Source organism: Pelosinus baikalensis, assembly GCF_020819555.1.
In the GTDB taxonomy this organism is placed as follows: Bacteria; Bacillota; Negativicutes; order DSM-13327; family DSM-13327; genus Pelosinus; species Pelosinus baikalensis.
This window is the reverse complement of record NZ_JAJHJB010000002.1, coordinates 57,672-115,342: the sequence shown is the minus strand read 5'-3', so window position 1 is coordinate 115,342 and position 57,671 is coordinate 57,672. Positions and strand designations below refer to the sequence as shown.

The following is a 57,671-nucleotide window of genomic DNA, read 5'->3' as shown; positions in this document are numbered from 1 at the left end:
ACCGATATTTAACCGGGGAACAACTAATAAAAGATTAGTAACTTGCAATTGATAACCCCCTGTTACGAAAAAGAATGATTACTTATCATTGTAGCACGAAGTAGTTTTAGGAACAATTTTTCTGATGTAATTGAGTGGTAAAATATGGTCAAGAGGAATATTTAGTGATACAATTATACGTACGCCGAAAAATCAGGGAGATGTAAACAATGTTAGTCAATTATGAAAATATAGTAAAATATTATGTCAAAGCGCATATACCAAGTCTTATGAATCTATATAACGATCATAAAAAGAAAAAATACAAAAAGCGTGTAGCAGAAAATATTACAGAACGCGAAGCCTTCTATAAGCAAAATGGTTCCTATCCGTTATTTCGCACCATCGAAATTGAAACCCATAATCGATGTAACAGTACGTGTTCGTTCTGTCCAGTAAACAAAAATGATGATACGCGTGAATATAAGAAAATGAGTACAGAGCTATTTACTAACATCATTCAACAACTGCAGCACTTGGATTACCGTGGTACTGTAGGCTTATATTCAAACAACGAACCATTATTAGATGAAAGATTAGTGGATTTAGCGCGGATAGCGAAACAGCATTTGCCTAATGCCACCATTCAGATCTATACCAATGGTACATTGCTGACCGTGAATAAATTTATAGATCTCATGCAGTATCTAGACCACATGTATATTGATAATTATAATGATAAATTAAAACTCATTACTCCTGTTCAGCAAGTACATGATTACTGTACAAAAAATAAAGTATATCTGGATAAGGTACGGATTCGACTACGAAAGTTACACGATGTACTCAGCACTCGAGGGGGACAAGCTCCGAATCGTAAGTCAGAGCAGATTCAATCTTTAGACGTATCTTGTTTGCTGCCTTTTAGACAAATGATCGTGCGCCCTGACGGAAAAGTGAGCTTTTGCTGTAATGATGCTTTAGGGAAGCATACGTTAGGTGATCTAGCAGTTCAAAGTATCGAAGAAGTATGGAATGGAGAAATCTATACCAATATACGTAAAAATATTATACAAAGTCGTTCTTTGTTACCTCTTTGTAAAAACTGTGACTCTTTATTATAAATTAGTGAAACATCTTAGGATAACTAGTACATTGTAAAAAAAGAATATATTATATAATTGGTGGGAGGCTTAGTTCGGTGTCACGTTGGAATTTCTTTTTTCGTAATATTCAACAGGATTTGAAAGTGTTTTTCTTTATTTTATTAGTTTTATGTGGACTGCGGGTAGGTTTTATCGGCTGGCTGCACACCTATATGAATGAAGGAACGACAGGAAAAGATATTGCTGTTGCCTTATTCTATGGATTGCGCATCAGTTTGAAAACCGCAGGTATCGCTGCGCTGTTAACATGGGTTTGCTGTACCATAGTAAATCTTCTATGGGTGCGTGCCAAATTGGATAATTTACGCTGGTGGATAGGCTGTGCTTATATTGCAATGTTAGCGGTGTTGTTTCAGGCACGCATTCCGTACTACGAGCAATTTCACAGCGGATTTAATCAATTCATCTATAATACATTTCGTGATGATAGCCAAGCATTATTTGCTACTTTTGTGCAAGAATACCAGCTCTTTGAACGATTAGCAATCGCATTAATAATGACAGTGGTATTCGGCTGGCTGCTGAAACGATGGCTCAATACGGGTACATTCATGCTGCCTCAAGTGGACAATATATGGGGTAAACTAGCCATGCGTACATCCGTTGTACTTATTATGGTAACATTTATGGTCTTTACACGTTTTGGCGGCAGTTTCGCATATTCCCAATCTGTCAGTTGGAAAAATGCTGCTGTTTGTCATGATGAATTCTTAAATGAAGCGATATTAGACGATGTACAAGCCCTATATCGGGCCCGCAAGATTAATGAACTCATGGAAAGTGCGCAAGGGATTCATGTGAATACAGAGCGAATTCGCCAATATGGTCAGCATTTGGCAAAGCAAGATATAGACGGCAATGATCTCGAAGCATTTCTGGAAAAACATGCGCAAGGAGCAAAGTTATCAAAACCTAAGCATATTTTTATCATTATCGGAGAAAGCCAGGCCCAGTGGCCGCTTCTGCCTCAATATGCTGATTTGCATATTGCAGATGGATTAAAGAGTCTTATAGCTGAGGAGAACTCCGTTTATGTGCCAGCCTTTTTACCTAATGGACCCTTTACTCCTATGGCCGTTACAGGTATTGTCTCTGGTTTGACCGAGGTGAATCTATATCCCAATTACCAACCAGAATCCTATAAAGAAGCTTATGCAACGGCCATTGCACCACAACTGAAAAAACTAGGATACAAAACACGCTTCTGGTATGGTGGTTTTAGTTCCTGGGAACGAATCCGCGACTATGTCTTAGCCCAAGGATTTGATGAGTTCCATGCTTTTGATGAATTAAAAAAAGAATCTGGAAACGTATGGGGAGCCGACGATAAGCTGCTTTTTGAGACGATACAGGAAAAATTTCAAGAAGATGAGCAGCCTACTGTAGATGTCATCTTAACAGTATCCAATCACGCACCTTATACTGTGGATTTAAAGAAAGAAGGATTTCCGGAAGAACAAGTGCGGAGTGCATTGCCTGAATCTGCCCAAAATAATAAATCACTAATGAAACAATTAGGTCACTACTGGTATGCGGATAAATGCATCTCCCAGTTTGTCAAAAATATATATGGAAAGTCCCCGGATAGTTTGTTTATTATCACGGGAGATCATGCGGATCGTATGAATATTGAACTCAATCCAGACTTATTTACTCGGTATGCCATTCCTCTAATACTATATGGTCAAGGGGTAGATAAACAGTTATTGCCAGAGAAAATAGCTGGCAATCATATTCATATCCTGCCTACCCTATTCGAATTGATTGCACCATTAGGCTTTAAATATTATTCTGTTGGGGAAAGTTTAACAAGAGGGAATAATGTAGGTGTTAATCACTTATTATGGATCACGCATGAAACTATTGGAAAACTGGACAGTAATGTTACGGTTCCTGTACCTTATGCAAGTACCAGTTCTCAAGTAGATCGCCAGAGTGTGCAACTGGATTTGGAAGCCATGCAAGCGGTTTCCTGGTGGCGTATCAAAAATGGTCGTTATTTTTGATCTAATAAATTCATAATAACTTAAAAGGCACAAAGTTACAAAGAGGGATACTCTAAGTAATCTTGTGCCTCTTGGCTTAATTGTTTTTATTTATATGTTTTTTGTTACCATGCTTTGAGAAAATACGTTGTAGTAAGGTGGGGGGGAGCAAATCACGGTATTGCTTTATTCGATATTCTAGAATTCTCATCCCAATGAATATCATATGCAGTGAAGAAACCTTTAAGGCAAATTCCCATAAGGGCTGTCGTGATGAGATAACTACTCGCTTTAAAGAAAATAAATCATTTCTCCAGAAGTCTGTGCCCTTGAAAATACCCAAAGCTGCTTTATAGCCTGCCTGCTTAGCTAGAATTTTTACTCTGTTATCAAAATCACCATAAGGATAGCATAAGAAGTCGATGGGGATATGTAGCTGGTGTTCTAGGGAAATCTTGCAGCTTGCAAGCTCATGGAGGATTTCTTCATTATTCAATCTAGGCAGGAAAGGATGATTGACAGTATGGGCACAAATAAACATTCCTTGTTTTAACCACTCTTGGAGCTGTGCCAAATCCATCGTTCGGCAGTGAGGTTTATTTTTATAATCTTCCCAATTATTTTCTTGTCCGATCCAATTGCTGATGATACAAACTGTGGCTGCCATATCATATTTTTTTAATAGTGGTAAAGCATTCATAAGATTGTCTTCATAGCCGTCATCAAAAGTGAGAAGAATGGATTTTGACGGAAGAGGAGACTTCAGGGTAAAATGATGATACAGGTCTTGTAAAGATATTGTAGTATACCCATGTCTCTTTAAATATTGCAGCTGCTGCTCAAACATAATGGGTGATACTGTATTGCGATCATTTGGTATATCAGCAATTCGATGGTACATTAAAATAGGGACTTCCTTATTTATATGTTGATAGATTAAAAATAATAGTATTATAATAAGTAAGATAATCATGAGTGAGAAATCCTTTCTGGTGTGATATTATAGAATGCTTTATTTTATCACTATTTTAGCAGTATGTAAAAAAGGTGAGGAGAATTTATAGAATGAAAATTTTTGTGGTAGGTGCGAATGGCCAGCTTGGCAGAGAAATTAAACGACAATTTCAGGATAAATATGAACTGTTCTTGCATGGCACGGATACCTTGAACATCACGGATTTCGACGCTGTTGATACTGCTATTGCCAAAGTAAAACCAGATGTTGTAATCAATGCAGCGGCATATACCAATGTAGAAAAGGCCGAAGAAGATTGTGAAAATGCATTTAAAGTAAATGCAATAGGAGCTGAAAACCTAGCGATAAGCTGCAAAAAACACGACAGTAAGCTGGTGCACATTAGTACTGATTATGTTTTTGACGGAACGAAGGATAAACCATATGAAGAATTTGACCAGCATAATCCTCTTTCTGTATATGGCCGCAGTAAATCCTTCGGTGAAAAACTAATTGAGCAAGTTGGTGGAAAATATTTCATCTTACGTACATCCTGGTTATACGGTGACGGTAATAATTTTGTTCGTACGATGCTGCGCTTGTCTAAAGAAAAAAGTGAAATATCCGTAGTGGGAGATCAATACGGCACGCCTACCTACACGAAAGACTTATGCTGGGCGATTGAGAAAGTTATGTGTACTACGTTTTATGGCGTTTATCATGCTTCTAATGAAGGAAGCTGCAGCTGGTATGAGTTTGCCAAGGAAATTATGACTGGTGCCAAACGCAAGACCATCATAAAATCCTTAACTACAGCCGAATATCCAGTAAAAGCAAAACGTCCTATGCATTCCGTAATGGAAAACAGAATGCTAAAACTTCGTGGACTTAATACGATGAGGCCGTGGCAGGAAGCGTTAAAGGATTACTTGGAGCATAATTGCCAGCAGCTTTAAATCAAAAGAATAACAGCTATGAGGGAGAGGATGATGGAATTCATGAATACGATACTCGTTACAGGCGGCGCAGGCTTTATTGGTAGTAACTTTGTACATATGGCAATCGCTCAAGGGGAAAAAGTGATCAATTTGGATAGCCTTACTTATGCTGGAAATTTAGAGTCGTTACAGGCAATTGTGGACAACCCTAACTATAGATTTGTCCAAGGCGACATTGGTGATGGCTTATTAGTAGATCAGCTGCTGGCAGAGTATTCTCCAGATGCTGTAGTGAATTTTGCAGCCGAATCCCATGTGGACCGTTCCATCGAAGGTCCTGCTGCGTTTATACAAACCAATATTGTTGGTACATTTAATTTATTAGAATCCGTAAAGAAATACTGGCTGAAGCGGGCAGAAGCAGACAAAAATAAGTTCCGTTTTCTTCATGTATCAACGGATGAAGTATTCGGCTCTTTAGGGGAGACTGGATATTTCACAGAAGAAACACCCTATGCTCCCAATTCCCCCTATTCCGCTTCCAAAGCATCTTCTGACCACTTAGTAAGAGCGTATCATCATACCTATGGACTTCCTGTAGTAACGACAAATTGCTCCAATAATTATGGACCGTATCAATTTCCTGAAAAATTAATTCCATTAATGATATTAAATGCATTAGCTGGGAAATCATTGCCTATCTATGGAGATGGAAAGAATGTTCGGGACTGGCTATATGTAGAAGATCATTGTAGTGCCATCTTATCAGTATTGGATAAGGGGAAAATTGGTAAAACCTATAATATTGGCGGGCATAATGAAAAATCGAATTTAGAAATTGTATATAAGATTTGTGATTTACTAGATAAAGCAAGACCAAGAGATACTGGAAAATCATATCGGGAGCAAATTGCCTATGTGAAGGATCGCCCGGGACATGATCGGCGTTATGCCATTGATGCATCCAAAATCAAAAATGAGCTGGGATGGGTACCGTCAGAAACCTTTGAGAGCGGTATAGAGAAAACGATACAATGGTATTTGCACAATGCTGAGTGGTGCCACCATGTTTGTGATGGCAGCTATCGGGGAGAACGACTCGGTCTTGTGTCAGAGGAGAAACAATAATGGGAATTACAAAAGGAATTATTTTAGCAGGTGGCTCTGGTACCAGGCTATATCCATTGACTACCGTAGTCAGCAAACAATTGATGCCGATTTATGATAAGCCGATGATTTATTATCCCTTGTGTACGCTGCTATTGGCTGGTATCAAAGATATCTTGATTATTACGACTCCCCAGGATCAGCCCTTTTTTCAAGCAATGCTGAATGATGGCAGTCAATGGGGGATCAATTTGAACTATGCAGTGCAGCCTAGTCCTGATGGACTTGCCCAAGCCTTTATTATTGGACGAGATTTTATTGGTAATGACAGTTGCGCATTAGTATTAGGTGATAATATTTTTTATGGACATAGCCTGACGGATAGTTTACGCCGTGCTGCCAGCCATGAAGAAGGAGCTACTGTTTTCGCCTACTGGGTGAAAGATCCTGAACGTTATGGTGTAGTCGATTTTGATGATAACAAGCAAGCAGTAAGCATTGAAGAAAAGCCTGACAAACCAAAATCCAACTATGCTGTTACGGGGCTCTATTTTTATGATAATCATGTCGTAGATATCGCTAAAGATTTAAAGCCTTCAGTACGTGGTGAATTGGAAATTACGGATGTCAACCGAGCCTATTTAGAACAAAAAAAATTACGGGTAGAGACCTTAGGCCGCGGTTTTGCCTGGCTGGATACAGGAACTCATGAGTCCTTATTACAAGCAGCTAACTATATTGAAACCATACAACAGCGCCAAGGACTCATGGTTGCCTGTCCGGAAGAAATCGCTTATCGTATGGGACTCATTAATAATGAAAAGCTATTTCAATTAGCAGATCCTCTTAAAAAGAATGGATATGGGCAATACTTATTAAATCTTCTGCAAGGCGGTGCGAAACTATGAATATCATTGAGACGAAATTGCAAGGTGTAGTGATTATTGAGCCAAAAGTATTTGGCGATAATCGTGGTTTTTTTATGGAAACCTGGAATAAGGAAAAGTACGAAGAAGCAGGCTTGCCTTATCATTTTGTGCAAGATAATTTATCTTTTTCAACAAAAGGCGTACTCCGCGGATTGCATTTTCAAAATCCGAATCCACAAGGAAAGCTGGTCTATGTTCTCCAAGGAGAAGTATTTGATGTGGCAGTAGATATTCGAGCAGGCTCATCAACCTTTGGTCAATGGGAAGGCGTTATCCTATCGAATGAAAACAAAAAGCAATTTTACGTCCCAGAAGGTTTTGCTCATGGTTTTTGCGTAGTAAGCGAAACGGCGTTATTTGCATACAAATGTACTGATAAATATAATCCACAGGCAGAGACCGGTATTATGTGGAATGATCCTGATATTGGAATCCAGTGGCCGATGACAGAACCGGTTTTATCGGCAAAAGACAAAGAAAATTTACGACTGCGAGATATAATAAAGAAGTAATGTTGTTTAATAGAATAAAATAGAAATGTCATTGCGAGTGCTAACGAAGCAATCCCTCCTGCAGCAAGATTGTTTTGTTGTCACTGTAATGACAGTAAAGAACAAAACAATCTTACTGAATGTTGAGGATAATCAATGAAAAATATATGGCGCTGGCTAAGTGTTTTGATTATTATGATCATTATTTATTTCCTATCGGATATACCCAATCTTCATTTGATCAGTGAAGCGCAGATCCCACTTTGGTTACGACGTTTCGTTAGCCAATACTACATCAAGATTGGCTCACAAGGTTACTTCTCCTATATGTTTTCGCTGCATCCTGATTTCATTCTGCATAAAATTGGACATATTGTAGCTTTTGGCACACTGGGGATTAGCATCTATTGGGCGACTAGATACTCAGCAGTCTGGGCGATCATCTTAACAGCCATAGCAGCTGCTTTTGATGAATGGCATCAATACTTCATACCAGGCCGCTGCAGCCGCTTCGGTGATGTAGTCCTAGACACGCTAGCAGCCACTATCTTTATATTACTAGTGAAGTCCATGAAACAAAAATCCAAAATTTAGATCTTAATTCCCCTCTAGAGAGGGGTCCCCACAGGGCGGGGTGTGTCCCCCAAAAATAATAGGGAGGAAACAACAATGAATTTTATCATCAGAATGATCATAGGTCTATTGGTCTTATTCATTATACCTCTAACGAATACCTATGCTGAAAATGTAGAAACTCCACCACGAGAAACAGGCTGGTACTTTCCTTATATAGGCCAGGGAAAAGGTACTTGGGATGCCAGCGTAGGGGTTTTTCTTTGGACTGATACCTTCCATACCCGTAATCTGCAATTCAGAGGAGATATGGATTTAGCTCCAGGTGTGCGCTGGCATACCGTGGTTCGTTCCAATCGTGAACAAGATACATTAAGAGGCTTTCATCCTCATTTTGATGAGAACTATCTGGAGGGCTATGGATTTCATGAAAGTCAGAATGGCACCTTAAGTGCCAGTTTGCGCATTGGTAACATGAGATATCTACATTTTCCCTATCCCGATTCCATTGCGGTATTTGATCAAGTGCCAGGGATTAGTGATTTAACCAATGGAGCAAAAACTGGCTACAGTGGAGAGCTCTTGACCTTGGATTATGCTCACAAAACAGGTCTAGGATTACATGTAAGCGGGATCAACTGGGATTTTGGCAAAGAGGGTGGTTCAAAGATCTTAGAGGATTATGTCTTCTACCGCCAGAATTTTGGAAAACTTCACTTTGAAACCCATGTAGGGGGACTAGCAGTAAGACCAGAGCCATTGGGTCGCAAGGAAAATGGTTATAATGTTTATTTGGGAACCACTGGAACCCGATATACAGTCGGATTGCTCTATGAAAAATTACAGAATCAGCCTGCTTACACAGGCATCATGGTGAGCTTCCCCATGAATCATACAACGAAAGCCATGGGTAAGGTAGCCTTTGACTACGATCGTACTCCTGAAGGATTTGCAATGCAAATACCATTAGTGTCAGGCAGGATTGGCGGTATAGAGAAAAAAGTGCCAGAAGGCGGCGTATTGGTCGGAGAAGTCAAAGCAGAACGCCTGCGTACCTATTGGCAGAACGGTCAGGTTCGCAATTACTATGAACATCGTATTTCCTCTTGGGGCGAAACTGGCGGCAGTGATCTGATTGTGGTCATGAAAGAAGAGCCATGGTATCTGCAAACAGAAGCACTCGTCAGCCCTCACAATTTCTCAGTAGGGATTAAGACATGGGAACGCGATCGTCAAGGACCGGCACAGCTGAGTCAGAAAGTGACCTATCAGTTTTATAAAAAATAGTTGAAAGAGAATGCCGTGACAATTTATGCCACGGCATTACTTTTTTACTTTTTTCTGTGCTCTTTGTGTTTAACGTTCTTCACTCTGGTCGCAATGACGCAGGACGCAAGGAGTTTTTCTATGTCAATTACAATCTTAGTTTGCTATAATGTTACAAAAGGTATCTAATAAAGGAGTATTCAAACATGTTTGATCTACATAGTCATATTATCCCGGGTATAGATGACGGTTCAAAAAATATGGAAATGTCTTTGGCGATGTTGCAAATGGCTGTGGAAAATGGTACGAAGGGAATTGTTGCCACTCCACATATCATAGAAGGCGAATGGCTGCCTGCCTGGGATCGAGTTCTTGTTGAATGTGATACACTAAGGCAAGAAGCGCAAAAAGCAGGAATTGAAATACCTATATTTCCAGGTGGAGAAGTTGCGATACATTTCGATATATTAGAAAAATTGAAAGGTCCAGGGTCATATTGTATTAATGGTGGTCGTTATCTATTAGTGGAATTGCCAGCAAACCATATTCCCAGCTTTACGGATGACTTCTTTTTCACCCTTCAAGCCAGAGGGATAACACCGGTCCTAGCACATCCGGAGCGACATCCCGAAATTGCTAAAAAGCCAGAGCTTCTCGCAGAATGGATTGGTAAAGGGATATTGACACAAATGAATGGTACAAGTATCACTGGACATATGGGAGAGCGAGTGATGGCTACGGCAGAGCTGCTGCTGGTTAATAATATGATTCATAGTTTGGGATCTGATGCTCATCGTATAAATCACCGTAATACCAATTTGACTCCTGCAATAAAAAAAATTACAGAGTTGATTGGAATAAAGAAAACACAAAGCATTACAGTGGAAAATTCGAATCATATTATTAGCGGTAAAGATGTGGATATTCCTGCTATCAGCGACATACAATACCCTAAGAAAACCAAGGGAATCATGGCTTGGATAGGTAGTATATGGAAGTGAGATATAGTTGATATTGACAGCAAAAATAAAAAAGAATACAAAGGTATATCAAAAGATATACGACTAAAGTCCTTTACAATGAGATTGTCGTAAAAGGGCTGATATAATGGAAAAACAATTATTGCGCATAACGGAATTGAAGGAACAAATATTAGCTTCAGGTTATCATCCGGTTCAATTTAATGATATGGTAAAAGAAATTATAGGCAAAGTGCTCTTAGCGGATATTAGCTTCGAACAAAGCAGTGAACTAATTGAGAACTTAGAATATTACTGCGAATTTTCTAAGAAATGTAAAAGCAAATTATAAAAATAAATAATTAAAGACATGTAACTAGACCTTCGTAATGAAGGTCTAGTTACATGTCTGGGTATAATATGGAAACAATTTTCATGAAACTGGCAGGATTAATGTATTGAAACATAGAATTGTAATATTCGACTATTTAATATATAAAACAACAGCACTCGGGAGGTTTTTTGGTGAGACGAGCTATCATGATGTTAACTTTAGCTGTATTTATCTTTAATATAGCTGGAAATTTGGTATGGGCGGAAGAATATCGTTTAGATTCAGGTGATATCCTTACGATCGGCGTTTGGGGTTATGAAGAATTGCAAATGAAAGAAGTGGCAATTAGGCCCGATGGAAAGATGTCCTTTCCCATCGTTGGAGAAGTACAAGCTGCAGGGCTTTCTGCAGGAGAATTAACGGATGTACTTACGAAAGGTCTTAGTGATTTTGTAAAAGAACCAAAAGTTAGTATCAATATTGCGAAGCTCCATACAACTCGCGTTTATGTCCTTGGTGAAGTAGCTAAACCGGGTATGTATGAGTTGGAAAAACAGCATAATTTGCTAGATGCTCTCGGCGCTGCTGGAAGCTATACCCAGGATGCAGCCAAGAAGAAAGTACATATTATTCGTAAAGATCAGACGAGTACTCCCATAAAGGTGAATCTAATGAATATCTGGGAAAAGGGGGATATGACACAAAATTATGCTCTTGGGGATGGCGATGTTGTCTATTTATCCGGAAATGGTAAAATTCATTTTGCTTCCGACATTCTCCCATGGATTTCAGCCACATATCAAGTAACAAGAATGAATGATGAGTAATAAATGTGAATAGGAGTTTGGAGGAAAGATAGTGGAAGAAACAACAATCGATCTAAAGGATATAATAAAGACGCTAAAAAAGCGTCGTGGATTAATTATTAAAATTTTTACAGGTATGGTGGTTTTCGCCGTAGCTATAAGCTTTCTGCTTCCACCAACTTATGAGGCAGAGACCAATTTGCGTATTAAGCAGCCCAAAGGACTGGCTAATTCCTTACTTGGGGATTTGCCTATGGGGAATTCAGGGGCAACGAAACAATTGATGTCAACCTATGCGGAAATACTTAAAAGCCGTACAGTAGTGCAGGTTGTAATTGATAAAACTCAAACCGAAGGAGTAGACGAAGAGGATATCCCCACTTACGACGAAATGTTGAAGCGTATTACAACTCAACCAGTTAAGGATACGGAGATATTAAAGGTTAAAGTAACTGCAAAATCTCCTGAAGAAGCTGAATTAGTAGCTAATACGTTAGTAAATACATTCAATGAACGAATGACATATTTAGTACGCTCTGAACAAACTGCAATCCGAGAATTTATCGGTGAGCGCTTGAAAGAGTCCAAAAAAGAACTAGAGCAGGCTGAAACAGTATTAGAAAAATATAAACGAGAACAAAAGATCGTGGCTCCAGAAGAAGAGACGAAGGCCATGGTAGATAAATTTGCAGCCGTTGATAAACTGGCAGCGGAAAACACAGTAGCAATGTCTGCCGCACAAGCAAGACTGGACACTGCCAAGCAACAGCTAAATAAAGAAAAACCAGGTTTTGTTGCTGATAGCCCTCTGATTCAACAATATAAGACTAAGTTGGCAGAATTAGAGGTCAACTTAGTAAGTTTATCTTCCAAATATACGGAAAAACATCCAGAAGTAATGGCGACTCGTGCGGCTATCAATGAAACAAATGGCAAATTGAGTAGTGAAATTTCCCGAGTCATTACTGCAGATGCTCCTTCTATGAACCCTATTCACCAAGGTTTATTGCAGAGCCAAATTGAATCAGAAGCTGAGATTGCGGCTCGTACAGCACAAAGTCAAGCGATAAAAGGTATTATGACCAGTAGTGAACAAGACTTGAATAAGCTTCCAGCTAAGGAACAGGGTTTAGCAAAAGTCATGCGAGATGCCAATGTAAATCAAGAAATTTATATAATGCTCGCCAAACGTCATGAGGAAGCCCGGATTAGTGAAGCTATGCAGCCTACGGATGTACAGATCATTGATGTAGCCATTGCGCCAGAGAAACCGATAAGTCCTAAGAAAACATTGAATGTAGTGATTGCTGCGATTCTGGGGCTATTTGTTGGTACAGGAATTGCCTTTCTCTTAGAATATATGAATAAGACGGTTCGGAATGCAGACGACGTACAGCAGTATCTTGATCTTCCTGTATTAGGGAGCATTCCAGATTTTGATAGCAAAGTAACGATTGGCGAAAAAACTGGAATCTGGTCTAAAATAAAAGGAATGGGGACAGCTAGCAGCAAGGAGGGAAGACCAGGATGACAACGACACGCAAACTCATAGTATACGAAGATGCGAAATCTCCTATTGCTGAGGCATATCGTACTTTGAGAACCAATATCCAGTTTTCGAAAACCGATGGTGAACTAAAGACCATTATGTTTACCAGCTCAGGGCCAGGGGAAGGAAAGTCAACAACAATTGCCAATACCGCAGTGGCTTTGGCGCAGTCTGGAAAGAAAGTTATTCTTGTTGATTGTGACTTGAGGAAACCTGTACAGCATAAGATTTTTGGTAAAAAGAATCGTGGAGTTACGAATATTCTGGTAGAGGAAATAGAGACAGATCGCTTTATCCAAGAAACCCAAGTGGAAAATCTTAGACTACTAACCAGCGGACCAATTCCGCCAAATCCATCGGAATTGTTGGGTTCTGCTAAAATGCAGGAGTTAATCAAGTACCTTAAAACCCAAGCGGATTATGTCATTATTGATGCTCCTCCAGTTATTGCTGTTACCGATGCATCAGTATTGGCTTCCAAAGTGGATGGGATTACTTTAATAATTAATTCAGGATCTGTACGCCCTGAGATGGCTCAAAAGGCAAAAGATTTACTAATAAAAGCCAATGGACATTTGCTGGGAGTTATTTTAAACCGCGTAGAAATTGAAGAAGAACATGCTTATTACTACTATTATTATGGTAGTGATGATAAAAAAATAGCAAAATGATAGATGCCAATACTTAATAATAAAACATCTAGTCGGCAAATAGTCAAACTGACCTAATTGCCAGCTAGATGTATCGTGTAGTTCGAATTGAAAAATTTGTGACATTTTTCAATTCAATTTTAAAATATAAACTCTAAGATATATTCCATATACTACTATTATCCTATTTTAATTATAAATGACGATAATTTGAAATTTCTTTGTTGATATAAAAAAAGAAAATTAAGTAATTCATTAGCGAAAAAAGAAAGGAGACGATGTATATGACACCTCCTACCCATATTTTAGCAGTTAAACAACCTGTACAAGCCAATATATATTCTCGTGTTGGGCGTTATGTGGCACCAGTGATTCTAATAGCAGCGGATTATGTGGCTGTGGTTCTTGCTATATTAACAGCCTGGTATTTGCGTGCTGTTTTACTTCCATATCATTTTCCGACATTACCACCTTTTCATATTAACAACACCTATGTTTATTTTGTATTTCCTTTAACCTATTTTCTGTTTTTGGCATATGAAGGCATGTACAAAAAAAGACTGCCCTTCTGGAAAAGTGTTGAAATATTATTTAAAATCTGTGCTTATGTGAGTGCTTTGGCCATTGTTGTTATGTATTTTACAGGGAAGGCAGAAAACATCTCTCGTGCCTTTATTGGGCTAACCTGGTTCTTTAGTTTTATGTATCTCATTTCTACGCGCTATTTTACTAAAAGGATACTTGTCGGTATTGGTTTATGGCAGAAGCCAGTAGTGATTGTTGGCGCAGGAAAAACAGCAGAAATCTTGGCAAAAAGCTTTGAAGACGAGCCTAATCTTGGATATAAAATTATTGGATTAGTCGAGGATAACTACGTAGATCGTCCTTTAATACACAAATATCCTCACATTGGTGGATTTGCCAATGTAGAGCAGGCTGTCATCAATAGTCGGGTACAGGATGTGATTATTGCTACTCCAGGTCTTGCTAGGGAAGAAATGTTGAATCTAGTATATAGGATTCAGCCTTATGTGAGAAATTTAACCATAGTACCTGATTTGTTTGGTGTTCCCTTAAGTAATATGGAAATAGAAACATTATATAATGAAAAAACAGTGATGTTAAAAGCACGCAACAACCTTTCGTTATTTAGAAATCGATTCATTAAGAGGCTCTTTGATGTTGTAACAGGAATTTTCATTTTCAGTTTTATTTCTCCCATTTTAGTAGTGTTGTATCTGGCTGTGAAATATGATTCTCATGGTCCTGCATTGCACGTTGCTAGAAGACTGGGGAAAAATGGAGAAGAATTTGTATGTTATAAATTTAGAACAATGCATGTTAATGCTGATAATATGCTAGAAGAATATTTTCAACAAAATCCTGAAGCAAAAGAAGAATGGGATAAATTTGCTAAATTAAAAAACGAAGATCCACGTGTTACTAAAGCTGGTAAATGGCTCAGAAAATACAGCTTGGATGAATTGCCGCAGATTGTGAATGTTCTAATTGGTAATATGAGTCTTGTTGGACCGCGTCCTTATTTGCCACGAGAAAAAGCTAGAATGGGATATTTAGCGAATACCATTCTGGAAACCGTGCCAGGTATAACTGGGCTCTGGCAAGTTAGTGGTCGCAATGAGATCGAATTCGAAGGTCGACTACAACTGGACTCTTGGTATGTACGTAATTGGTCAGTGTGGCATGATATGGTCTTGTTATTAAAAACGGTGAATGTTGTTTTAGGTAGAAAGGGCGCGTATTGAAATAATACAAGGTGTAACTATTTTTAAGTACTTATGAGGTTTGTTAATATGGTAATAAAGAAAGAACTTTCTCATGATAAACGTAAGCTTTTGGGAAATACGTTGGCTTATTCAATAATACATTATGCTAACTACTTGCTACCGTTAGCAATAATTCCATTACTTGTTCGTGCATTGGGACCAGAAAAATTTGGGTTGTTAGGTTTAGCACAAGCATTAATGACATACTTAGAAATAATAGTTGATTTTGGTTTATCTATCACTGCCCCTAAAGAAGTTGCACTATACCGGGATGATAGAAATAAATTGAATACTATTTTTAATAGTATTCTTGTTTCAAAAGTATTATTAGCAGTTATTGCATTTCTTGTATTGAGTATTGTCCTTTGTGCAGTTGCAAAATTTAGAATAAATTTATCTATATTTTTAATAATGTTTGGTATTGTTATAGCAAGATGTTTGTCACCAGCTTGGTTTTACCAGGGATTAGAAAAGGTGCAGTTATACCTTTGTATAACTATGTTTTTTCGAATTCTATATGCTGTGAGTATATTTATAATTATTAAATATCCTGAGGATTATTTAATCGCTGCTGGTTTACAAGTGAGTTGCCTAATTATAGGGGAGATGATTGCACTTTGCATTGCAATTCGAAGTCATTCATTTCGTTTTGTTATTCCATCTTGGCAAGATATCAAGTACGTAAATCAAAATGGTTGGCATTTATTTATGTCAAGAATAACCTTAGCTTTGTATACTAATGGCAATACTGTAATTCTTGGTTTCTACACAAGCGAACTAATTACAGGTTATTATGTAGCAGCAGAAAAGATTATTCGTGCAATTGAGAATATGATTCAACCGGTAGTAAATGCCTTGTATCCTTATATCGTAAGGACTAAAAATATAAAGTTTATGGTGAAAGTAATCGTTATGAGTGTATTAATTTCTAGCTTTGGCACTATTGGATTAATATATTCTTCCGATTTAATTATAATGAAGTTGTTTGGCTCTACTTATTTCGAAAGCATAGATATTTTTAAAATTATGTCCTTGGAACTTGCAATTGTTATTCCTTCCTCTTTATTAGGTGTGACTTATCTGGTTGCTTTTGGTAAAACGAGAATGTTCAGTTTTAGCAATATATTTGGTGTATCATTCTATTTTATAAGTTTATTATTTATTATTCCACACATTAGCATAACTAAGGTAATTATAATTTCAATACTATCCCATCTAATAGTATTATTAATAAGATCATTTGGAGCAATACAAATCTATAGTGAGACAAAGCGATGTAGTGTAAATAGAGAGAAAGGCGTGAAATAATAGTGTTTGAGAATGTTTTGGTTGGTGTATCCTTCTCATCGGATAATAGAGGCGTAAATGCCTTAGGCATAGGAGCATTAATACGCCTTAAACAAAATAATCAATCTAATGATGTTACTGTTATCAATTTTTCTAAAGAAGAAAAAATTGTTGAACACGATATATGGATGCATGGTAGTTATAAAAAAGTAAAAGTATATCATTTTTCATCGAAAACTCTTCTTAAGGCCCTAAGTGCGTTATGGTTCAATCGTTTTCCAAATAAGTTAGCATTGATAATAAAGCAAGCTAAAACTATTTATACAGTGAATGAAGGCGATAGCTTTAGTGATATTTATGGGCTGAAAAGATTACTGTTTTGGTGTTTCATCGCAATGCTCCCAATTATCGGAAAGAAAAGATTGGTCTTTCTTCCACAAACAATTGGACCTTTTAATACTTTTATCGGAAAGATGATGTCAAAATATATTTTAAAATCAGCACAAGTGATCTATGTAAGAGATGAACAAGGTAAAAAGTACTTGGAAGAAGGAAGTATCAGTCATACATTAAGCTGTGATATGGCAGTCTTCATGCCACCAAAGAAGGTGTTAATTGAGGTTCCTGAAAAATGTGTAGGAATTAATATAAATGGATTACTATATTATGAAAGTTATGGCATAATACAAGGACGGTATAGTCATTATAAAAAAATAATAGTAGATTTAATACATGAAGCATTAAAAAACAACTATAAAGTCTTGTTAGTACCACATACATATAACGTTAATAGTCCTGGAAATGAAGATGATTTAAAAGCAACTAGAGAAATATATGATTCTCTAAGACACCCGGATGTATTAATAATTGATAGCGATTATGATGCCCAAGAATTAAAATATTTTATATCAAAGTGTGAAGTTTTTTATGGGTCGCGGATGCATTCTTGCATTGCAGCTCTGTCATCAACAGTTCCAACTGTTGGTCTAGCATATAGTTATAAATTTACGGGAACATTTGGATTGTTTAATCAAAGTCAATGGGTGTTTGATATTGAAAATATAACAGAAGCAGAAATACCAGCATTTATAATTAAGATAACTAGAATATTTGATGATTTGCAAAATATAAAAAAAGAACTAATAGACATGAAAAGCGAAATGGAGAAAAAGTATCTTGAAGGTAAGTAACAACGTAGCTTCAGTAGATAAGAATAGACTATGTCATGGTTGTGGAGCATGTTCCTACATTTGTCAAAGCAATGCAATAACATTAAAGAATGATGGTTACAATAATTACCCTTTTATAGATATAGCAAAATGTAATCAATGTGGCTTGTGTTTAAAGGTGTGTTCTGGTATTCATTTTGATTTAAAAAATACTAGTTGTACAGAACAAGAACTTCTACTTTCTAAGAATAATCTCTATATAGGGCATTCAAATCAAGCTTCTGTCAGACAAAAGTCTGCTTCAGGAGGTATAATAACGCAGATTATATTGAATTTATTACGTGAAAAGATCATAGATGGCGCCATTGTAGCTCGAAATGTTGGAACGATACCTGATATAGGGGCTGCAGTTGTTCATAGCGAAGAGGAAGTGATGAACAGTACATCGAGTATTTATTATCCTGTATCAGTATGTGCAGCCTTGAAACAAATTGATAGAAATAAAAAATATATTTTCGTTGGTAAGGGATGTGATTTGGATTCATTAAATCGAATATCTGTTATTCAACCATGGATAGGTAAAGCAATTCAATTAAAAATTGGGATAATGTGTCATCATACTCCATATGCACAGGAAACAAAAGAACTTGTTGAGAGTGTTGGTATTAGTAATACGCGTTTAACTAGAATCGTTTACCGAGGTTTAGGATGGCCTGGTGACACGGTAATAACAAGTGGGAAACGGCAATATGTTCTGCCATATAAAATATCATGGGGAAAATACTTAGGTAAAAACATCCCATTTAGATGTAAACTTTGCTCTAATGGAATGGCAGGGCATGGAGATATCGTAGTAGGGGATTCATGGAAAATGAATCCCCTACTACAAAAAGATTTAAATGATGGATATTCTCTGTTCATGATAAGAACGGATGCAGCACAAAACGTGTTGGATAAGTTGTGTAAAGCAAATGACATTTCAATTGAGCCTGTGTCGTCCAAATTTCTGATTGATAGTCAAAGCAATTTAATAAGTAAGAATGAATCTGCACTGTTTAAAGTACTTATTTTCAAACTAATGTATAAAGAGAATTTGTTGAATAATACATCATTTAGATACATTATTACGGATACTATTTTTATTCGGTTACTATTTAGTTTTAAAGGATTGAGGAGGTTAGCCAGTGCATTTAAAAATTATTATCTGTATGTGAAAAATAAGAAAGATATGTGAGTGTAGTTTATGAATAAAAAAGTTTATATTGTTATTCTTAATTGGAACGGGTGGAAGGATACAATTGAATGTTTAGAAAGTGTCTTTCGCAGTAAATATAATAATTACAAAGTAATTGTATGTGATAATTGTTCCAACGATGGATCAATAGAAAAAATCAGGCAATGGGCTGATGGTAAGTTAAAAGCAAATATAACAGATGACCCTAGAATTGCCTTCTATACAAGCCCTGCAGTAGAAAAGCCTTTACAATATTTGGAATATACTCGTGAGCAGGTTGAAAACGGTGAACTCAGCATAGATGAACCACCATTAATATTAATTCAAACAGGGAAAAATTTAGGCTTTGCAGGTGGCAATAATGTTGGGATGCGATATGCCTTGGCAAAAAGTGATTTTGACTATATATGGTTGCTTAATAATGATACCGTTGTACAAAATGATACATTATTATACTTATTAGAACATGTTAAAGGGAAACCGCAAATGGGGATATGTGGTTCAACTTTACTATTTTATGATAATCCTGATAAAGTTCAAGCATTTGGTGGAGCTGTCTATAATAGTTGGCTAGCCTTGTCTAATCATATTGGGTTGTACCAAGATTACAATGTACCTGTTGATTATTTGGAGATCATTGAAAAGAAAATGGATTATGTAGTTGGTGCTTCCATGCTTGTAAAAAGAGAGTTTTTATTGGATATTGGACTAATGTGTGAGGACTATTTCTTATATTATGAAGAAGTAGATTGGGCTATTAGAGCGAAAAAAAAATACGTGTTAGGGTATGCTCCGAGTAGTATTGTTTACCATAAAGAAGGAGCGAGTATTGGTTCGAGCAGTAATCCATTAGAAAAGAGCTTCATAGCTGATTTCTATGCAAATAAAAATCGAGTAGTTTTTACAAAGAAGTATTATCCTTGGCTCTTGCCTGTTGTATACAGCAGTTTATTAATTTCGATAGTCAATAGAATACGACGAAGACAATGGAGTAGAGTAATTTTTCTAATAAAAATATTATTTTCTTTAGGGGAATATAGACATGAAAGAAATTAAGTTGTTGTGTGTGTTTCTATTTATTCTGCTTGTGCCTTTCCAAGACACTAGTTTGCAGCAATACTTTGGTTTTTTAGGAGCAAGTCCATCCTTTTTTCCAATTTCGGTTCTTATATTCTTATCAATTATAGAAGGATTGATAAATTATAGAAACATAAAAATCAAAAAAGTAAATCTAGTCATTTTTCTTTATGTCGTACTAATAAGTTCATTTTATTTGATAATATTTGGTACGGAATCTCACGGAGAAAACCTCATCATTAAAGCGTTTAAAATAGCAATATTAACAGTGTTGTTTTTGTATCCTATTTTTTATATTAATTATGATCATAAGTGGGTACGTATTAGTATTAAAATAGCGTTTCTAATTAGTGTAATTGGAGTAATCTTAAATGATTATATCGATACTTCTTTAATGTTTCATTATCACGAAAATTTAAATATGAGGCCACGTGGATTTTCGTTGGAAAGTAGTTGGTTATCATCAGTTATAGTAACATTAGGTTTGCTAGTTTCTTCTTATTCTAAGAGTAAAATAAGGAAGATTATATATATCTTTATTATGTTGTCTGGATTAGCTTATTCCGCTTCTAAAGGAGGAATAATTGCCATGTTATTAGCTGGCTTTTGTATTTCATTTTTTTATCTAAGAGGATTTTGGCTTAAAGTTACCTTTACTTTAATGATGATTATTGCGAGCGTCTATTTATATGGTTTCCTTGATATTATTTTTTTAGTAGATATTAATGAATATACATCAACGGCAACGCGCAGTGGATTAGCAATTACATCTCTATTTATGATATTGTCGAACCCCTTTGGTGTTGGTTTTACAGGTTTTTTACCTGCAATTAATGTTTATATACCGCAGGCAATTGAATTTATACAATATAATTTAAATATTAGTTTGAATTTTAGTGAATTGTCATCATATGTTGCTGTTGATTCTGCTCAAAATATAAGCGCAAAATCCTTTTTGTTAGAATATTCTTGCTACTTTGGATTGCCATTTTTAATAATATTCCTTAGATTTCATAATTTGTTAATTGAGAAGATGAAAGGGTCCAATAATATGTATATTTTAATGGCATTAATATATACATTGATTGGATTATCTACTTACTTAGGCGGAGTTGGCTTATATAACGTATCTTTATTGTATGGAGTGATATATAGTGAAATTATGCAAAAAAAGAATATTCATAGTATCTAACTTTCCATACTCTTCTCTATCAATTATTTAATCTCGAAAAGGAGTGAAATGGAAGCTTCTTGCGCTATGAGGCTAGGGGTTTACAATATTTTCAAGAAATATGGGGTGGCTTATTATGAAGCTTGCAGGAAAAAAAATATTAGTCATTGCACCTGATTTTCCTTATCCGGCCAATCATGGTGGGCGACTGGATATTTGGGGACGAATAAAAACACTGGCACAATTAGGGCTTAAAATAGATTTAATAGTAACTACAAAGGATAGAGTTAGTTCTAGTGATATAGAAGTAGTAAAACAGTATGTGGAAAATATTTATTTGTGTAAACGTGTAAATCGAATTATTGATGTTTTTTCTCGTTTGCCCTTGCAAATGAATTCAAGAAAATCTTTAGAACAAATCAAACTTAGTGGGACTTATCATTTTGCTCTTCTAGAAAGTCAATATGTTTTTCCTATAGTTAGAAATCATACATTGAATGCTGAAAGAATTATTCTTAGATTACATAATGATGAAACCGCATATTTTTGGGAATTAGCCAAAAGTGTCAGATTAGGTTGGAAAAAAGTCTATTATTTATTAGAATCATATAAATTTAAATTAGCTGAGCCTGAGCTTTTTAAGTATTTAAAAAACGTAATGTTTATTTCCAAAGATGAAATGAATGCATATCATAATAGATATGCTAAATTAAATAGTATCTTTTTGCCACCGCCTATTTCAAAGAAGCATTGTCAAATATCCTTGGCATCGAGGAGAGTATTATTTATTGGTTCATTATTCATGATAAATAATCAAGATGCTATTAAGTGGTATATTGATCATATCCATAAATTATTAACTGATATTGATGGATATGAATTTATTATAGTGGGAAATAGTCGAGGGGAATGCCTAGAGTGGCTATATAAATTAATTCAAAATGAAAAAAATATTCATGTATATGATAGTCCTAAAGAGTTAGAAAAATTTTATGAAAATAGCAGCGTTTTTGTTAATCCTATGCTTCATGGAGCAGGCGTCAAATTAAAAACTATTGAGGCTATAACAAATGGCCTTCCTGTTGTTTCTACTACAGTTGGTAATCAAGGTACAGGACTCGTCAATAAAGAGCATATTATGATTACTGATGATCCTAAGTTGTACGCTAAATACATACGGGAATTCATATTAGATTCTGAAAAGGGTAAAGATATTGTCAGAAATGGGCAAAAATATTTATCTGAGCATTATGATCAAAAGTTTTTACTGAAGAAATACTTATCAGCGTTAACAGGAGGATAGGCGGTGTGAATCGTCTCGTTATTTTGAGTTGTCTTGATACATAGGGGGTATGGCGATACTTTAATAAATGCTGGAAGTGCTTCCAAAAGTAGATGATATAATATGGTTGATTTTTTCTAGTATTAAGTGCGGACTGATTAAAAAAGCCACCTATCATAGAAGTAGTAAATATTCTTGAAATGAGAAAGTGCTACTACATGTATTAGTGCTTGGCCGTCCGCCCGTGTGAGGATTGTATTATATGAATACATAATTACAATTCACAAAAAATTGACATTTATGCAGAAGGACTGATTTTCTTTGATGCCTATTTCAAAATTTCTTTTATATTTAATGGGTTTACCTAAAACTTTATATTTTAATTTTAAATATTTAAAACTACAAAATGCAATTAAACTTCCAATTCTGGTTTCCCATAGAGTTTGTCTAATGGAAATGCGGGGGAAGTCTAAAGATCGATGCACCTATAAAATTTGGCATAATACAGATTGGATATGGCTCTGTTAAAATTTTTGATCAGCATAGAGCTCGAAGTATATGGCAAGTTTCTGGAACAATAACTTTTAAAGGTAAAGCAAACATTGGGCATGGTTCTAAAATTTCTGTTAGTGGTAATTTAACACTAGGGTCAAATTTTATAATAACTGCTGAAAGCCAAATCATTTGCCAGAAGGAAATTTCCTTTGGTAACGATGTATTAATTTCTTGGGATAATCTTTTCATGGACACTGATTTTCATAAGATTATATGCAATAATGAGATTTCTAATTCACCTAAAGCAATAGCTTTAGGGAATCGTATTTGGGTTGGCTGTAGATGTACAGTATTAAAAGGAACTCAGATATGCGATGACGTTGTAATTGCAGCTAATAGTACTGTTTTTGGTGTTTTTGATGAGACTAAAATAATCATAGGTGGTAACCCCTCAAAAATTCTAAAAAGAAATGTTACATGGAAGTTATAGATAATTTAGTACTGGAATTGTAGTGTCTGAATCCAAAGCGAATTCCTGTCCTGTGCGTTACTATGATAAGGGTAGTCTGCTACATAAGCCTTAAGCAGTCACTGCAGGTAAGTAGCGCACAATTATTAAAATGATAATATGCATTATTCATGTAAGCCTGTTAGTTATTTTGGTCAATGGGAATCTCTTGAATAGTAGAAAGAGGGATTGTGTGAAAATCTTACATATTGGTGAGTATATTAAAGGTGGAGTAGCGACTTATATTCGTATGTTATTAGAATTCCAAAGTTGCCATGATAAAATTGATACTGTTGATTTAATATTAAGTAGGAATCATTCAGAAACGAAATGGTCATTATCCGATAATCATATCTTTTATTATGAGTATGAAAGGAAAGTAGTATATATTTTTAAGGCTATTTTTCAGATATATAAGCATATCCGTACAATTGATCCTGATATTATTCATGTGCATAGTACATGGTCTGGAGTTTTTGTAAGAATATTATATTTTTTGAGTTATCGAAGACCTAAAATTGTATATTGTGCACATGGTTGGTCTTTCTTGATGGAGATATCAAATTTTAAAAAGAAAATATATGCATCTATAGAACGACTGCTTGCTTATAAAACGGATGCAATTATTAATATTTCACAATATGAGCATAATTATGCAATTAAATATGGTATTCCTGCTTCAAAATGTGTAATGATTTATAATGGTATACAAAAAACAAATTATAATGAGAGTAAAAAGCAAAATTTCCAGATTAATGAAGATAAAATAAATATATTATTTGTTGGTAGATTTGATAGACAAAAAGGACTTGATATTTTATTAGATACATTTGCTGAGTATAAATTAGACAATATTGAATTATATTTAATTGGGGATTCTGTACTGAATAAACATAAAATTAGTATACCCAATAGTGTTCATCAACTAGGATGGGTGGATAATAGCATAATTGATGAATATTATTCTATGTGCGATGTAGTAATTATCCCATCTCGTTGGGAGGGATTTGGTTTAGTTGCGGTAGAAGCTATGAAGAATAAAAAAGCTGTCATTGCTAGTAATCGTGGTGCTTTGCCTGAAATCGTTTTAGATAATTATAATGGCTATATTATTGATATTCATAAAAGGGATGAGCTTTATTCGCTCTTAATAAACTTAGATAAAGTTAAATTAAAAAAAATGGGGGAAAATGGATATGCGCTATATAAACAGAAATTTACTGATGAAATCTTAAACAAACAGATTTTAGAATTATATATGAGATTACTTGATTGATCATCCTGTAGGTATTAAAGGGATATGAGAATAATTTGTAACTCCAAGAAAAGTGGCGATGACTCCAAGAAAATATAATTATCGCCAAAATGTTACCTCCTAAAATAAGTAAATGGTTGTTGCTACCTCATACTATCCGGAAGTACGATATTTAGTGTGTAAGCGTAAATAAGCCCGCCTTGAAGAAAGGCAGAGCTTATTTTACGCTTACGTATGTTGATGTAATGATGCATGTCGATAGGGACGGTTCTTAATGACAGGGTATTGGGAAAATATTAAAATAGCGTAGGGTGATAATATGCCAAGAGGTGCCAGGGTGCTGAGTGAAACTGGAGTATATCATGTGATGCTTCGAGGTAATGAGCGGAAGGATATTTTCATAGATGATGAAGATAAAGTAAGATTCTTAGATGTGTTATATGCGAAGCGAGAGCACGAAAGCTACTATCTTTATTCCTATTGTTTGATGGATAACCATGTTCATTTGGTATTTAAGGAAGCTAACGATAGTATATCTAGGATTATGAGACGGATTACTATGAGCTATGCAGGCTACTTTAATCGAAAATATAAACGATCTGGGCATTTGTTTCAAGATCGGTACAAAAGTGAGAACGTTGAAAGTGATAGTTATTTGCTTACTGTCATACGGTATGTGCATCAGAATCCAGAGAAGGCAGGGATTGCAAAGACGGAAACGTACCCTTGGAGTAGTTGTTCCGGATATTTGAGGGGAACTGGAGATAGCTACTTACCAGAATTTGCTGAAATTTTAAATATGTTCTCTGAAAACCGTAATGTAGCGATAGCATGTCGTCGGGGACGGTACTTAGTGACAATGTGAATATCACGAGCACACCCTGTCACTGCGTGCCACCCTTCTCTAGAGGGGAATGGAGAGAGTCCCGCCTTTTTGTCAAGGTGGGGATTACGCTTGCGATTTGATAATATTCGTCGGGGTGTGTGCGGACGTTGATGAAGGTAAAGTCCAAGGAAAGCGAGAACAAGAAATCTACTAGAGGTATTCTTCTTGTGATAGACAATCACCTGTTGATAATTTACAAATGAATCGGCTATAATATAAGTGAATTAAATATTAGCCGAAGGTGGTTATAAGATGAATTATATTAAACGTGATATGGAAAAGGTAGTTGTAGAACTTTCAGAGCAGTATCCTGCAATTCTAATTACAGGACCTAGACAAGTCGGAAAAACAACAATGCTTCTGAATCTGTGTGTCGATGGGGACGGTTCTTATTGACAGGGTATTGGGAAAATATTAAAATAGCGTAGGGTGATAAATATGCCAAGAGGTGCCAGGGCGCTGAGCAAAACTGGAGTATATCATGTGATGCTTCGAGGTAATGAGCGGAAGGATATTTTCATAGATGATGAAGATAGGATGAGATTTTTAGACGTATTACATACAAAGCGAGAACGGGGAAGTTATTATATTTATTCCTATTGTTTGATGGATAACCATGTTCATTTGGTACTTAAAGAGTCTAACGATAGTATATCTCGAATTATGAGGCGGATTACGACGAGCTATGTGGGTTATTTTAACCGAAAATATAAACGAGTGGGGCATCTGTTTCAAGATCGGTATAAAAGTGAAAATGTAGAAAGTGATAGTTATTTGCTTACTGTCATACGGTATGTGCATCAGAATCCAGGGAAGGCAGGGATTGCAAAGACGGAAACGTACCCTTGGAGTAGTTGTTCCGGATATTTGAGGGGAACTGGAGATAGCTACTTGCCAGAATTTGCTGAAATTTTAAATATGTTCTCTGAAAACCGTAATGTAGCGATAGAGGGGTTCAAGAAATTTCATATGGAATTTAGTCAAGAGGCATGCATGGACGTTATGGAAGATTGTAAATCGGATGATAATCACGAAGCGCAGATTCAAGAGTTTTTGCAAATTAGGGGAATTGCATTAATGGACATTTCGAAACCAGAATATCTAGATACTCGTAAAGAATTGATTATTTGGCTGCAAGAGAATACTGCTGTGTCAGGAAGAAAACTGGCGGAGGTAACGGGAATTAATAGGGAAACTATTAGAAAAATCCTTGCAAATAAATAGTTGGTGTGACAGAGGTACACGTTTGGAAACATATGTGTCATATGGGACGGTACTTCTTGACAATGCATCTTGTGAACACACCCCGTCACTGCGTCCACCCCTCTTTAGAGGAGACTTTCATATAGTGTTTTGAAGGTATTATTGGTATAATAACAAATATAGGTCGAGTGGATATGAGGCGGTGTAAATCATGACAAAGAAAAAGCTTGAAATGGATTTGATTCAAAAGTTAAGAGGTTTTTTTGCGGAGCGTCAGGATATTATGTTTGCTTGGTTGTTCGGTTCTTATGCTACTGGTTTTACTACTCGTTTCAGTGATATGGACATTGCTGTTTATGTTGAGGATCATACGGTATTGACAGATATGGATTGGTATTTGCAATTAAAGGCAGATCTTATGGAGCTGGTGAACAAAGAAATTGATTTAGTGGTGCTAAATAATGCTAAGCCCTTGATTAAACATACAGCAAATATGCAAAAAAAGATACTTTTATCGCGCAATGCATTGTTTGAAGCAGAATACTCCTTGCGGGTTGTTAAAGAATACAATGATGTGAGATATTGGGCGCGTTATTCTAGGCAGCATTTATTGAGAGGGAACAAGAATGGTTAAACGGGACGTCTTAGAGCGAAAATTATATCAAATTGAAAAGTCACTACGAAAAATACAGGTTTATACTTCACTAAATTATGATGAATTTATTAGTCATCCAGTTGCTAGAGATGTAGTAGAATATAACCTCTTCATCATTATCAATTGTATGATTGATATTGTAAATCATATTGTAGCTGATGAAGAGTTAGGGGAAATTGATGTGCTATCCGATGGTTTTCGAATTTTGTCGGATCATGGATATTGGACAAAGCTGCAGGCTGCTATCTATATTAAAATGGTAGCATTTCGTAATATGATAGCTCATCAATATATTGATGTAGATGCAAATGTGGTATATATGATTTTACAGGAAAAATTAAAAGATGTTGAAACGTTCAAACAGCAAGTTATCAATAAAATTTAATTTACAACCAATTAGGTATTTCATCAAAAGGTATGTTTGTGTGTAATTAAAAGTTTGTATTTGATAGGAGGTGTATAATGTGGAAGAAATATTACGGCAGTTGTTAGAAGGACAGAATCGGGTAGAGTCTCGATTGGAAGGTATAGATGGGAATGAAGAGAACGATTTTGGCAGCTGTAGCTTTGCTATCGCTGCTTTATTGCGTAAAACAAATACCGAGAGGAGCCGTTTCATTGAAAATCATAATTCTAGCAGGTGGTGGCGGGACTCGTTTATTCCCATTATCCCGCACCTGTTTTCCTAAACAATTTATGAAGCTTGGGACTGAGCAATCCTTATTGGCGCAGACAGTTACTCGTTTTATGCCTGTAGCCAAGGTGGCAGATATGGTGATTGTCACCAATCAGGAATATATTCATCATGTTAAAGCAGAGTTAGCTGCTTGTGGGGCGATGGATGTCCATATTTTATTGGAACCCGTAGGGCGTAATACAGCTCCAGCCATTGCATTGGCGGCAAGGTACTGTATTGATGAATTGGGTGCTGGAGAAGAGGAAGTCATGTTTGTGACACCTTCGGATCATATTATTCGCAAAAATGATCTTTTTATCAAGTCTGTAAAGCAGGCTGAAGAAATGGCACGGCAGGAAAATATCGTTACCTTTAGCATAAAGCCTGATAAACCTGAGATTGGGTATGGGTATATTGAAGCTGGTGAGGCGTGTGGATATGGTTTTGCTGTGAAGTCTTTTAAAGAAAAACCTAGTCAGGAAGTAGCTGAAGAATATGTAGCAGCAGGGCGATATTATTGGAATTCAGGAATGTTTGCAGTTACTATGGGGCAAATCATGAGAGAGTTTTCTACCCATCAACCTGAGATCTATCAATTAGCATCTACTAACTATGCCGATGCATTGGCTCAGTTTGAAAACATGCCCAATATTTCAATTGACTACGCGGTGGCGGAAAAATCGGATAAAGTAGTGACGATTCCCTTATTAGCTTATTGGAATGACATTGGTTCCTGGGATGCTATTTACGATGTATTAGACAAGGATACGGATGGCAATGCCGTCAAAGGTGATTGTATACCGATTGATTGTACGAATACACTCATGCTAGGACGCAGTCGTTTGATAGCTGGCATTGGCCTTGAGGATTTGCTAGTGGTGGAAACGGATGATGTGATAGTAGTAGCTAAGAAGGGGGAATCCCAAAAGGTTAAAGACTTGGTCAATGAATTGAAAGATCGGGGACGCCGTGAAGCGGACGAGCATACGACCTTATATCGGCCATGGGGGAGTGTTACTGTCTTGGGTGGCGGACCAGGGTATAAGATGAAGCAAGTCAGAGTTAACCCTGGACAAGGGCTTAGTCTGCAAATGCATTATCATCGCACGGAACATTGGATTGTGACGGGTGGTACGGCGCAAGTGACCCTGGGGGATGAAGTAAAGATGGTACATGAAAATGAGAGTGTATTTATCCCTATGTCTACCAAACATCGTTTAGAAAATCCAGGACGGATTCCGTTGGAGATTATTGAGGTGCAGAATGGCAAGTATTTAGAAGAAGATGATATTGTACGGTTTGATGATGTGTATGGGAGAGTGTGACGAACACACCCCGCCCTCTGGGCACCCCTCTCTAGAGGGGAATTAGGACAAAGATAATTTACAGTTATAGTTTTGCTATCACTGCTTGCTAGATGGATATTTTTTATGCATAAATAAGGAGACAAAGTCGCTTGCGACTTTGTCTCCTTATTTATATTTGGCATCGCCAAGATTAAAAAATTTATGTGATGCTTCTATTTGTTAAGTTCTCGTTACTTGTCCGCAGAGGCTTTTTTTATGCCATATTTATAAAGAATAAATTCTCTAGCCAGGTCTAGCTCTTTTTTTACATGGTCAGGAAGATTATCTATTTCATCATCATTTTGCCTAGTATCTACAATATCATCTTCTGCGAAAAAGTCAGATAAAGAAATTTGGAGAGCATTACAGATTTTTTCTAAAGTGATAATATTTGGACTTTTTTCACCTATTTCTATTTCGCGTAAGGTTGCTTGCCCTATTTCTGCAAGTTGAGAAAGTTTATTAGTACTGTAGCCTTTTTTTTTTCTCAAATGAATAATACGTTCAGCGGTAGTCATAATATAAAACCTCCAATTAACGCTAAAGCAATTATAACATAAATATTTAAAACAAAATTAACGCATTAGCATTGACTAATTAACGCAGAAGCATTACAATGACAACGAGGGGGTGATGATTGTGAAAAATTTAGAAGAATTCCGTAAAGCAAAAGGGTGGTCTCAAAAGAAGTTAGCGGATCAATCGGGTGTTTCCCAAACTTATATATCGGAGCTGGAAGCGGCTAAGAAGCAGCCGACTGTCCTTATCGCACAAAAACTTGCCACGGCCTTTGGAATATCTCTTGCAGATTTGTTACGTGACGAGTTCAGAGCCCCCAAATGTAAGGAGGTGAAAGAGATAGATTCTGGATCAGAAAGGAGTGTGTAGGTATCGATGATTCTATCGCATCTATTTACAGTATAGCCAAAAAGAAATCGTAAATCCATTTTTTGTTAAACATTGTTACAGTTCCAGGTAGGTTATTGTTATATCATAAGTAATCGCAATATTTTGATAAATCATTTAATAAGAGAACGATAAAACATAGGAGGTACGATAAATGGGGTCACTTGCTAAGAAATACGAGGTCGAAGATGTTCCTGCAGGACGAGCTGCTATGACGGATGCAGAGTGGAAAGCGGCCATTCGATTTGATGCTACAGATTGGGGCTGGATTATCATGAGCATTGGCATGGCCATTGGTGCAGGAATTGTATTTCTGCCTGTACAGGTTGGCCTAATGGGGCTATGGGTATTTTTACTTTCTTCTGTTATTGGCTATCCTGCCATGTATTTATTTCAAAAACTATTTATTAATACGTTGGCCGCTTCGCCTGAATGCAAAGATTATCCTAGTGTGATTGCAGGGTATCTGGAAAGAATTGGGGGATGTTTTTAGGGGCGTTATATTTTGTCATGCTGGTGATTTGGGTATTCGTATATTCCACTGCTATTACGAATGATAGTGCTTCTTTTATACAATCCTTTGGTTTGACGAAATCCTTGCTGTCGACCAACCCTTTTTATGGTTTGTTTTTAATTTGCTGTTTGGTGGCGTTAGCTTCGCGAGGAGAGAAGGTATTGTTTAAGATTTCTACGGGGATGGTACTGACAAAGCTGTTTGTGGTAGCTTTTCTTGGACTGGCTATGGTGAGTTGCTGGGATTTGGCAAATATCGGTCCCGTTCCATCATTAGGGAGTTTAATAAAGGATGCAGTGGTGATGCTTCCCTTTACGTTAACATCCATATTATTTATTCAAAGTTTGAGTCCGATGGTGATTTCCTACCGATCTCATGAGAAGTCCATTGAAGTAGCAAGGTATAAAGCAATGCGTGCCATGAATATTGCCTTTGGTGTTTTATTTGTTACCGTGTTCTTTTATGCCGTATCCTTTACCTTAGCTATGGGTCATGAGCAAGCCGTCCATGCTTCTGAGCAAAATATCTCGGCTTTGGCGATGGTGGCACAGGGGAGCGGTACCAGCAATCAGCAAATGGTGAAGATTTTTAGTTTGATTTTGAATATTTTTGCTGTAATGACAGCTTATTTTGGCGTATATCTAGGATTTAGAGAAGCGTGCCAAGGTTTGGTCATGAATGTGCTGCGGCGTATAGTCCCAGAGGAGCGCATTCATAAGACGCTTGTCGGCTACGGTATTATGGGTTTTACCGTATTGCTGTCTTGGGGAGCGATTGTGCTGAATGCGCCCGTCTTGAGTTTTACATCCATTTGTAGTCCGATATTTGGTTTGGTAGGCTGTTTAATTCCAGCGTATCTGGTGTATCAAGTACCATTTCTTCATCAATATAAAGGAATTTCACTAAAAGTAATTATTGCGACGGGTATTTTACTTTGTATATCTCCATTTTTAGCCTTTGCGTAATACTCGTATCTCTTTGAGGATCAATAAAATGAGGAGAATTTGATATGAAAAAGATAAATTCTAAAATGGTCAATCCTTTATGGCTGGAAATGATCAAGGTTGTAAAAAGAGAGGTAGTACCTGCATTGGGGTGTACTGAGCCCGTTTCCTTAGCGCTGGCTGCAGCTATCGCAGCGCAGAGGTTAGGTAAGCCAGTTGAAAAAATTGAAGCTAAGGTCTCAGCGAACTTGATGAAAAATGGTATGGGAGTCACCGTACCAGGAACAGGTATGACAGGGCTCTTTATTGCCGTTGCTGTAGGTGCGATTGGCGGTGATCCGTGGGGGAAGCTGGAAGTTCTGAAGAATCTCACTCCTGCGCAGGTCAGAAAAGCACAGCAAATGGTTTCCCAGGGGCGGGTTCAGGTTATGGTTGCCGATGTACCCCATATTTTGTATTCCGAAGCAAAAGTAATGCATGGAGAAGAGTGGGTAACCGTTGCAATTGCCGATACTCATACCCAAGTGGCACGCATTGAGGAAAATGGCAAAGTGGTATTTGAAATGGAGCTTGGGGATTATGTAGCAAATGCTATGGAAGATAAATCCACCATAGCTGGTATTAAGGCTCGGGATGTTTTTGATTTTGCCATGGGAGTGCCTTTAGAAATGATCCGTTTTATCCATGAAGCTGCTGAGTTGAATACTTCTTTATCCCGAGAAGGTATGAGTGGGCAGTATGGTTTACATATTGGGACTGCTATGGATCGTCAGAGGCAGCAAGGACTCTTAGCAGATGGTCTATTAACTCAAGTATTGATGCGTACTACCGCCGCGTCTGATGCAAGAATGGGAGGGGCAGCATTGCCGGCGATGACCAATTCCGGTTCTGGCAATCAGGGAATAGCGGCAACCATGCCTGTCGTAGTGGTTGCTGAATATGTAAAAGCGAATGAAGAATCGCTCATTAGGGCGTTAATGCTGTCGCACATGATGGCCATCTATATCCATGATAAGCTCCCCAAGTTATCGGCATTGTGCGCCGTTACGACGGCTTCTATGGGAGCTGCTGCAGGAATGGCTTGGCTGCTGAAAGAGGACTTTAGGGTGGTCAGTATGGCCATTTCTAACATGATTGGCGATTTGGCGGGGCTTATCTGTGACGGTGCGTCCAATAGCTGCGCTATGAAGGTGTCTACTTCTGCTATGTCTGGGTATAAGGCAGTATTGCTGGCTCTTGAGGGAATTCGGGTTACAGGGAATGACGGAATTGTGGCAGAGGATGTGGATCAATCCATTGCCAATTTGGGAGTACTGGCCTGCCAAGGAATGACCCAGATGGATAAGCAGATTTTACAAATTATGTTGAATAAAAAATAGGAAAATATGTTGGGAGGAGAATGAAGAGAAGAACTGATGAAACAAGGGGAAGAAGTCATTGTGACTTTTTCCCCTTGTTTCATCAGAAGCGTTTGTAGTTAGATTTTGACGATCATCATTTTATGTATTCGATTATTCTATTAAAACAACGGGTTTAATCAAATCCTTTGGTTTATCTTTCATAAGGAAAAGTGCTTCTTCAATATGATTAAATCCTGTAAAAACGTGGGTGATTAGTCTGCTTAAATCGACACGGTTATGCTGCACAAGGTTGACCAGCATTTCCATTCTATAGCGACCGCCAGGACAGAGTCCGCCTTTTATGGTCTTGTGAGCCATTCCACAGCCCCAGGCTAGGCGAGGTACGGGGAGACTTTCACCGCTGCCATGATAGTTTACATTGGCAACGACGCCACCGGGTTTAACAATGGAAATTGCTTGCCCCAAGGTTTCGATACCGCCTCCAGCCAAGATGACTCGGTCCACCCCTTTGTTTTGGGTCAGTTCCATGATTTGCTCCACGATATCGCCATTTTTGTAATTGACAATATCCGTTGCCCCGTAGAATTGGGCTGCTTCTACACATACAGACCGACTGCCGACGCCGATAATCCTGCCTGCACCACGCAATTTTGCACCAGCTACTCCCATTAGACCAACTGGGCCAATGCCAATGACTGCGACGCTGGAACCAAATTGAATATCCGCTAGTTCAACGCCATGGAAGCCCGTTGTCATCATATCTGTGATCATAACGGCACTAGGCAGGGGAATCTCTTTCGGCAAAATCGCCAAATTCATATCCGCATCATTGACATGGAAGAATTCACCGAAAACACCATCTTTAAAATTTGAAAATTTCCATCCGGCCAGCATGCCATTAGAGTGCTGGTGAAATCCTGCTTGCGCTTCAAGTGAGCGCCAATCTGGAGTAATGGCTGGGACGATTACGCGATCACCCGGTTTAAAATCGTTAACCTTATCTCCTATTTCCACAATTTCACCGACAGCTTCATGACCAAGAATCATGTCGTGTCTGTCACCGATTGCTCCTTCAAAAACTGTATGAATATCCGAGGAGCAGGGAGAAATCGCTAACGGTCGTACCATTGCATCGTAAGGACCTATTAGTGGTTTTTGTTTTTCGATCCAGCCTACTTTATTGATACTTAGCATTGCAAAACCTTTCATCATGTTCAGCCTCCCTATATTTTTTGCGTGAAAGTGAATGTTCTTTATTTCACAATTATAAGTTATTTATATCACATATTAATGGTTCTGTAAATATTATTTATATATTTGGTTAAATCAAAAGAACTGGTCAGGAAGTATATTTTCGATGAAAAATACTCTCTGACTAGTTCTTTTTTTATTTTACCCCAAAGCATAGTGAATCCCAAAAATATAAATTTTACTAAATTTTAACAGATCGTCATATTTTTGTCACATCTTTATAGTATCCTAAATTTGGGAAATACAAACAAATTACAAATTTGGAAAAACATTATGATGAAAAGTATTTAATACTAGGAAACTAATTCTAAGAGTTGCATATATTGATAAGGTAGTGAATTTTTAGATTATGAAAGGATGATATATAAATAGTAATATTTTACCTTATTGAGAATAGAATGGATATTATGCGAACATATAGTTTATATGAAGTGTCATGGAGGATGATATTGTGAATAAACAGTTAGCGCGAATTGCAGAGTTAGAGCAGCTAATCATAGCTGCTGGCTATCATCCTGCTCAGCTTAACGACATTACCAGAGAAGTCATTGGAACCACTCATTTAGATGCTATTACTCGTGAACAGAGTTGTGAATTAATCAAAACATTAGAATACTATTGCGATTTTGCTAAGAGGTGCCAAAAAAGCAAATTGTAGAAGGTGAGATTGGAGACCTCTAATGAGGTCTTTTTACCTTTCTTGGTCTTGAACAGAATATTATGATAATTGTATTTATACAGATGAATTGAATTTTTGATAAAACGGCACGTAGGAGGTTTTTTAGTGAAGTATGTTATTCATATTGTTGTTGTAACTGTATTTGTAGTAAGTATGGCTATGCATGTTGTTTGGGCAGAAGAATATCGCCTTGGTCCAGGTGACATTCTTACTTTTGGAGTATGGGGCTATGAAGACTTACAGGTCAAAGAACTTGCAATCAGACCTGATGGAAAAGTTGCTTTTCCTATTGTTGGGGAAATTGACGCGTTGGGAACTTCTACAGGCCAATTGACAGAACTACTCACTGAAGGTCTCAGCCATTATATCAATGATCCTAAAGTAACCGTGAATATTATTAAATTTCGCACAATCCGGGTCTATGTACTGGGTGAGGTAGTTAAACCGGGGATGTATGAACTGGAGAAACAGCATAATTTACTTGATGCTCTTGGTGCAGCTGGAAGTTATACCCGAAATGCAGCCAAGAAAAAAGTCTATATCATTCGTAAAGATCAGACAAGTACTCCGGTAAAGGTAAATTTGATGAACATATGGGAAAAAGGAGATATGACACAAAATTATGCACTAGGTGACGGAGATGTAGTATATCTTTCTAATAATGGTAGGATCAATTTTACTACTGATATTCTCCCATTTGCCATGGGTAGCTATTATGTGGGACATATGTAACGATTACTTTGTTAATAATCTTCTTGGAGGGAAAAGAGTGGAAGAAACAATAGATCTAAAGGAAGTCCTAAGAACTATTAAAAAACGCCGCATTTTAATTAGAAATGTATTTGCAGTGATGGTTATAGCTACAGTGGTAGTGAGTTTTCTCATTCCCCCTACCTATGAAGCTGAAACGACTTTGCGTGTAAAGCAGCCCAAAGGGCTGGCTGATTCCCTACTGGCTGATCTACCAATGGGGAGTAGTACCAACACCAAGCAGTTAATGATCACCTACGCTGAAATTTTAAAAAGCCGAACGGTGGTAGAAGCAGTTATTAATAAGACTCAGGCTGACAAAGAAGAAGTACCTGATTATGAAGAAATGCTTAAACGGATTATGACTGTACCTGTAAAAGATAGTGAATTATTAAAAATAAAAGTAACGGCAAAATCAGCAGAAGAAGCACAGCTTGTTGCTAATACACTAGTTGATACATTTACGGAAAGAATGACCTTGCTGGTACGTTCTGAACAGTCGGAAGTGCGTAAATTTATTGGCGAGCGAATGGTGGAATCAAAAAAGGAACTGGAAAAGGCAGAAAACCGATTGGAAAAATATAAAACGGATGAGAATATTGCAGCCCCGACAGAAGAAACGAAAGCTATAGTGGAAAGACTTTCCTCTATTAGCAAGCTATCAGCAGAAAACGCGGTAGCATTGGCATCTGCACAGGCTAAAGTTAGTAGTGCGAATAAAGAGTTGGCAGAGGAAAAACCAGGGTTTGTAGCTGATAGTCCGCTTATTCAGCAATACAAAGGCAAGTTAGCTGATTTAGAAGTCCAGTTGGTAACATTGTCTCAGAATTTTACAGAAAAGCATCCTCAGATAATGTCTACCCGTGCCGCCATTATGGAGACGAAGGCTAAACTAAATATGGAATCAGCCAGTGTGCTGAATGCAGAATCTCCCTCCATCAATCCTATACACTTAGGACTGTTACAAGGAAAGATTGAAGCAGAAGCCGACATTGCTGCTGGCAGCGCACAAAAGGAAGCCATTAGCAAAATAGTAGCAGACAGTGAAAAAGAATTGAATAAGCTGCCTGCCAAGGAACAGGGACTGGTGCGTGTGATGCGTGATGCTACTGTCGCGCAAGAAATATATGTCATGTTAGCAAAACGCCATGAAGAAGCTCGGATAAGCGAAGTCATGCAGCCTACCGATGTACAGGTCATTGACGTGGCTGCCATACCGATTAAACCGATTAGTCCGAAAAAGACCTTCAATGTGATTATCGCCGCCGCACTTGGCTTATTTATCGGTTTAGGACTAGCTTTTATGTCAGAATATATGAATAGAACGGTGAAAAGTGTTGAGGATGTTAGAGATTATCTTACTCTTCCTGTGTTAGGGAGTATTCCTCACTTTGACAGCGAATCGAAATTGGCAGTGAATCATGGTATGTGGGCGAACGTAAAACAGCTAGTAATGGCTAAGACCAAAAAGGGAGAACAATGATGGGTGTTGATAAATACAAGCTTATTGTACACGAACAAGCCAAATCTCCAATTGCTGAGGCATACCGTACCTTAAGAACGAATATTCAATTTTCTAAAACAGATGGTCAACTACAAACGATCTTGTTTACCAGCTCTGGACCGGATGAGGGGAAATCAACTACCATGGCAAATACAGCAGTGGCCTTGGCTCAGTCTGGCAAGAGAGTTATTATAATGGACTGCGATCTTCGGAAACCGGTCCTGCATAAAATATTTGATAATAAAAATCGCGGCATTACGAATTTTTTAGTTGAGGAAATTTGTGCTGAAGATTTGATCCAAGAGACACAGGTAGAAAATCTCAGAATATTGACCAGTGGGCCGATCCCGCCTAATCCCTCAGAATTACTGGGGTCTAAAAAAATGCAGGGCTTATTCAATTATCTCAAAGAACAGGCAGATTATTTAATGATTGACTCACCGCCGGTAATTGCTGTTACAGATGCCTGTGTACTGGCTTCAAAGGTTGATGGTATTGCCTTAGTTGTCAATTCCGGTACGGTTCGCCCCGAAATGGCCCAAAAGGCAAAGGATTTACTGATAAAAGCCAAAGGACATCTGTTAGGAGTCATTTTGAATCGTGTAGAAATTGAGGAAGAGTATGGTCATTACTACTATTATTATGGTAGTGATACTACTAAAATAGCGAAATAGATATCTGGTTACATATAATAAATTTAAACTGAGGTGATTTTGTGCAAAGTCGATTTCCTATGCTGGGAAAGTTAATATTATTAATTGGCGATATGGGACTACTGGTATTGGCAACTTATTTGGCAGTTTTTATAGTCTTTTATGACCGTACCGCGCAAATGGATTTTCCTATGTATTACAATATGACTCCGGTCATGATTGTTACTGCAGGTATTTTGTTCAATATAAACGGGCTCTTTTCACTATCCCGGAAAAAGTTCAGCGAACTGTTACTAAGCCTGGGAGTGGCACTGTTTAATTTATTGGTTGTTATGATGGCTATCAGTTTTTTCTTAAAAGAGTTCGGTTATTCGCGCAGTGTATTGTTTCTTACAATGATGCTGCAGTTTACAATGCTGGCAGCTTGGAAATATATCTTTTGGCAGGCAGAGCGGGCTTTAGGAGCACGTAAAAACACGCTGCTGATTGGCAATCCAATGGAGTGTGTAAGGGTCATTACCCGCCTGCAATTTCAGCCACAGCTAAACTATCATGTGCGTTATGTTTGTACGGATTGTGAGAGTGAGACTTGGAAAAATGTAAATGAAGACATTGACTTAATGATCGTTTGTGCTGAATTGAGTTTGAAAGATAAGGCCGAAATCGTGCATTATTGCCATGCCAACGGTAAACAGGTCTTTCTAATTCCGAACATGTACGAGATATTCTGCAGTGGCGCAGAACTGGATAAAATTGATGATATTCCTGTCTTCCATCCCTGCTACCTAAAGCCGGCATTAGAGCAGCGTACTTTAAAACGAATTCTTGATATAGCTGTGTCGGGAGCGGTTCTATTCTTTCTATGGCCCTTACTCATGCTCGTGGCTATTGCGGTAAAATTGGATAGTCCAGGGCCCATATTATACAGCCAAGTGCGGACAGGACTTGATGAACAGGAATTTAGAGTTTATAAGTTTCGCAGCATGCGTGCAGATGCGGAAAGCACTACTGGCCCAGTGCTAGCAGGAGAAAATGATCCGCGGATTACAAGATTGGGGAAATTCTTGCGTGCTACCCGCATTGATGAGCTGCCTCAGCTCTTTAATGTACTGCTGGGCGATATGAGTATTGTGGGGCCTCGCCCGGAACGGCCGTTTTTTGTGGAACAATTCAAGGCAGAAATACCTGAATATATATACCGCCACAATGTCAAACCAGGAATTACAGGCTTGGCGCAGGTGTATGGCAAGTATAATACGACGCCGTATAATAAGCTGATTTATGATTTGATTTATATACAAAAATGCAATGTGCTGACGGATTTGGTTATAATGCTGCAGACCGTAAAGGTGCTGGTGACTAAAAGTAGTACCGAAGGGGTTAAAAGCAGCCATGCTGATCTGTCCAGGTATGAGATAGATCAATTAGGATAACAGAAAAGGTTGTGATGTATGAAGGTTTCCAAAGATATTCGTAATTTGCTAGACAATACTATTTCATTTTCGGTAATACAAGCCTTACGCTATATCATACCTATGGCGACAATTCCCTACCTGATTAGAGTCCTAGGAGCGGATATTTTTGGTGCAATTGCTTTTGCCCAGGCTATCATGATCTATTTCTCGTTACTATCCGACTATGGATTTAACTTTACTGGACCGAGAGATATATCAATCAACAGGGACAACCTTAAAAAGGTATCAGAAGTATTTAGTTCAATAATGGTCATTAAAGTAGCATTAACAATAGTCGGATTATGTATCTTATTAGTGTGTTTAGCTACGATCCCAAGGTTGCAAGAAGAGAATACGTTACTTGTATTGTCATGCTATGGAGTAGTAGTTTCTCGTGCCTTATCGGTAGGCTGGCTGTTTCAGGGGTTTGAAAAAATACGCTATTACGCGATAATAGCTGCTGTTTTTCAGTTTGGATATGCGGTAGCTGTATTTATACTTGTGAAGAATGTTGACGATTTTTTGCTAGTACCAATTATTAATTCTGCAAGTCTTATAATAGCGGAAGCACTTTCACTTATTGTTGCAATCAAGGTATTTAATTTACAAATAGTAGTACCTAGTATAAGTAGAATTCGAATTCAAATTAAGGAGGGTTTTCATTTTTTCTTATCTCAATTATCGCTTTCGTCTTATACTGTAATGAACTCTGTATTATTAGGTTTTTTCACAACGAATCGTGTAATAGGATACTATAGTGCAGCTGAAAAATGCATTCGGGCATTAGAGGGATTATTGCAGCCGGTTGTAAATAGCTTATATCCCTATATGGTGCGTACTCAGAATCTATCATTACTTAATAAAATTATATGTGTTACAAGTTTGGCTGGTATCTTATCAACTGTATCTGTTTATTTTTATAGCAATTTATTAGTAGAAGTACTCTTCGGAAAAGGATTTGATTATAGTGCGGATCTATTACGGGTTTTTGTTTTAGAGTGGGTTATAGTATTTCCTTCAGCAATAATTGGAACTCCGTATCTTGTTGCATTTGGTTATCCTGAATATTTTTCTAAAAGTAATATGTTGGGAACTGGGGCTTATTTTGTGGGGGTGATAGTTATATATTCCCATATTGATCCCATGAATATTATTATTATTACTCTTATTTCACATGGGATTGTATTAGTATGGAGGTTGTTTGGTGTTTTTCAGCATTTGTCTCCACTAAAATTTAGAAGGATAAGTAGGTGACTTGGAATGCAAAGCTTCATTTTGATGATATACAGGGTACTATTTTATCGACCATTTCGAAGGATATTTTTGTTGTTTATAGCAAAATTTGAAGGTGGATGGTTTTGGTCTGCGACTATTCGCAACATATTTAAACTGTACCATGGTATTGATGTTGGTTATGGTACATACGGTGGCGCCTTTGACACAACAAAGATTGCTGGCGGAACTGTATTTGGTAACTACTGTTCTATTGCGCCGAATGTATATGTGTTTAATGGAAACCACCCTTTGGCATTTTTTTCTCAGCATCCTATTTTTTATAATCCCAAAATAGGCTTTGTCAATGAGGAACAAATACCTCGTACTAAGTTGATTATCGGACACGACGTATGGATAGGCGCAAATGCAATTATTTTGCCTTCGGTAAGTAGGATAGGCAATGGAGCTGTAATTGGAGCTGGAACAGTTGTAACCCGTGATGTTAAGCCCTATGAAGTGGTTGCAGGTAATCCAGCAAGGCATATTAGATATAGATTTGCGCCGATTGTAATAGATCGCATTGAGAAGAGCTTATGGTGGTTTTTGACTAAAGATGAATTGCAAAAAGCAACACCAAGTCTATGTAAATTAACTCATGAAAATGAGATAAGGAGTTTCGAATGAATAAACATACCGCCGTATTATTAGGAGTAAGCTTAGAATCCGCAAATCGAGGAGTTAACGCTCTAGCGATAGGATCACTTAGCTTCATTGAACATATCACTGGAATAACAAATGTGGCTATTATTCGACTTGGTAAAGAAGATAGTATTTCCAAAATAGAAGTATTACTCAACGGATCAACAAAAGATATAGTTTGTTACTATATTTCTAAAAGGACCTTCTTAAGGTCGCTTTGGGAACTTGCAACGTCTAGGCCGCAGAATAAAATATCGAAGCTTATCGTCAATGCTGAATATATTTTTAACGTTAATGAAGGCGATAGTTTTAGTGATATATATGGGTTAAAAAGGTTTTTAATTTGTTTTGGGAATTCGCTTTTGGCAATACTCCCTAAAAAGAGGCAGGTTTTTTTACCACAGACAATAGGACCTTTTAGTTCTTCATTAGGAAAGTTTCTCTCACGCTGGATTTTAAAGAGAGTTCCACAAATATATGTTAGAGATGAAAAAGGGGTAGAGTATTTAAGGGGGGCTGGACTAAATTATAAAACCCACATTGATATGGCTGTATTCATGGAGCCAAAGCGGGTTGGTATAACGGTGCCAGCTGGTACTATAGGAATAAATGTTAACGGTTTACTTTACTTCAACGGTTATGGAGAAATTAAAGGAAAATTTGATACCTATAAAGAGTTATTATATAAAATAATATGTAGTCTTTTAGAATCTGATCATAATGTTTTGCTAATTCCACACACATATGATGCAGAACAACCGATTTGGGAAGACGATTTAGTAGCAATTAAAGATTTAGCAAAGATGATTGGACATTCAAAACTCTCATATCTAGATAAAAACTATGATGCGCAAGAATTAAAATATATAATTTCTCAGACGGAGTTCTTTTGTGGTTCGCGAATGCATTCATGCATTGCGGCACTTTCGTTGTCTGTACCGACCATTGGACTTGCTTATAGCTATAAATTTGAAGGTACTTTTAGAATGTTTGAACAATCAGATTATGTTATGGATATTGATAATTTGCAACCAAGTAATATTGACTCAGTTGTATCAAAGATTCTTTCGAAAATAAGCAACTCAGCGGTCATTAAGCAAAGTTTGATAAAAAATAATATTGAAAGGAATTACACAGTTGTTGAGCAATAATGTGAGTAAAGTAAATAAGACCAGGCTGTGCCATGGCTGTGGTGTCTGTTTTTCAGTTTGTCCAGCTGAAGCTATTATCATGAAAAATGATGGTCTTAATAATTACCCATCTGTTGATGAACGTAAATGCACTTCTTGCGGCCTGTGTTTGCAAGTATGTTCAGGCATAAATATTAATTGTGAACGCAGCATGTCTTTTAAGCAATTAGATTGTGAAGAAAAGTATTACATGGGGTATTCTGATAATAGCGAGCTAAGACAAAAAGCTGCTTCAGGTGGTGTAATAACTCAGATACTAACTAGCTTAATGTCTAGCGGTGAAATTGAAGGAGCTGTTATTGCAACTCCTGGAAATCAGTTAGAGCAAATAAACGCTGTTTTAGTGGAAGACGTTGAGCAAATAAAAGGTTGTTCATCAACAATATACTATCCGGTATCTAGTTGTGCTGTAATTAAAAAGTTATCGCCTTCTAAGCGATATGTTTTTGTTGGAAAGGGATGTGATTTAGATTCCTTAAGCAGGTTGCAGAAAGTTCACCCTTGGTTATCTAAGTCAATTCATGCAAAGGTTGGATTAATGTGTCATCATACCCCATATGCAAAGGCCACAGTAGAGTTACTTAAATCCCACGGATTTGATGACGTAAATAAATGTAGTATTAGGTATCGGGAGAATGGATGGCCTGGGAAGACAGCAATTTCGGATGGAAACAGAGAAGTTCGATTAGAGTATAGCCAATCTTGGGGAAAACATTTAGGCTTATCAAGGAATATGCCTTTTCGATGTATGTGCTGCACAAATGGGATGGCTGGGCATGCCGATATTGTTGTCGGGGATGCTTGGAAACTGAAACAGAGCAATGATAATTCTGTAAAGGGAACCTCACTTATAGTATGTAGAACTCAGAATGGTGAAAGTATCTTAAAAAGGTTCAATACTTCTGGACAGCTGCATTTAGATGAAGTGAAGTATGGTTTTGTTACTGAATGTCAGTCTAATCTCATTGCTAAGAATACAAAAGCAAGTTATTGTCTGCTACTCCTAAGACTACTAAATAGCAACGTGAATTTTGAAAATTCTTTTAGTCAACAATGCAGCAACATCCGACCGCGGGACTTTTTTACCATAAGAGGGATAAAAAATCAGCTTTCGGCAATTAAGGCAATTTATATGTATAAGATTGGGAAATTTGACTGCTAGAATAAGGGGGGAAAACGTTGGATAAAGTGGGAGTAGTAGTTTTGAATTATATTAATTATACTGACACAATTCAATGTGTGAATTATCTTTGTGCTCAAAGTGGAGTTGAATTAGAGATAGTCGTAGTAGACAATAACTCTCCTAATTCTTCTTATGAAATTATTACCCAAGCATTTTCACATCAGAATATTGATATTATTATAAACACCGAGAATGATGGTTATGCAAAAGGTAATAATTTAGGTCTTAGGATTTTATGTGGGAGAGATGTAGACTGGTTACTAATAGTAAATCCAGATACTTACTTTACTGACAAATATGCTATTAAGAATATGATTAAACAAGCTGTTGGTCTAGTAGATGCCGGTATTATTGGTCCCAGAGTGGTAAAGGAAAATGGACGAACAATTATGCCATATTTTAACCAGCCTAATTTACTAAACCTGCTTTTCGAAGACTATGTCAGAATGTTGCTATATCCAGTGTGGTATATTGTTGAAAAATATATTAAGAGACCGTTTAAAGTGTTCCGGGTACATGGCTGTTGTATGCTTGGTCCTACAAAAGTCTGGCAACAGGCGGGATTCTTAGATGAGAACACTTTCTTGTACTGGGAGGAAACGATTTTTTCGTATAGGGTAAAGCTGCTAGGGTATAAGACGTATTATGTTCCTAATGTTGAGCTTGTTCACTGTCATGATATAAGATTGTCAGATTTGAGTACTACAAAACTTAGATTTGAGTTGGAAAGCCTCAATCACTTTTTGCTAGCCTACATGAGATATGGAGCTTTTGCAAGGAAACTTGTTAAGCTCGTTAGGCTTACCGGGTATAGTATAAGGAGTTATGCTGCGTTTCTGGTTTCACGGTTATTAAGCAATATATCTATACGAAAGGCGCAATAAGATATGCTATTATCAATTGTTGGTGACTTAAAAAGATGGAATTTTTCAGAGTTGTGTTTAGGTTTCTACCTATTATTTTTATTTATCCTTAGAGAAGAAGTATTTCAAATTACAAGTATAATCGAGTATTCAACTCCTCAATATATTTATTACGACTGGTTTAAGTTCGCAGTTAGTTATTTGTTTGCCCCAATTTTATTTTGGTTTATATTAAGAATTTGCCTACTGCGCGAAATTAAATATTTAACTTTAAAGGTTATTGTGTTTTGGAGCTTGTTGTTAATTGTTAACTATCTGAAGGCATATGTTATAGGGGATTATTTTTCTAGTGAATTAATTATTCTACAGTCGATTAGTATAGTTGCAATAATTATAGTTATTGAAACATTTAGAATGGATAGTTTGAAACAATTATGGGAGTATGGTGTTTATATTCATCTTGCAGGCCTTTGGATAAATATTCTATTTAACCTAACAAAAATTAGCAATCGATTTAATGCACAGAATATGGATGTAGGTGGAACGGGACTATTATTAACGATTTTCATCATCTATTTATGGTTCGTTAAAAGAGAGCGAGGCGTATTTAAAAGTCTGTTTTTAATACTTTCTATTTTCTTCACTGGTTCGCGGATTGGACTCTTAATTATTGCTGTAATATTCTCTATATTATTTGCTAGTAGTGCTCGTATAGAGAAATATACATACAAATCAATACTGTATGTGATAGTTTCTATTACTGTTCTTATTGCTGCAATAGCAGGCTCAGCAGACCTCTTACTTAACAATGAAATGGTGGTAAGAAACTTAAGTACTTTTTCGTTGGATTTTTATCAAGATCAAGACGAATCAGCTCAAGGGAGATTATTATCTCTTATTACTGGCTTTGAAGTTATAAAACAACACCCGTTCGGTGTCTATAATAGTGCGTATTCACTGCAATATGTAATGCAGGAAACAGGTTACCCAACATTTGCTCATAGCACAGTGGTATCACTCTATATAGTTTGGGGTCCCTTCGCAATATTTATGTACTATGCACTTACTAAGCTAATAGTAAGGCTGAAACGAAATAAAAGTAATTATTTTCCTGTAATTATGGCCTTAGTAGTTATGTTCATCAGCACCGGGGGTCCAATGGTTAACTGGAAAATTAATTGGTTTCAGGCAATTATATGTTATCTTTCGTATAAATCGTTATGTAATGGTAGAACAAATCAATTGCCAAATTAAATTACGTATTGATAAGCAATTGCAATTTAAAAAAGGAGTATTACTATATTGAAAGTTTTATTAGTTGGCTTTAAATTAAGCGTGGGAATTGAACCCTATCTCAACATCATAGCTAAAAATTTGCAAGCGAAGCGTATCGAAATAAAGCTATGTATTGAGAAGAAAGTTGCTGATAAATGTAAAGACGGATATGGTATTGGATTAGGTGGTAATTCGGTTCAAATGCTAAAAGATACTTTAAACGTGCTAAATTATTTTAATTATGCAAAATTGCTAATTCATGAAAAGCCTACTGTAGTATTCTTTGTATCGTCGCATCCTCTGAACTCTATCGCGATATTAATAACGCGAATATTTGGCTCTAGAGCCACTATTGTATCGCAGATACACGATCCGCTACCACATAGTGGAACAAGTTATGGAATCTTCATACTTATATCCCAAATACTTCAGTGTTGGATTAGTGATAAAATTATTGTCGCCGGAAAAAAATTAAAGGAAAATATAAAGAAGTATTACTTATGTTCAGAAAATAAGATTCATGTTATGCCTTTGGGTACCTTTAGAGAGGAACGAAGTAATAGTGAGGAACATACTGAAGAGAAAATATATATTCCCACACTAGGACGAATCGAAGACTATAAGGGGATAGATGTATTCCTTAAATCTGCAGGTATTATTCTTCGCATGATGAAGGATAAGGGGATAAATTATAAATTTTTGATTGCAGGTTCTGGTGATTTACAAAAGTATAGCAATTTAATAGAGAAAATACCCCAAGAATATCTAGAAATAAAGAACTATATAATCTCCGATGAAGAGTTTGATGATATTTTAAAAAAATCGTATGTTTGTGTACTGCCATACAAAGATGGAACCCAATCTGGAACGACTGCAATTTCTTACTATAATGCGTGTCCAGTAATAGTAAGTAATGTTGGGAGCTTACCTGAATGTGTACAAAGCGGGGAAACCGGGTATGTTGTTGAACCAAATAATCCTGAGCAACTTGCAGAAAAGATTACATTGCTATTGGAAAATAACAATCTCCAGAGAAAATTAGCAAATCAATCGTATTCATACTACAAAGAAAATTTTAGGTGGTCTAATATAACAAATACTCTGGTTAGTGTTTTTAAAGAATAGATTATTGTATGAACATGTACCTGTCGTCGAAGTCCAATAGCAGTAAATAATGTACTGGTTAGATTAAAGATAAACTAATTATAAGAGAGGGAAAATAGCATGAAAACCATTTTTGTTACAGGTGGCGCCGGTTTTATAGGTAGTAATTTCATTCATGAGGTCTTACAGAAGCAGACTATAAAAATCATTAACTTAGATAAGCTAACCTATGCGGGAAATTTGGATTCATTACGGGACGTTGAGAATGACCCGTACTATACCTTTATTCATGGTGATATTTGCGATAAGAAGTTAGTTGAAGAGATATTGGCGGATTATCAGCCTATTGCTATTGTGCATTTTGCAGCAGAGTCCCATGTTGATCGTTCGATTGACGGTCCGTCTGAGTTTATTCATACGAATATTAATGGTACTTTTTCTCTCCTGGAGGCAGCTAGAACATATTGGTGCGATCTGGCTAGAGAAAGGAACTTGCATTTCCGTTTTTTACACGTTTCAACAGATGAGGTATATGGTACATTAGGCGAAACTGGATATTTTACCGAAGAAACACCTTATGCCCCTAATTCGCCGTATTCGGCATCTAAGGCTTCTTCGGATCATCTTGTAAGAGCTTATCACCATACTTATGGATTGCCGGTATTGATGACTAATTGTTCGAATAATTATGGACCGTTTCAATTTCCAGAGAAGTTGATTCCGTTAATGATATTAAATGCTTTGGAGGGTAAGCCTTTACCAGTGTATGGCACGGGACAGAATGTGCGGGACTGGTTGTATGTGGAAGATCATTGTCGGGCGATTTTAACGGTGCTAGAAAAAGGGATACCCGGTGAAAGATACAATATTGGTGGACATAATGAAAAAGCCAATCTAAGTATTGTACATACTTTATGTGATATTCTTGATGATAAAAGTCCTCGTGCAGATGGAAAGTCATATCGTGAGCAAATTACATTTGTTACAGATCGGCTGGGGCATGATTTGCGGTATGCTATTGATGCATCTAAGATTCAGAAAGAACTGGGATGGGTACCGGTAGAAACCTTTGAAACTGGGATTATGAAAACGCTAGAGTGGTATTTGGGAAACCGGGAATGGTGTCAGAGGGTGACTGATGGCAGTAATCGAATAAAACAGCTAGCCAGTGAAAAATTATAAGGGGGATAGGACATGGCAATAACCAAAGGAGTTATTCTTGCCGGTGGGTCAGGCACTCGTTTATACCCAATCACAAAATCTATCAGCAAACAACTTGTGGCAGTTTATGATAAACCCATGATTTATTATCCCCTAAGTACACTTATGCTAGCTGGAATTAAAGATATTTTGATTATTAATACGCCTCATGAACAGGAATTTTTCTATCATTTACTTGGTGATGGTACTCAATGGGGGATTAATTTGTCTTATGCTGTCCAACCTAGTCCAGACGGATTAGCTCAGGCGTTTTTAATTGGGGAAAAGTTCATTGACAGTGACCCTTGTGCTTTAATCTTAGGAGATAACATCTTCTATGGGTATGGATTTAGTCAAAAATTACAGCATGCTGCTCAGCAGGATTCGGGTGCATCTATATTTGCTTATTGGGTCAAGGATCCTGAACGTTATGGGGTAGTTGAGTTTGGTACAGATGGTCGGGCTGTAAGTTTGGAAGAAAAGCCTGAAAGACCAAAATCCAGCTATGCAGTTACAGGTTTATATTTTTATGACAAAAGAGTAGTGGATTTTGCTAAGTCCTTGAAACCATCTACTAGAGGGGAATTAGAAATTACTGATTTAAATCGGTTGTATTTAGAACAGGATGCATTACGTGTTGAAACTTTGGGACGTGGGTACGCTTGGCTGGATACTGGTACTCATGATTCTTTGTTGCAAGCATCTAATTATATTGGAACAATACAGGAACGACAAGGGTTAATGGTTGCTTGCCCCGAAGAGATAGCTTATCGGATGGGGTATATTTCGCGTAGCGATTTAGTTACATTGGGTGATGTCATGAAGAAAAATGGATATGGAAAATATTTATTGCAGTTGGCTGGGGAGTAATATAATCCGCTTATTAGGTTTTTTTCAGGAACTTGGCATCAGGGAAAATATGATTCAATAAAAAATAGATTGTGGCTTGTGTAAAAAGGAGTGTTAGTTGATGAATATTTTAGTTACTGGAGGAGCTGGATTTATTGGCTCTCATGTAGTAGAAAAGCTTTTAATGGAAGAATGTCATGTTGTTGTTATAGATAATTTAAGCACCGGAATTAGAGGCCATGTGCCTGCAGGTGTAAAGTTTATCCAAATGGATATTTGCAGCGAAGAACTGCTAGATGTATTTACGAAGGAACGTTTTGACGCTGTCATTCATTTGGCAGCCCAGACTATGGTACCTGTATCTCTAAATAAGCCTGACTATGATTGTCAGGTTAATCTATTGGGTACTGTTAATATATTGGAAGCATGCCGCAAAACGGGTGTGAAAAGAGTGGTGTTTTCATCTACTGCAGCGGTATATGGTGATGTAGATAATGTACCTATCGTGGAAAGTGCGGCAACTAGACCTACTTCTTTTTATGGGTTGAGCAAGTTTAGTGTAGAAAAATATTTACAAATGTATCAGCAGATATTTGGTCTGGAATATGTAGTCCTGCGGTATGCCAATGTATATGGCGAACGTCAGGGAGATGGAGGAGAAGGCGGAGTTATTAGCATTTTCACTCGTAAAATTAATCAAAATGAAGTTTTGAGTGTATATGGTAATGGTGATCAGTCTCGTGATTTTATCTATGCCGGTGATGTGGCGGCAGCGAATTATCGGGCGCTTATGACTTCACATGTGAATGGTATATACAATATTAGTACGCAGACCGAGGTTAGTGTAAATCAGTTGATTAAAATATTGGGGCAGATTGCTGGCAGAGAAGTGCAAAAACAATATTGTCCAGTACGACAAGGAGATATATACCGATCAGCGCTTTCGAATCAAGCGGCACGGGAAAAGCTTGGATGGCAGTGTGAGATGCTACTAGTAGATGGTTTAGCTCGAACGTATAGAGATATTAGAAAAGGGGTATGACCTTGAAAATAATAATTCTAGCAGGTGGCGGTGGTACACGGCTATTTCCACTGTCCCGTACTTGTTTTCCCAAGCAATTTATGAAAATTGGCGATGAGCAATCTCTATTAGCTCAGACTGTTATGCGGTTTGTGCCAGTGGCAAAGGCGTCGGATGTGGTGATTGTGACCAATCAGGAATATCTTCATTATGTCAAGGCAGAGTTAGCCGCTTGTGGCATGGAAAAAGCACATATTATATTAGAGCCTGTAGGGCGTAATACGGCCCCTGCGATTGCTTTGGCAGCAAGTTATTGTATAGATAAATTAGGTGCGGGTGAAGAGGAAGTCATGTTTGTTACACCTTCAGATCATATTATCCGTCAGAATGACCTTTTTATACAGGCTGTCGGGCAGGCGGAGGAAATGGCTAAACTGAATCATATTGTTACTTTTGGCATTAAACCTGATAAGCCTGAAACTGGATATGGATATATTGAAGCTGGTGAAGTTTGTGGTTGTGGCTTTGCAGTACGTTCTTTTAAAGAAAAGCCTGATGAGGCGACAGCTGAGAAGTATTTGGCAGCGGGTTCCTATTATTGGAATTCTGGTATGTTTGGTATTACTATGGGGCAAATCATGAGAGAATTACGAACGCATCAACCGGAGATTTATCAATTAGCAGCGGCCAGTTATGCAGATACCTTAGCTCAATTTGAAGTTATGCCTAATATTTCTATTGATTATGCGGTGGCTGAGAAGTCTGATAAAGTAGTGACCATCCCGTTATTGGCCTATTGGAATGATATTGGCTCATGGGATGCTATTTATGATGTATTAGATAAAGATAAGAATGGTAATGCAGTGAAGGGAGACTGCATACCTCTTGATTGCACTAATACACTAATGTTAGGACGTAGTCGTTTGATTGCTGGTATTGGACTTGAGGATCTGCTAGTAGTGGAAACGGATGATGTCATAGTGGTGGCTAAGAAAGGTGAGTCTCAGAAGGTTAAGAATTTGGTAAATGAATTGAAGGATCGTGGTCGCCCTGAAGCAGATGAGCATACTACCTTATATAGACCGTGGGGTAGTACTTCGGTGTTGGGTGAGGGACCTGGGTATAAGATGAAGCAAGTTAAAGTCAATCCTGGACAAGGACTGAGTTTACAGATGCATTATCATCGTAGTGAGCATTGGATTGTCACGAGTGGTACTGCTCAGGTAACCCTTGGTGATGAAGTAAAAATGGTCCATGAAAACGAAAGCGTCTTTATCCCTATGTCTACAAAACATCGTCTGGAAAATCCAGGGCGTATTCCATTAGAGATCATCGAGGTGCAGAATGGCAAGTATCTGGAGGAAGATGATATTGTACGATGCGCGCCACCCCTCTCTAGAGGGGAATGGAGAGAGAAAAAGAGAGTGATAAAATAGGTTTTGTATAAGCATTAATATTCAGATGTGTAATGAGATCTCGCTTATGTGTTGCTATACAATGAATTGTAATAAAAATTTCTATCTGAAGTAACGAAAAATAAGAGAGTAACAGTCAATTATGACTGTTACTCTCTTATTTTTTGCATACAAGTTTTGAGGAAAGGTCAGGGGTAATCCTGGACAAAGGCTGAGTTTATAAATGCATTATTATCGTAGTGAACATTGGAAATAGTGAAGAAGTATAATAATAAATGGTAAAAAATAGAATAGATGTTTAATGTTGGTGGTAATGCTGGTATAATTTATGTTGTATAAAACTATTAAAAATGAAGTAAAAGGGGATTACATGCAATGAAAAAAGTGGCATTAATTACAGGTATTACAGGACAAGATGGAGCTTATTTAGCTGAATTATTATTAAGTAAAGGGTATATTGTACATGGTATTAAACGGAGAAGTTCAATGTTTAATACTGATAGGATTGACCATTTATATCAAGATACTCATGAGAGTGCTGTAAATTTATTTTTGCACTATGGTGATCTTACTGATTCAACGAATCTAATTAGGATTATTCAACAGGTTCAGCCCGACGAAATTTATAATTTGGCAGCACAGAGTCATGTTCAAGTTTCTTTTGAAATGCCTGAGTATACAGCTAATTCCGATGCTTTGGGAACATTGCGTATCTTAGAAGCCATTCGTATTTTAGGATTGGCTAAGAAGACTAAGTTTTACCAAGCGTCAACTAGCGAATTGTATGGATTAGTACAAGAGACACCACAGAAAGAAACGACACCCTTTTATCCGCGCAGTCCCTATGCAGTAGCTAAACTATATGGGTATTGGATTACCGTAAATTATCGTGAGGCATATGGTATGTATGCATGTAGTGGTATTTTATTTAATCATGAGTCACCATTGCGAGGGGAGACTTTTGTTACCCGGAAGATTACTCGTGCAGTAGCTCGTATTAAACTTGGCTTACAAAGCAAATTATATCTTGGCAATCTCGATGCCAAGCGTGACTGGGGCTATGCGAAAGATTATGTAGAGGCTATGTGGCTGATTTTACAACAGGAGAAGCCAGAGGACTTTGTTGTTGCTACAGGTCAGACACATAAAGTACGTCATTTTGTTGAAGCGGCATTGCGTGAAGTGGATATTGAGGTTGAATGGCAAGGTAGTGGTGTAAATGAAAAAGGGTTCGATAGGGCAACAGGTAAAGTCTTAGTAGAAGTTGATCAGCGTTACTTCCGTCCAACAGAAGTTGATTTATTACTTGGAGATCCGACAAAAGCCCAAAAAAAACTAGGCTGGCAGCCCAAGATAACCTTAGCAGAATTAGTATCCATGATGGTACAGGAAGACTTAAAATCTGCAACACGTGATGTATTGTGTGAGAAAAATGGTTTTGAAGTACGTCAATATAATGAATAGAGAAGGTGAGTGCTATGGAAAAAAACGCAAAGATCTATGTTGCCGGGCATCACGGATTGGTTGGTTCAGCGATTGTTCGTACATTAGATAAAGCCGGTTATCGTAATGTAGTAACTGCAACAAGACAAGAAGTGAATTTGCTGAACCAACAGTCAGTAGCAGACTTTTTTGTCCAGGAAAAACCAGAGTATGTTTTTTTAGCTGCGGCAAAAGTAGGTGGAATTATGGCGAATTCTAGCTATCCTGCAGATTTTCTTTATGAAAATCTTATGATTGAGACAAATAGTATCCATGAGTCTTGGAAAAACAATGTAAAAAAACTGTTATTTTTAGGTAGCTCATGTATTTATCCTAAAATGGCTAAACAGCCGATAAGAGAAGATTCACTGCTAACTGGACCGCTGGAACCTACTAATGACGCCTATGCTATTGCAAAAATTGCCGGTATAAAAATGTGCCAAGCATTTAATCAACAGTATGGCACAAAATACATATCTGTAATGCCGACCAATCTTTATGGACTTAATGATAATTTTGACTTACAAACATCACACGTTTTTCCTGCATTAATACGTAAGTTTCATGAGGCAAAAATCAACCATGATCCTTGTGTAACGGTATGGGGAACGGGAACACCGGTGCGCGAGTTTCTGTATGTTGATGATTTAGCGGATGCGTGTGTTTATCTTATGAAGCATTACAATGCTAGTAAGATTGTCAATATCGGTACTGGAATAGGCGTGACAATTAAAGAATTAGCCCAGAAGATAAGCTCAGTGGTAGGATATCAAGGAGACATTGTTTTTGATTCATCCAAACCAGATGGAACTCCTATTAAAATCAATGATGTATCATTTCTAGAAAGTTTAGGCTGGAAAGCCCAAGTTGATTTGGATAAAGGTATTGGACTTACCTATGAATGGTTTTGTCAAAAAGTATATAATAGAAAATCTATTTAACAAAATGTAAGAAAATAACATAGTTTACAAAAAAAGGTTGACATTTTTTATATCAAGTATAGAATTATAAGTAATTCATGTAATATTTTTACATAAATTACTTATAATTCTTATAAATTAGCAATTTGAAGGAGGGGCTATGAAAAAATACATACTGCAGTCAGTTTTTTGCCTATTTTTATTAATTTTATATCCACATACTGGCTTTGGATCAGATTACATACTGGCAGAGGGGGATGTATTGAGCATCCAAGTAGTAGGATATGACAGTAGAGATAATCCGGAAGATTCGCTGAGTGTTCCTGAAGTTACAATTCGACCAGATGGCAAGTTCTCTCTTCCCATGGCTATTGAAGTGCAAGCAGCAGGCTTGTCTGTCAGCGAACTTACTCTAATGATCAAGGAAAGGTTAAACTACTACTTGGAAAATCCTTTAGTAAATATTAATCTAAAAAAAATGCATACCACCCGAGTGTACGTATTGGGGGAGGTCACTCATCCAGGTTTATATGAAGTTGAAAAAGGTCACACTTTGATGGATGCTATCAGTTTATCAGGCGGCTGGACCACGGATGCTGCGAAAAAGAAAATCTATATTGTCAATAAAAAACAGCAGGGAAAGCCTCTAGTCGTTAACCTGTTAGATATTATAGAAAAAGGGCAAACCCAAAAAAATTGCACGTTACAAGATGAAGATATTGTATTTGTAGATAATAATCACAAAATTAACTTTTCACAAGATATTCTTGCTCTAATATCTCCATTATATCTTATTACTAATTGGAGTGATAAGTAACCGTAAGGGGCCAGAGTATTGTAGACGTAAAAAGGTTAGGGGTATAGTGACGTATGAGTAGAAAAATGGAATTACATGATATTGTAAATATGATAAAAAGACGGTTTAAATGGATTTTACTATCAATGACAGGGGCTATCGTGTTTGCAATAGTATTTAATATGACTGCAGCGCCAATCTATGAATCAACAGTGAGTCTGCGCGTAAAATACTACCATGGACCTAATGTTCCTTTCGCGGCTATAGCCCCGGAAGAACAGCTTAAGCAGCAGATCAATACGTATGCTGAAATCATTATAAGTAAAACCGTAATTAATGAAGTTATCAACAGAGGCTATGCAGATATAGATGAATTTTATCGGCCTAGTTACGAACAAATGGTACGAATGATTTCGACACAACTGGTTAATGGGACAGAACTTCTTGTTATAAAGGTTCGGGCATTATCGCCGGATGAGGCGCAAATCCTGGCAAACACTGTTCTTGAAGTATTTCGCGACAAGCTAACTGAAATTGAACGCAGTGAAGGCAAAGAAGCCAGGATTTTTATCGGGGAGCGTATGGAAGAAGCAAAAAAAAATCTGTCTGCAGCGGAACAGGCAATGGTAGATTATAAAAAAAGTCATCAAACGATATCAGTTAGTGATCAAACAAGAAGCGTCGTTGAACGGCAGGCGGAAATTAAAAGGGGGATGATTGACAATCAGGTTAATCTCAAAACCGCACAGGCTAAATTAGTGAATGTAAATCAGCAGATAAGCCAGCAAAATATTGGGTTTATCGCCAGCAATCCCCTAATTGAACAGTATAAAACCCAGCTGGCAGACAAAGAAGTTGAAATGGTTGGGTTGAGAAAAAACTATACGGCCAACCATCCTAAAGTTATCTCTTTGCAAGCGTCTATCGAAGAAACGAAAAATCGGCTAAAGGATGAGATCAATAAAATATCCAAATCAGAGTCTTTGTCGATGAATCCAATCTATCAAACTCTTTTACAAGGAAAACTGCAAGCAGAAGTGGATATTGCTGTAGGGGTAGCGCAAAGAAATGCGATCCAGATAGCAGCTGCATCACAAGAACAAGAGATGGCACTAGTACCTGAAAAAGAACAGGGTTTAGCCAGATTGATGCGGGATTATACTGTAGCGGAAGAGTCGTATACCACGCTGGCAAAACGATATGAACAAGCTCGTGTTGAAGAAGTTACGCAGCCTACTAACATTCAGGTTGTTGATAGGGCTGACCTTCAACCTATCCCGGTCAGACCTCGTAAAGCTCTTAATATTATTTTTGCGGCCTTTATCGGCTTGTTTATGGGATTTTCCGCAACTTTCGTAAGCGAGCGTTTAAATAAAACAATAGATACTATTGAAGATGTTCGCCGATATCTTGGGGTATCTTTTATTGGTAGCATTCCTGCAGAGAATGTAAAACCGGAACCTCAGTGGAAACGGCTCATAAGTAAAGTAATACCAATCAGGAAGGAGAAGACAACGAGATGTTAATCTTAAATCAGCATATTTTAAAAGACCGTGAACAATCTCCTTTGTCCGAAGCATTTCGTAATATACGAGCAAATCTGCTGAGAATTCAAGAAGAAGATGGGAGTAAGGTATTTGTATTTACCGGATTCTGTGCAACAAATGGATGCACGATGACGGCGGCAAATACGGCCGTTATACTGGCATATGCAGGAAAACGTGTGGTACTGGTTGAGGCTGATTTACGTTCTCCTATATTACATCAAGTCTTCGGATGCCAAGATATAGGGATAACAAATATTGTTAATGGTACGAAAACTCTCCCCGAGGTATTGAAAGAGTCATCGATTCCAGGCATGAGCATATTACCCAGCGGGCCATTGATCATAAATCGGCCGCAAACTTTTTTGTCTGATCCAACTGTAAAAGAAGTATGGACGACGCTGAGAGAAGAATTTGATTATGTTATTATCAACACTTCGCCCATACTCTTTCATTCCAATAAGGTATCATCAGATGCGTGTATTTTAGCATCACGTGCAGATGGGATTTTTATAGTGATTGATGCAGAAATGGTGAAAGTTAAGGCTGCACAGCTAGGGATGGAACTTTTAAAAGGGACTAAAACCAAAATCCTGGGAACGATATTAAATAATGTAAAAGACGATAGTCAATTTATGTACTATACATCTTTGTAGTGAGGAAGTGTTTGGTATGCGGCGTAAAATAATATTTAGCTTACTGTTATTAGGCGATACTATTGTTGTTTCTGTTGTCCCATTTTTGGCGCTTTTGATACGATTTGACGGAGATGTATCTCCATTTTACTATAAACAATTGTTGATGTATGTTCCCACTATTATCGTAATCCAGCCGCTAATTTTTTATTGGTTTAATCTGTATAATCGTTTATGGCGATATGCCGGTGTGGACGAAATTTTAAATATTATGGCAGCTGTTACTGTCAGTTCAGTCGCACTTTTTGGCTATATTGTTTTAAGCCCAGATTATGTTTATCTGCCACGCAGTCTGCATCTTCTAAGCTGGATGATGACGATCTTTTTTATTGGCGGTAGCCGTTTGACCATTCGTTTTCTGTATTACTATATGTTGCGGCAAAGTAAAAGAGAAGCTCGTGTCCAGAACGTATTAATTGTAGGAGCTGGTGATGCGGGAGCTATTCTTGCACGCGAAATTAATCAGCGATATTTTAAAGAGAAGAA

The 57,671-nt window shown here is 37.3% G+C and carries 59 protein-coding genes (2 of these 59 cut by a window edge); 55 read left to right on the top strand and 4 right to left on the bottom strand.

Annotation, left to right across the window (positions count from 1 at the left end; all coding sequences use genetic code 11):
- On the bottom strand, positions 1 to 48 hold the beginning of the coding sequence (locus LMF89_RS02035) for a glycosyltransferase family 4 protein (protein WP_229533667.1). Its footprint begins 1,053 nt before the window's first position; 48 of the gene's 1,101 nt are visible here — the first part of the coding sequence; it begins with the start codon at positions 46 to 48; its stop codon lies off the left edge, out of view.
- Between the two features lie 161 nt (positions 49 to 209).
- Between LMF89_RS02035 and LMF89_RS02030 the strand changes: the two genes are divergently transcribed.
- Together LMF89_RS02030 and LMF89_RS02025 are read left to right on the top strand one after the other, a co-directional pair.
- Positions 210 to 1,103, top strand: a complete 894-nt coding sequence (locus LMF89_RS02030; protein ID WP_229533666.1) for a radical SAM/SPASM domain-containing protein — start codon at positions 210 to 212, stop codon at positions 1,101 to 1,103.
- A 77-nt stretch (positions 1,104 to 1,180) separates the two neighbouring features.
- A complete protein-coding gene (locus LMF89_RS02025) occupies positions 1,181 to 3,151 on the top strand; it encodes an LTA synthase family protein (protein WP_229533665.1) in 1,971 nt (656 codons plus the stop codon).
- Between the two features lie 76 nt (positions 3,152 to 3,227).
- Here LMF89_RS02025 and LMF89_RS02020 read toward each other — a convergent pair whose 3' ends face one another.
- Complete coding sequence (locus LMF89_RS02020; protein WP_229533664.1) at positions 3,228 to 4,103, bottom strand: polysaccharide deacetylase family protein; 876 nt, start codon at positions 4,101 to 4,103, stop codon at positions 3,228 to 3,230.
- Between the two features lie 92 nt (positions 4,104 to 4,195).
- Between LMF89_RS02020 and rfbD the strand changes: the two genes are divergently transcribed.
- From rfbD to LMF89_RS01885, 27 genes are all read left to right on the top strand, one after another.
- Entirely contained in the window at positions 4,196 to 5,041 is an 846-nt protein-coding gene (gene rfbD, locus LMF89_RS02015) for a dTDP-4-dehydrorhamnose reductase (RefSeq protein WP_229533663.1), read from the top strand.
- A gap of 42 nt (positions 5,042 to 5,083) precedes the next feature.
- Entirely contained in the window at positions 5,084 to 6,151 is a 1,068-nt protein-coding gene (gene rfbB / locus LMF89_RS02010) for a dTDP-glucose 4,6-dehydratase (RefSeq protein WP_229533821.1), read from the top strand.
- Positions 6,151 to 7,038, top strand: coding sequence for a glucose-1-phosphate thymidylyltransferase RfbA (gene rfbA, locus LMF89_RS02005; RefSeq protein ID WP_229533662.1), 888 nt, complete (start codon positions 6,151 to 6,153; stop codon positions 7,036 to 7,038). Before rfbB (LMF89_RS02010) ends, rfbA (LMF89_RS02005) begins: the two co-directional genes overlap by 1 nt.
- Positions 7,035 to 7,571, top strand: a complete 537-nt coding sequence (rfbC, locus tag LMF89_RS02000; RefSeq protein WP_229533661.1) for a dTDP-4-dehydrorhamnose 3,5-epimerase — start codon at positions 7,035 to 7,037, stop codon at positions 7,569 to 7,571. The genes rfbA (LMF89_RS02005) and rfbC overlap by 4 nt, the downstream gene beginning before the upstream one ends.
- Before the next feature lie 135 nt (positions 7,572 to 7,706).
- Positions 7,707 to 8,144 carry a VanZ family protein gene (locus LMF89_RS01995; RefSeq protein WP_229533660.1) on the top strand — a complete coding sequence of 146 codons (438 nt, stop codon included), beginning with the start codon at positions 7,707 to 7,709 and terminating at the stop codon, positions 8,142 to 8,144.
- Between the two features lie 75 nt (positions 8,145 to 8,219).
- Complete coding sequence (locus tag LMF89_RS01990) at positions 8,220 to 9,410, top strand: hypothetical protein (protein WP_229533659.1); 1,191 nt, start codon at positions 8,220 to 8,222, stop codon at positions 9,408 to 9,410.
- A 185-nt stretch (positions 9,411 to 9,595) separates the two neighbouring features.
- On the top strand, positions 9,596 to 10,390 hold the full coding sequence (locus LMF89_RS01985) for a tyrosine-protein phosphatase (RefSeq protein ID WP_229533658.1): 795 nt from the start codon (positions 9,596 to 9,598) through the stop codon (positions 10,388 to 10,390).
- Positions 10,391 to 10,496: 106 nt separating this feature from the next.
- The gene (locus LMF89_RS01980) at positions 10,497 to 10,700 is read left to right on the top strand and encodes a hypothetical protein (protein WP_229533657.1); all 204 of its coding nucleotides are present in this window, start codon (positions 10,497 to 10,499) and stop codon (positions 10,698 to 10,700) included.
- A 173-nt stretch (positions 10,701 to 10,873) separates the two neighbouring features.
- Positions 10,874 to 11,509, top strand: a complete 636-nt coding sequence (locus tag LMF89_RS01975; protein WP_229533656.1) for a polysaccharide biosynthesis/export family protein — start codon at positions 10,874 to 10,876, stop codon at positions 11,507 to 11,509.
- A 31-nt stretch (positions 11,510 to 11,540) separates the two neighbouring features.
- Positions 11,541 to 13,019 carry a GumC family protein gene (locus LMF89_RS26125; RefSeq protein ID WP_229533655.1) on the top strand — a complete coding sequence of 493 codons (1,479 nt, stop codon included), beginning with the start codon at positions 11,541 to 11,543 and terminating at the stop codon, positions 13,017 to 13,019.
- Positions 13,016 to 13,708 (top strand): CpsD/CapB family tyrosine-protein kinase, encoded by a 693-nt coding sequence (locus LMF89_RS01965; RefSeq protein WP_229533654.1) that lies wholly within the window; start codon positions 13,016 to 13,018, stop codon positions 13,706 to 13,708. The genes LMF89_RS26125 and LMF89_RS01965 overlap by 4 nt, the downstream gene beginning before the upstream one ends.
- A gap of 263 nt (positions 13,709 to 13,971) precedes the next feature.
- Positions 13,972 to 15,453 carry an undecaprenyl-phosphate galactose phosphotransferase WbaP gene (wbaP, locus tag LMF89_RS01960; RefSeq protein WP_229533653.1) on the top strand — a complete coding sequence of 494 codons (1,482 nt, stop codon included), beginning with the start codon at positions 13,972 to 13,974 and terminating at the stop codon, positions 15,451 to 15,453.
- 48 nt (positions 15,454 to 15,501) lie between these two features.
- Positions 15,502 to 16,782, top strand: a complete 1,281-nt coding sequence (locus LMF89_RS01955) for an oligosaccharide flippase family protein (RefSeq protein WP_229533652.1) — start codon at positions 15,502 to 15,504, stop codon at positions 16,780 to 16,782.
- Positions 16,783 to 16,784: 2 nt separating this feature from the next.
- Positions 16,785 to 17,951 carry a polysaccharide pyruvyl transferase family protein gene (locus LMF89_RS01950; protein WP_229533651.1) on the top strand — a complete coding sequence of 389 codons (1,167 nt, stop codon included), beginning with the start codon at positions 16,785 to 16,787 and terminating at the stop codon, positions 17,949 to 17,951.
- Positions 17,938 to 19,164 carry a Coenzyme F420 hydrogenase/dehydrogenase, beta subunit C-terminal domain gene (locus LMF89_RS01945; protein WP_229533650.1) on the top strand — a complete coding sequence of 409 codons (1,227 nt, stop codon included), beginning with the start codon at positions 17,938 to 17,940 and terminating at the stop codon, positions 19,162 to 19,164. Before LMF89_RS01950 ends, LMF89_RS01945 begins: the two co-directional genes overlap by 14 nt.
- A 9-nt stretch (positions 19,165 to 19,173) precedes the next feature.
- Complete coding sequence (locus tag LMF89_RS01940; protein WP_229533649.1) at positions 19,174 to 20,220, top strand: glycosyltransferase family 2 protein; 1,047 nt, start codon at positions 19,174 to 19,176, stop codon at positions 20,218 to 20,220.
- A complete protein-coding gene (locus LMF89_RS01935) occupies positions 20,207 to 21,433 on the top strand; it encodes an O-antigen ligase family protein (protein WP_229533648.1) in 1,227 nt (408 codons plus the stop codon). Before LMF89_RS01940 ends, LMF89_RS01935 begins: the two co-directional genes overlap by 14 nt.
- A 115-nt stretch (positions 21,434 to 21,548) precedes the next feature.
- Positions 21,549 to 22,715 (top strand): glycosyltransferase family 4 protein, encoded by a 1,167-nt coding sequence (locus LMF89_RS01930; protein WP_229533647.1) that lies wholly within the window; start codon positions 21,549 to 21,551, stop codon positions 22,713 to 22,715.
- A gap of 721 nt (positions 22,716 to 23,436) precedes the next feature.
- Positions 23,437 to 23,679, top strand: a complete 243-nt coding sequence (locus tag LMF89_RS01925) for an acyltransferase (protein ID WP_229533646.1) — start codon at positions 23,437 to 23,439, stop codon at positions 23,677 to 23,679.
- A gap of 211 nt (positions 23,680 to 23,890) precedes the next feature.
- Complete coding sequence (locus tag LMF89_RS01920) at positions 23,891 to 24,973, top strand: glycosyltransferase (RefSeq protein WP_229533645.1); 1,083 nt, start codon at positions 23,891 to 23,893, stop codon at positions 24,971 to 24,973.
- A gap of 316 nt (positions 24,974 to 25,289) precedes the next feature.
- A complete protein-coding gene (locus tag LMF89_RS01915) occupies positions 25,290 to 25,817 on the top strand; it encodes a transposase (RefSeq protein WP_229533644.1) in 528 nt (175 codons plus the stop codon).
- Positions 25,818 to 26,090: 273 nt separating this feature from the next.
- On the top strand, positions 26,091 to 26,234 hold the full coding sequence (locus tag LMF89_RS01910; RefSeq protein WP_229533643.1) for a hypothetical protein: 144 nt from the start codon (positions 26,091 to 26,093) through the stop codon (positions 26,232 to 26,234).
- A 90-nt stretch (positions 26,235 to 26,324) separates the two neighbouring features.
- Entirely contained in the window at positions 26,325 to 27,062 is a 738-nt protein-coding gene (locus tag LMF89_RS01905; RefSeq protein WP_229533820.1) for a transposase, read from the top strand.
- 190 nt (positions 27,063 to 27,252) lie between these two features.
- Positions 27,253 to 27,675 carry a type VII toxin-antitoxin system MntA family adenylyltransferase antitoxin gene (gene mntA / locus LMF89_RS01900; protein ID WP_229533642.1) on the top strand — a complete coding sequence of 141 codons (423 nt, stop codon included), beginning with the start codon at positions 27,253 to 27,255 and terminating at the stop codon, positions 27,673 to 27,675.
- Positions 27,668 to 28,081, top strand: a complete 414-nt coding sequence (gene hepT, locus LMF89_RS01895) for a type VII toxin-antitoxin system HepT family RNase toxin (RefSeq protein WP_229533641.1) — start codon at positions 27,668 to 27,670, stop codon at positions 28,079 to 28,081. The genes mntA and hepT overlap by 8 nt, the downstream gene beginning before the upstream one ends.
- Positions 28,082 to 28,160: 79 nt before the next feature.
- A complete protein-coding gene (locus LMF89_RS01890) occupies positions 28,161 to 28,385 on the top strand; it encodes a hypothetical protein (RefSeq protein ID WP_229533640.1) in 225 nt (74 codons plus the stop codon).
- Complete coding sequence (locus LMF89_RS01885; RefSeq protein WP_229533639.1) at positions 28,315 to 29,697, top strand: mannose-1-phosphate guanylyltransferase/mannose-6-phosphate isomerase; 1,383 nt, start codon at positions 28,315 to 28,317, stop codon at positions 29,695 to 29,697. Before LMF89_RS01890 ends, LMF89_RS01885 begins: the two co-directional genes overlap by 71 nt.
- Before the next feature lie 212 nt (positions 29,698 to 29,909).
- Here the strand turns inward: LMF89_RS01885 and LMF89_RS01880 are convergent, their stop codons facing one another.
- Complete coding sequence (locus tag LMF89_RS01880) at positions 29,910 to 30,236, bottom strand: helix-turn-helix domain-containing protein (RefSeq protein WP_229533638.1); 327 nt, start codon at positions 30,234 to 30,236, stop codon at positions 29,910 to 29,912.
- Positions 30,237 to 30,351: 115 nt separating this feature from the next.
- Between LMF89_RS01880 and LMF89_RS01875 the strand changes: the two genes are divergently transcribed.
- The 4 genes from LMF89_RS01875 to LMF89_RS01860 all read left to right on the top strand — a co-directional run bounded on the left by LMF89_RS01875 (position 30,352) and on the right by LMF89_RS01860 (position 33,461).
- Positions 30,352 to 30,606 carry a helix-turn-helix transcriptional regulator gene (locus LMF89_RS01875; protein ID WP_229533637.1) on the top strand — a complete coding sequence of 85 codons (255 nt, stop codon included), beginning with the start codon at positions 30,352 to 30,354 and terminating at the stop codon, positions 30,604 to 30,606.
- Positions 30,607 to 30,778: 172 nt separating this feature from the next.
- Positions 30,779 to 31,117, top strand: coding sequence for an SLC5/6 family protein (locus LMF89_RS01870; RefSeq protein ID WP_229533636.1), 339 nt, complete (start codon positions 30,779 to 30,781; stop codon positions 31,115 to 31,117).
- Entirely contained in the window at positions 31,108 to 32,103 is a 996-nt protein-coding gene (locus tag LMF89_RS01865; RefSeq protein ID WP_229533635.1) for an amino acid permease, read from the top strand. The genes LMF89_RS01870 and LMF89_RS01865 overlap by 10 nt, the downstream gene beginning before the upstream one ends.
- Positions 32,104 to 32,147: 44 nt before the next feature.
- The gene (locus LMF89_RS01860) at positions 32,148 to 33,461 is read left to right on the top strand and encodes an L-cysteine desulfidase family protein (RefSeq protein WP_229533634.1); all 1,314 of its coding nucleotides are present in this window, start codon (positions 32,148 to 32,150) and stop codon (positions 33,459 to 33,461) included.
- A 132-nt stretch (positions 33,462 to 33,593) separates the two neighbouring features.
- On the opposite strand, the gene LMF89_RS01855 is transcribed toward LMF89_RS01860, so the two are convergent.
- Entirely contained in the window at positions 33,594 to 34,652 is a 1,059-nt protein-coding gene (locus LMF89_RS01855; RefSeq protein ID WP_229533819.1) for an NAD(P)-dependent alcohol dehydrogenase, read from the bottom strand.
- A gap of 493 nt (positions 34,653 to 35,145) precedes the next feature.
- Between LMF89_RS01855 and LMF89_RS01850 the strand changes: the two genes are divergently transcribed.
- The 22 genes from LMF89_RS01850 to LMF89_RS01745 all read left to right on the top strand — a co-directional run.
- Positions 35,146 to 35,352, top strand: a complete 207-nt coding sequence (locus tag LMF89_RS01850) for a hypothetical protein (protein ID WP_229533633.1) — start codon at positions 35,146 to 35,148, stop codon at positions 35,350 to 35,352.
- 126 nt (positions 35,353 to 35,478) lie between these two features.
- Positions 35,479 to 36,105 carry a polysaccharide biosynthesis/export family protein gene (locus LMF89_RS01845; protein ID WP_229533632.1) on the top strand — a complete coding sequence of 209 codons (627 nt, stop codon included), beginning with the start codon at positions 35,479 to 35,481 and terminating at the stop codon, positions 36,103 to 36,105.
- A 37-nt stretch (positions 36,106 to 36,142) separates the two neighbouring features.
- Entirely contained in the window at positions 36,143 to 37,606 is a 1,464-nt protein-coding gene (locus LMF89_RS01840) for a GumC family protein (RefSeq protein WP_229533631.1), read from the top strand.
- Positions 37,603 to 38,301 (top strand): CpsD/CapB family tyrosine-protein kinase, encoded by a 699-nt coding sequence (locus tag LMF89_RS01835; RefSeq protein ID WP_229533630.1) that lies wholly within the window; start codon positions 37,603 to 37,605, stop codon positions 38,299 to 38,301. The genes LMF89_RS01840 and LMF89_RS01835 overlap by 4 nt, the downstream gene beginning before the upstream one ends.
- 41 nt (positions 38,302 to 38,342) lie before the next feature.
- Positions 38,343 to 39,713, top strand: coding sequence for a sugar transferase (locus tag LMF89_RS01830; protein WP_229533629.1), 1,371 nt, complete (start codon positions 38,343 to 38,345; stop codon positions 39,711 to 39,713).
- Between the two features lie 18 nt (positions 39,714 to 39,731).
- Positions 39,732 to 40,988 carry an oligosaccharide flippase family protein gene (locus LMF89_RS01825; protein ID WP_229533628.1) on the top strand — a complete coding sequence of 419 codons (1,257 nt, stop codon included), beginning with the start codon at positions 39,732 to 39,734 and terminating at the stop codon, positions 40,986 to 40,988.
- A gap of 72 nt (positions 40,989 to 41,060) precedes the next feature.
- The gene (locus LMF89_RS01820) at positions 41,061 to 41,633 is read left to right on the top strand and encodes a CatB-related O-acetyltransferase (protein WP_304622592.1); all 573 of its coding nucleotides are present in this window, start codon (positions 41,061 to 41,063) and stop codon (positions 41,631 to 41,633) included.
- The gene (locus LMF89_RS01815; RefSeq protein ID WP_229533626.1) at positions 41,630 to 42,799 is read left to right on the top strand and encodes a polysaccharide pyruvyl transferase family protein; all 1,170 of its coding nucleotides are present in this window, start codon (positions 41,630 to 41,632) and stop codon (positions 42,797 to 42,799) included. Before LMF89_RS01820 ends, LMF89_RS01815 begins: the two co-directional genes overlap by 4 nt.
- 1 nt (position 42,800) lies before the next feature.
- The gene (locus tag LMF89_RS01810) at positions 42,801 to 44,000 is read left to right on the top strand and encodes a Coenzyme F420 hydrogenase/dehydrogenase, beta subunit C-terminal domain (protein WP_229533625.1); all 1,200 of its coding nucleotides are present in this window, start codon (positions 42,801 to 42,803) and stop codon (positions 43,998 to 44,000) included.
- Positions 44,001 to 44,026: 26 nt separating this feature from the next.
- The gene (locus LMF89_RS01805) at positions 44,027 to 44,905 is read left to right on the top strand and encodes a glycosyltransferase family 2 protein (protein WP_229533818.1); all 879 of its coding nucleotides are present in this window, start codon (positions 44,027 to 44,029) and stop codon (positions 44,903 to 44,905) included.
- A 3-nt stretch (positions 44,906 to 44,908) separates the two neighbouring features.
- Entirely contained in the window at positions 44,909 to 46,138 is a 1,230-nt protein-coding gene (locus tag LMF89_RS01800; RefSeq protein WP_229533624.1) for an O-antigen ligase family protein, read from the top strand.
- Between the two features lie 48 nt (positions 46,139 to 46,186).
- A complete protein-coding gene (locus LMF89_RS01795) occupies positions 46,187 to 47,284 on the top strand; it encodes a glycosyltransferase family 4 protein (RefSeq protein WP_229533623.1) in 1,098 nt (365 codons plus the stop codon).
- Positions 47,285 to 47,383: 99 nt separating this feature from the next.
- Complete coding sequence (gene rfbB / locus LMF89_RS01790) at positions 47,384 to 48,445, top strand: dTDP-glucose 4,6-dehydratase (RefSeq protein ID WP_229533622.1); 1,062 nt, start codon at positions 47,384 to 47,386, stop codon at positions 48,443 to 48,445.
- Between the two features lie 12 nt (positions 48,446 to 48,457).
- The gene (gene rfbA / locus LMF89_RS01785) at positions 48,458 to 49,333 is read left to right on the top strand and encodes a glucose-1-phosphate thymidylyltransferase RfbA (RefSeq protein ID WP_229533621.1); all 876 of its coding nucleotides are present in this window, start codon (positions 48,458 to 48,460) and stop codon (positions 49,331 to 49,333) included.
- 100 nt (positions 49,334 to 49,433) lie between these two features.
- Positions 49,434 to 50,354 carry an NAD-dependent epimerase/dehydratase family protein gene (locus LMF89_RS01780; RefSeq protein WP_229533620.1) on the top strand — a complete coding sequence of 307 codons (921 nt, stop codon included), beginning with the start codon at positions 49,434 to 49,436 and terminating at the stop codon, positions 50,352 to 50,354.
- 2 nt (positions 50,355 to 50,356) lie between these two features.
- On the top strand, positions 50,357 to 51,769 hold the full coding sequence (locus LMF89_RS01775; RefSeq protein WP_229533619.1) for a mannose-1-phosphate guanylyltransferase/mannose-6-phosphate isomerase: 1,413 nt from the start codon (positions 50,357 to 50,359) through the stop codon (positions 51,767 to 51,769).
- Positions 51,770 to 52,123: 354 nt separating this feature from the next.
- Entirely contained in the window at positions 52,124 to 53,212 is a 1,089-nt protein-coding gene (gmd, locus tag LMF89_RS01770) for a GDP-mannose 4,6-dehydratase (RefSeq protein ID WP_229533618.1), read from the top strand.
- A 14-nt stretch (positions 53,213 to 53,226) separates the two neighbouring features.
- Positions 53,227 to 54,171 (top strand): GDP-L-fucose synthase, encoded by a 945-nt coding sequence (gene fcl, locus LMF89_RS01765; protein ID WP_229533617.1) that lies wholly within the window; start codon positions 53,227 to 53,229, stop codon positions 54,169 to 54,171.
- Positions 54,172 to 54,310: 139 nt separating this feature from the next.
- A complete protein-coding gene (locus tag LMF89_RS01760; protein WP_229533616.1) occupies positions 54,311 to 54,967 on the top strand; it encodes a polysaccharide biosynthesis/export family protein in 657 nt (218 codons plus the stop codon).
- Between the two features lie 53 nt (positions 54,968 to 55,020).
- Complete coding sequence (locus LMF89_RS01755; RefSeq protein ID WP_229533615.1) at positions 55,021 to 56,472, top strand: GumC family protein; 1,452 nt, start codon at positions 55,021 to 55,023, stop codon at positions 56,470 to 56,472.
- Complete coding sequence (locus tag LMF89_RS01750; RefSeq protein WP_229533614.1) at positions 56,466 to 57,146, top strand: CpsD/CapB family tyrosine-protein kinase; 681 nt, start codon at positions 56,466 to 56,468, stop codon at positions 57,144 to 57,146. The genes LMF89_RS01755 and LMF89_RS01750 overlap by 7 nt, the downstream gene beginning before the upstream one ends.
- A gap of 16 nt (positions 57,147 to 57,162) precedes the next feature.
- A protein-coding gene (locus LMF89_RS01745) for a polysaccharide biosynthesis protein (RefSeq protein ID WP_229533613.1) crosses the window boundary here: on the top strand, positions 57,163 to 57,671 show its 5' end (the start). The gene runs 1,384 nt beyond the window's last position; 509 of the gene's 1,893 nt are visible here — the first part of the coding sequence; the start codon lies at positions 57,163 to 57,165; its stop codon lies off the right edge, out of view.

Excerpts from the sequence above, each read along its gene's own strand:
- LMF89_RS02030 (WP_229533666.1), top strand. The coding sequence starts at position 210 with ATGTTAGTCAATTATGAAAATATAGTAAAATATTATGTCAAAGCGCAT.
- LMF89_RS02020 (WP_229533664.1), bottom strand. The coding sequence starts at position 4,103 with ATGATTATCTTACTTATTATAATACTATTATTTTTAATCTATCAACAT.
- rfbD (WP_229533663.1), top strand. The coding sequence starts at position 4,196 with ATGAAAATTTTTGTGGTAGGTGCGAATGGCCAGCTTGGCAGAGAAATT.
- rfbB (WP_229533821.1), top strand. The coding sequence starts at position 5,084 with ATGAATACGATACTCGTTACAGGCGGCGCAGGCTTTATTGGTAGTAAC.
- rfbA (WP_229533662.1), top strand. The coding sequence starts at position 6,151 with ATGGGAATTACAAAAGGAATTATTTTAGCAGGTGGCTCTGGTACCAGG.
- rfbC (WP_229533661.1), top strand. The coding sequence starts at position 7,035 with ATGAATATCATTGAGACGAAATTGCAAGGTGTAGTGATTATTGAGCCA.
- LMF89_RS01995 (WP_229533660.1), top strand. The coding sequence starts at position 7,707 with ATGAAAAATATATGGCGCTGGCTAAGTGTTTTGATTATTATGATCATT.
- LMF89_RS01990 (WP_229533659.1), top strand. The coding sequence starts at position 8,220 with ATGAATTTTATCATCAGAATGATCATAGGTCTATTGGTCTTATTCATT.
- LMF89_RS01985 (WP_229533658.1), top strand. The coding sequence starts at position 9,596 with ATGTTTGATCTACATAGTCATATTATCCCGGGTATAGATGACGGTTCA.
- LMF89_RS01980 (WP_229533657.1), top strand. The coding sequence starts at position 10,497 with ATGGAAAAACAATTATTGCGCATAACGGAATTGAAGGAACAAATATTA.
- LMF89_RS01965 (WP_229533654.1), top strand. The coding sequence starts at position 13,016 with ATGACAACGACACGCAAACTCATAGTATACGAAGATGCGAAATCTCCT.
- wbaP (WP_229533653.1), top strand. The coding sequence starts at position 13,972 with ATGACACCTCCTACCCATATTTTAGCAGTTAAACAACCTGTACAAGCC.
- LMF89_RS01955 (WP_229533652.1), top strand. The coding sequence starts at position 15,502 with ATGGTAATAAAGAAAGAACTTTCTCATGATAAACGTAAGCTTTTGGGA.
- LMF89_RS01940 (WP_229533649.1), top strand. The coding sequence starts at position 19,174 with ATGAATAAAAAAGTTTATATTGTTATTCTTAATTGGAACGGGTGGAAG.
- LMF89_RS01935 (WP_229533648.1), top strand. The coding sequence starts at position 20,207 with ATGAAAGAAATTAAGTTGTTGTGTGTGTTTCTATTTATTCTGCTTGTG.
- LMF89_RS01930 (WP_229533647.1), top strand. The coding sequence starts at position 21,549 with ATGAAGCTTGCAGGAAAAAAAATATTAGTCATTGCACCTGATTTTCCT.
- LMF89_RS01925 (WP_229533646.1), top strand. The coding sequence starts at position 23,437 with ATGGACACTGATTTTCATAAGATTATATGCAATAATGAGATTTCTAAT.
- LMF89_RS01910 (WP_229533643.1), top strand. The coding sequence starts at position 26,091 with ATGAATTATATTAAACGTGATATGGAAAAGGTAGTTGTAGAACTTTCA.
- LMF89_RS01905 (WP_229533820.1), top strand. The coding sequence starts at position 26,325 with ATGCTTCGAGGTAATGAGCGGAAGGATATTTTCATAGATGATGAAGAT.
- mntA (WP_229533642.1), top strand. The coding sequence starts at position 27,253 with ATGACAAAGAAAAAGCTTGAAATGGATTTGATTCAAAAGTTAAGAGGT.
- hepT (WP_229533641.1), top strand. The coding sequence starts at position 27,668 with ATGGTTAAACGGGACGTCTTAGAGCGAAAATTATATCAAATTGAAAAG.
- LMF89_RS01880 (WP_229533638.1), bottom strand. The coding sequence starts at position 30,236 with ATGACTACCGCTGAACGTATTATTCATTTGAGAAAAAAAAAAGGCTAC.
- LMF89_RS01875 (WP_229533637.1), top strand. The coding sequence starts at position 30,352 with ATGATTGTGAAAAATTTAGAAGAATTCCGTAAAGCAAAAGGGTGGTCT.
- LMF89_RS01870 (WP_229533636.1), top strand. The coding sequence starts at position 30,779 with ATGGGGTCACTTGCTAAGAAATACGAGGTCGAAGATGTTCCTGCAGGA.
- LMF89_RS01865 (WP_229533635.1), top strand. The coding sequence starts at position 31,108 with ATGTTTTTAGGGGCGTTATATTTTGTCATGCTGGTGATTTGGGTATTC.
- LMF89_RS01860 (WP_229533634.1), top strand. The coding sequence starts at position 32,148 with ATGAAAAAGATAAATTCTAAAATGGTCAATCCTTTATGGCTGGAAATG.
- LMF89_RS01855 (WP_229533819.1), bottom strand. The coding sequence starts at position 34,652 with ATGAAAGGTTTTGCAATGCTAAGTATCAATAAAGTAGGCTGGATCGAA.
- LMF89_RS01835 (WP_229533630.1), top strand. The coding sequence starts at position 37,603 with ATGATGGGTGTTGATAAATACAAGCTTATTGTACACGAACAAGCCAAA.
- LMF89_RS01825 (WP_229533628.1), top strand. The coding sequence starts at position 39,732 with ATGAAGGTTTCCAAAGATATTCGTAATTTGCTAGACAATACTATTTCA.
- LMF89_RS01815 (WP_229533626.1), top strand. The coding sequence starts at position 41,630 with ATGAATAAACATACCGCCGTATTATTAGGAGTAAGCTTAGAATCCGCA.
- LMF89_RS01800 (WP_229533624.1), top strand. The coding sequence starts at position 44,909 with ATGCTATTATCAATTGTTGGTGACTTAAAAAGATGGAATTTTTCAGAG.
- rfbB (WP_229533622.1), top strand. The coding sequence starts at position 47,384 with ATGAAAACCATTTTTGTTACAGGTGGCGCCGGTTTTATAGGTAGTAAT.
- rfbA (WP_229533621.1), top strand. The coding sequence starts at position 48,458 with ATGGCAATAACCAAAGGAGTTATTCTTGCCGGTGGGTCAGGCACTCGT.
- LMF89_RS01780 (WP_229533620.1), top strand. The coding sequence starts at position 49,434 with ATGAATATTTTAGTTACTGGAGGAGCTGGATTTATTGGCTCTCATGTA.
- gmd (WP_229533618.1), top strand. The coding sequence starts at position 52,124 with ATGAAAAAAGTGGCATTAATTACAGGTATTACAGGACAAGATGGAGCT.
- fcl (WP_229533617.1), top strand. The coding sequence starts at position 53,227 with ATGGAAAAAAACGCAAAGATCTATGTTGCCGGGCATCACGGATTGGTT.
- LMF89_RS01760 (WP_229533616.1), top strand. The coding sequence starts at position 54,311 with ATGAAAAAATACATACTGCAGTCAGTTTTTTGCCTATTTTTATTAATT.
- LMF89_RS01755 (WP_229533615.1), top strand. The coding sequence starts at position 55,021 with ATGAGTAGAAAAATGGAATTACATGATATTGTAAATATGATAAAAAGA.
- LMF89_RS01750 (WP_229533614.1), top strand. The coding sequence starts at position 56,466 with ATGTTAATCTTAAATCAGCATATTTTAAAAGACCGTGAACAATCTCCT.